We start from the raw sequence: 57671 nt of genomic DNA, 5'->3' as shown, positions 1-57671 counted from the left end.
TCACGGCAGCAGCGAGCGCGGTCGGATGGTCCGGGGGCACCAGCAGGCCAGTCCTTTCATGTTCCACGATCTCTGGGATGCCGCCCACGGTGGTGGCCACCACCGGCAATCTGGCCGCCATCGCTTCGACCAGTGAAAGCGGGAGCGCTTCACGCCGAGAGGACAAGGCGTAGATGTCGAAGGCAGGCAGGATGCGCTGCACATCCTTGCGGTAGCCGAGGAAATGCACGCGAGAGCGATCGAACGAACGTTTCAGCACTTGCTCACCGTAGGGGGTGTCGGGTGCGCCGATCAGATACAGATGAACATTTTCGGGCGTGTGTGCCAGGGCGTCGAGCAGCAAGTCCTGCCCTTTGTCGTGAATGAACCGGCCCGCGTTCACCACAGCAACGACGTGGTCGGGGATGCCCAGCTCTTCCCGCAGGGCTTGGCGTGTCGAGGTTGGCGCCTGGGGATGAACATCCGGGACGCCGTTGTGCACCACCGTCATGCGCGCAATGTCATACCCCGCGTGCGCCAGATTCTGGCGCACGGCATCCGAGACGGCAATGATGTGGGCACATCTGTGCATGTGGGTCTTCGCCGTGGTGGCATGGGCCGTACAGACGGCGAGGGGGCGGTGCTGACGATGGCCAGCGTGGCCTGCGTACATGGCGCCTCGGATGAGATGGCCATGAACGATGTCCGCCTGCCACCGTCGCGCCAGGCGCCTCAGCTTCCAGTGGGACACGAGATCGAACAGACCGTGCATGCCGATGTGGCAGGCTGGGATGTTCTCGGCAGCGCAGGCTTGTCCCAGCCAGGAGTCCTGGGGGCCGGCGAACATCACGTCATGGCCGGCGGCACGCTGGCCCCGCATCAGCATGAGGGCGTGGTTTTCTGCGCCACCGTAACCATGGCTGTGCAAGACGTGGATGATGCGCATGACGGTCAGGCCTTGTCGGGTTGGGGGCCTTGCCCTTTGCGTTCGTGCTTCATGTGCAGCTTCCACGCAAATCCGACCAGGTTGTCACCGTAGGAGATGGCCTTGCGGGTCAGCTCAAAGGGGTTGTCAGAGAGGTTGCCAGCACCGCGGATGCAGGTGGTGGCCGTGCGATAACCGGCTTCCTGCACCAGATCACGGGCGCGCAGGGAGTAGTCGCCGTAGGGGTAGCAGAAGTCAGGTACTTCTTCGCCCAACAGGTCTTCTAAGGCCTTCTTGGAGTCAAAGATTTCGGCACGTTGGCGCGCCGCGTCCAGGTGCGACAAGCGAGGGTGTGTGGCCGCGTGCGAACCGAAATCGCAGCCTTCACGGCGCAGTTGCTTCACCGCTGCTGCATCCATCAGCTTGGGCTTGACGGGCCAGTCGGACAACCAGGCGGTGTCTTTGCCCAAGAGTGAGCTCACAAGGTACACCGTGGCTGGCAGTCCTTCTTTTTGCAGCACAGGCCAGGCGTGCTCGCGGAAGTCGTCGTAGCCATCGTCGACGGTGATGACCACGGACTTGCGCTGGTAGGGCTTGCCTTCGAACAGGCGCTGCCGTGCTTCGGTCAGGTTGATGACGTCAAAGCCCGCCCATTTCAAATATTTCAGCTGCGCACGGAAACGATCGATGTGGCAGAACAGGGCGCGATGCGCCTCTGGGCGCGGATACGGGCCGATCTGGTGGTACATCAGGATCGAGATGGGCGGCTGAGGGGGCATGTCGCAGATGGGGGTTCAGGCGTGAACCGCAATTATCCTCCGCCGCGTCCGTGGGCGCAGGCTTACGCTGCAATCAACCTCAGCCCCACCGGCAACGCTTCCCCGAAACTCCGTTTCTGGTCGGCGTCGTCCAGTTCTACCGTCTCGCGCACCATCGCGCTCCAGCTGGCGGGGGCTCGCATGGCGTCCAGTCGCTGGATCACGGTGTCGCGCCACTCGGCAGGCACGTCACGTGCCCGGTCGCCACTCATGCGGGCCAGGGTGGTGGCGGCAAAGGCGGCGTGGTCCACGGTGCGCCAGTCCAGGTCCAGCAGCGCTTGCAGCCAGACACAGGCGGTGTCGGGCGGGACGACGTTTTCCGCATTGCCGTAGAGCGACACCCGCGCGCCCAGTCGGCCCACGGCCCACCAGGTGTGAGGCTTGTCGCCGCTCTTTTGCAGGCGCTGCACCAGCCAGTTGCCGACCTCGACGCGGAAGGCGGCAGGTACGCGTTCCAGCGAGGCGATCAGGCGCACCATGTCGTCGTAGCTGCTCTGCAAGGGGTCTTTGTCGCGCCGGGCGTGCTGGATGGACATCAGGTGTTCGCCCACCACTTCCAGCAACTGCAACTGCTGCGCCGCGTCGAGCCCACCCGCCGCACGGCGCCACAGCGTCCACCATTCGGACCAGTTGTTGCTGTCTTGGGTGTACTGAATGCCCTGGGTGAACAGCGGCCAGATCTGTTCGATGCGCCAGGTGTCGAGCGGGGCGCCCAGGCCGGGTCGTAGGCAGTAGCCGGTCAGGTTGAGCCACACGCGCTCGTGCTCGGCGCTGCGACGGCGGCGGCGCATGCGGGCCCACAGGGCGTCGAACAGGGCGCGCAGCAGGGGCAGGTCCCAGCCGTCGCGGGCGCCGAGCAAACGCTCCAGCCGGGGGCGCAACTGGCGCACGGTCTTGGCATCGACGGCTTGGGCCTGCGTGCCAAACACCTGATCGATCAGCTGCACGGCTTCGGGCAGACGTGGGTGCGCCGGGGCGTCCGTATTGGCCGCTTCACTGGATGCAGTCGACGCCTGGCCGCGCAACTCGAACGCGAGACGCCAGCGCTGGCTGGGGTCATCGATGCGGGTGCAGTGCACCTCCAGCGTGCCCACTTCGGTCATGGTGGCGCTCAGTTGCACCTGCACGTCGAGGGCACGCTGCCCGGCAGGCAAGGGCAGCACGGTGGTGATGGCGGGCAGGCGCACGAAGCGCTCGTCGTTCAGCGTGACCAGCTCACCGGCTTGCCAGGGGAGGTCGGCCACAGACGAGACGAGGTGAAAGCGCACCGCTTGACCGAGGCGCAGGGCAAAGGTGCGGTCGGGCAGGATCACTTCGCTGTCTTCGGGCGTGCCGCGCGGGAGCACGCAAATGCCTTGGCGCTGGCCAGGAGTGTCGTCAAGCACAAGCATGTAGCTGCGGGCCGAGCCACCGCCGATGCCGCGGCCCAGTTCGGGGACACGCGCGGAGCGCACCAGGGCGTAGGCCACCGCGCCGCGGGCTACGGCCACATCGGGGGCATCGTTGTGCATTACGTGCACGGGGTGGCCTGCCCAGTCGCCCACGGTGTCGGCCAGGCGTTGGGCCAGCGCCGGGGCGCGGAACACGCCGCCGTTGAGCAGCAGGGTGTCGGGCACAGCCAAGGGCGTGGACGCGCCGCTGGCCGAGTTGTCATGCTCAGGATCGCCCAAGGCTTGCTGCGACGCCTGGGCATGTTGGCGCAAGAACGCGGCCAGGTGGCGCGTGATGGCGGCATCGGCCGGGTAGGGCAGGCCGAACTCGACGATGCCGGCACGACGCTGGCGGGGACGGTCGTCAAGGCTGCAGCGCGGCAGGAAGCCGTCCACGAGCAGGGGCAAGACCTCGTCGCGCTTCAACTTGACCGACTGCGCGCCACCGATCAGTTGCGCGCCACCGCCCAGTAAGGTGACCGTGACGTCCTCGGGAGCAGAGTCGGACAGCAGTTGCTCTTTGGCGATGCGGCAGCGTTGCACCAGTTGCGCCAGGCGCGCGGCCGACAGGGGCGTCCGCTGGGCCATCTGGCGTTCGACCCGATGCGCCAGCGCCAGGTCCATGTTGTCGCCACCCAGCATGAGGTGGTCGCCCACGCCGATGCGGGTGAGTTGGGGCTGGCCTTGCGCGTCGCGGGCGACTTGGATCAGCGTCAAGTCGGTCGTGCCGCCGCCCACGTCGCACACCAGCACCAGGCGGGCGGTGCCGAGGGCCTGGTTCAGATCGGCGCGGTGCCGGAACAGCCAGTCGTGGAAGGCGGCTTGAGGTTCTTCCAGCAGGCGCAGGCGGCCCAGGCTGGCCTGTTCGGCCGCGGCCAGGGTCAGGCTGCGTGCGCCTTCGTCGAACGAGGCGGGCACGGTCAGCACGAGGTCTTGCTCGGCCAGGGGGGCATCGGGGAACGCCGCGTCCCAGGTGTCGCGTACATGGGCCAGGTAGCTGGCGCTGGCCGCCACGGGCGAGACTTTGGGCACATCGTCCGGGGCGCCCCAGGGCAGGATGGCCGCGGTGCGGTCCACGCCAGGGTGCGACAGCCAGCTTTTGGCGCTGCTCACCAGACGTCCGGGCACCTGGGCGCCCAAGGCGCGCGCGTACTCGCCCAACACCGCCGGCACCTCGCTGGCCGACGCTGGGAGGGCAGCACTCAGCTCACCCGAACCCAACTCACCAGGCGCGGGGTGGTAGCGCACCGAGGGCAGCAGCTCGCGGGCCGCGATCTCACCAGGCCCCACGGCCTGGGGGATCGCAAACAGCCGGATCGCCTCGTCACCGGCCGAGGCCAGCGCCGCGTGGTCGGCATACGCGACCACCGTGTGGCTGGTGCCGAGGTCGATCCCGACGGTGTAGCGTGAGCTCACAGTCTGTCGGCGCGGGCGTCGAAGCTGACCTTCCAGCGCTCGGGGCTGCCCACGGGCAAGGCTTCGAGTTCCAGCACGCCGGTTTCGGTCACGCGGGCGTGCAGTTGCACGCGCACGATCTCGCCGGCGGTGCGGCCCTGCGCGGGCAGGTTGGCTTCGATCTCGGCCAGCTCCTGCAGCTCATCGGGCCCCCAGAAGTCGAGCAGGGTGCCGACGCTGTCCTGGCGCCGTACCGACGAGCCAAAGAAACGGAAGCGCACCGGCTCGCCCACGATCAGGCCGAACTCGGCAGCGGCCACACCGGCTTCGCTGCCTTCTTCCATGCCGAAGGGGGCCAGGCACAGCGCCTGGATGGGCGGCTCCATGCCTGGGATGGCAGGCATGTTCGACTCGACCGCGACGTAGTAGGCCTGTGCCGTGCCGCCGCGGATGCGCACGCCGCGCCCGCGACGCACATAGCCGTAATAGGCCGCGCCACGCGCCACGGCCAGGTCCAGATCGGCCCCGCCCAGCAGGCGGGCGGCAGGAGCCCCTTCGGCCGCCAACCAGCCGTTGAGGATGGTCAGCACCCGTTCGGCCAGCAGGTTGGACTTGAGCACACCGCCGTTGAACAACACGGCCGTGGGGTGCAGGAAGCTGGCGCTGGTGGGCAAGTTGCCTTCAAAGCCATTCAACTCAGCCAGGGCATCGCGCTGGCGGCTCAGGAACGCGCCCAGGTGGCGAGTGATGGCCGCATCCTGCGCATAGGGCAGGCCCAGTTGCGTCAGACCCGCACGCGCGCGGCTCAGTGGCGCATCCGACACCGCCACCTGCGGGAAGAAGCCTTCCAACAGGATCTCGTTCAGTTCATCGCGCGTGACTTCGGTGCGAATGGCGCCACCGATGAGCTTGGAGCCTCGGCTGGGAACGACCACGGGCACAGCCGCCACGCTGGCGTCGTTCAGCAGCGTCTCTTTGGCTTGGCGGCACGCATGCGAGAGCGCGCGCGTTTGCCACGCGTCCAGCTGCGTGCCTTGGCCGGCCAGCTTGCGCGCCACGCCATAGGCCAGCGCCAGGTCCATGTTGTCGCCACCCAGCAGGATGTGGTCGCCCACGGCCACACGTTGCAGCTCCAGGTTGCCATCGCGCTCCAGCACGGCCATCAGCGAGAGGTCGGTCGTACCGCCGCCCACGTCGATCACCAGGATCAGGTCGCCGCGCTGCACCTCCTTGCGCCACTGGCCCTGGCTGCGCTGAATCCAGCTGTAGAGCGCGGCCTGCGGCTCTTCCAACAGCGTCAGGTTCGCGTAGCCCGCTTGCTGTGCGGCCTCGGCGGTGAGTTCGCGCGCACCTGGGTCGAACGAGGCCGGGATGGTGACGGTGATGTCTTGGTCCTGGAACGGTGCCTCCGGGTGGGCCTGGTTCCAGGCATCGCGCAGATGCGTTAGGTAGCGCACCGAGGCGGCCAGCGGCGACACGCGCTCGACCTCGGCCGGGGCGTCCGCCGGCAGGATGGGCGCGCGGCGATCCACACCGGGGTGGCACAGCCAGCTCTTGGCGCTGGACACCAACCGGATCGGCGTGGCGGCACCCCGCGAGCGGGCCATCTCGCCGACGGCCACCGACTCGGTCGTAGACCAGGGCAGGTTCAGATCGCCGGGAGCGAATTCGCTGGCGTGCGGCAGGTACAGGAAGGAGGGCAGCAGCTCGCGCCCTTCCACCGCACCGGGCGCGGTCAACTGCGGGATGGGCAAGACGCCTTGCACCACCTTTTCGCCATCGCTGGCCTGCGTGTCCACCCAAGACAGAGCGGAGTGCGTGGTGCCCAGGTCGATGCCGATCGTGTAGCGCGACGATGTGCTCACAGTTCCACCTCGGCCTGCGCCACGATCTGGGCGTCGTGCCCTTCGGTCAGTTGCGGCAGGCGGACCTCGGTGGCGCGCCAGCCCCGGTGCGTGAGCGTGCCGGTGAACGGGGCCTGGCCCACGACGTTGCCGGTCAGGCGCACGGCGCTGGCATCAAAGCCGGCTGGCAGGGTGAGGCGGCTGCCTTCGTTTTCAGCGCGCACGGGCGCCAGGCTGACATGCTCGCGCAGCACCTTGCGGCAGCCCTCGTGCACCACGCGGGCGGCGGCACCAATCTCGGCATCGCTGTAGGCGGCGATGTCTTCCTGCACGAAGTCGACGAGGCGGGCCTCCCGCTGCAGCAGCGACAGCAGTTGCAGGGCCGCGGTGGTGTCGGCGGCTTTAGGTGTGGCAGGGACCACCGGGGCCGTGGGCGCGGCAACCGGGGAGGCCGCCAGGGGCGCCGGTGTCACGGCAGCGGGTTCGGCCATCGGGGTGGTCGTGGTGGCCGATGACGGCGGCAGGGCTGCATACGCCTCTGACACATCGCCCGAGCGCAAACGTTCCACGTTGGCCGCAAAGTCCGGGCGCGAGAGGATGCCGAAGAAGCTGCCAAACGCCAGTGAAATGCGGCGCGACAGGGAAGGTGGGGTGGAGCTCATGATGGGATGTGGAACAGGTGTCTGGGGCGCAGTGGCCGACGGCGCAAGGGAGCCTGTGCGTCGAGCGCGGGTGGCGCGGAGGCGACATGTTACCTAAGCCCGCCTCTCCACGAAGGATCCTCCCTGATGCCAGACAAAGATGGCGCCCTGTCATCCAGCAGGGCTACCATCTCTGGACATCGTCTTCGGGGCGTTTGCATGGCCTCTGCACCGTCTCTCTTGTGCCAGATCCCGGCCGGCATCTGGATGCTCGGTTTTGTCAGTCTTTTGATGGACATCTCGTCAGAGATGATCCACAGCTTGCTGCCCTTGTTCATGGTTGGGGTGCTGGGCGCCAGTGCCTTGACGGTGGGCCTCATCGAAGGGCTGGCCGAGGCCACTGCCCTGATCGTCAAGGTCTTCTCCGGCGCGCTCAGCGACTATCTGGGGCGGCGCAAAGCCCTAGCTGTGGTCGGCTACGCCTTGGGCGCGCTGACCAAGCCCCTCTTTGCCATTGCCCCTACCGCGGGCATCGTGCTCACGGCGCGTCTGCTCGATCGTGTGGGCAAAGGCGTGCGGGGCGCCCCGCGCGATGCGCTGGTGGCCGACATCGCCCCACCCGAAGTGCGTGGCGCGGCGTTCGGCCTGCGCCAATCGCTCGACACCGTCGGTGCGTTTGTCGGGCCTTTGCTGGCTGTGGGGCTGATGCTGTGGTGGGCCAATGACTTCCGGGCGGTGTTCTGGGTCGCTGTCATCCCGGGTGCCCTGTCCGTGTTGCTCTTGTGCGTGGGCGTACGTGAGCCGGCGCGCCACGAAGGGGCTCGCAACGTCAATCCGATCCGGCGCGACAACCTGCGGCGCCTGAGCCCTGCCTACTGGTGGGTGGTCGCCACCGGCGCCGTGTTCACCCTGGCCCGTTTCAGCGAGGCCTTTCTGGTGCTGCGCGCGCAGCAAGGCGGCATCCCGATCGCCTGGGTGCCCCTGGTCATGGTGGCCATGAACGTGGTTTATGCCCTCAGCGCCTACCCCTTCGGCCGCCTGTCCGACCGCGTGAGTCACACCACGCTGCTGGCCGGCGGACTGGTGGTGCTGTTGGTGGCCGACCTGGTTCTGGCCTGCGACGACCACTGGGTGGCCGTGCTGCTGGGGGTGGCGCTGTGGGGCGTCCACATGGGGATGACGCAGGGCCTGCTCGCCACCATGGTGGCCGACACCGCACCCGCAGACCTGCGCGGCACTGCCTACGGCTTCTTTAACCTGGTGAGCGGTCTGGCCATGCTGGTGGCCAGCGTGCTGGCGGGCTGGTTGTGGGACCAGTGGGGCGCGGCGTCCACCTTTTTGGCCGGTGCCGCGTTCTGCAGTGTGACGCTGCTGGGACTGGGCTGGCGCGCCTTGCGCACCGACCCGACACGCTGAGCGCGTGCCAGACACACAGCCATGCCCCTGGTGGTGCTCAGAAGTGCCGTAGCCCTGACAATCATGCCCATGACCCGCTTTTCTCTTTTCCCTCAGACCTGGCGTGTGATGCGTGCGCGTGCGGGGTGGGGGGCCGTGGTGTGCGCGCTGTGGCTCACCGGTTGTGGCAGCGCGCCCAAGGCAGCGTCCGCGCGTCACGAGGCGTTCGGCGCCGCCGAAACCTACTCCCGCCTGATCGATGCCACCCCGGCCCAGACCTGCGAGGCAGGCCGTCGTGCGCTGCTCAGCCAGGGCTACATCGTCAACAGCAGCAGCCCCGAGCTGGTGGAAGGCACCAAGCACTTCCAGCCTGATGCGGAGTCGCACCTGAAGATGCTGATCCGCGTGGTCTGTGTGCCGGAGGACGCCCAGGGGCAGGTCAGCCTCGCCTTTGTCACCGGCGTACAGGAGAGCTACAGCCTCAAGAAGGCCAACACCTCGGCCAGCCTGGGCCTGAGCGCCATCGGTTCGCTCTCCATCCCCTTGATGTCGAGCAGCGACTCCATGGTCAAGGTCGGGGTCGAGACGATCTCGGAAGAGTCTTTTTATGACGGGTTCTTCAGCCTGCTGCAGCAGTACCTGAACGAAAAGCCCTGACGATCGTTTCAGCCTGGGGCGAGCGGGCTAAAGCGAGGCGCTACCTCAGCGTCGTGTCGTGCGTGCACCGTAAGGACAGTAGCCAGGTCGCGGTCCAACCTGAGGGTGCTTGCGGCAGGTATTGGGTCGGTTCTCGTACACCGTGCAGCGCCGCGTGACCGCGTCCAGGTACTGGCAATCGCCACTGGCCCGGCGCGACAGCGTGTAGATGCTGTGCTTGAAGTTGAAGTGCTCGATCATGCCCGCTTTGCTCAAACGCTTGGCAATCTGCTTGGGCTCTTCGTGTTCGGCTTCAAACGGGTCGACCAGGCCCAGGCGGACCAGATCGGGCAACTTCACTTCCACTGGCATCGTGCAGCAGTTGGCCACGCAGTTGTCGCACAGCCCGTTGCGATAGCGCGACCAGGTGTCCGGGCGGTCGACGTCGACGAGGTGAATCGAAGACTTCATGGCATGGCCGTGGATGAGTACAGTGAGTTGTGAAATTGCAACAAGCGCAGCGGGTTGGCATCTGGCCTGCGCCTACGCGGCGCCCCCTACAGACGCTAGGAAACAAAAAAGCCCATCACGAAGGATGGGCTTTTTGAGAATTTTGGTGGCCTGGGGCGGAATCGAACCACCGACACGCGGATTTTCAATCCGCTGCTCTACCAACTGAGCTACCAGGCCATTTCTTCGTTGATTGCTGCGTTGCAGTGATCAGCGAAGACCTGAACTATAGCATCAATTTGCGGCCGTTTTCTTCGAGCGACCCAAATCGACACCAAGTTGTTTCAGCTTGCGATAAAGGTGGGTGCGCTCCAGGCCGGTCTTCTCGGCCACGCGGGTCATGCTGCCGCCTTCGCGGGCCAGGTGGAACTCGAAGTAGGCGCGCTCGAAGTCGTCACGGGCTTCACGCAGCGGGCGGTCGAGCTCGAAGCTTTGTTCGTGCGACAGGCCGTTGTGTGCGGTTGGGCTGATGGCGCCGTTGTGGACGGGTGCGCCATAAGCGATGGGCTGTTGCGGCGCGTGGGCGGCCTCACCCCCAGCCAGCTCGCTACGCAGCGGCAGGGGCGTGCTGCTCAAGGGCACGGCATACGAAGCTGCGGCCGTGATGGGCGTGACGGTGGCCGTGTGCACGGGCTGGGCCGGGGCGGCGGCGCGCGGGGCGGCGGGAGGCTTGACCAGACCCTGCTCCACGGTGCGCAGCAGCTTTTGCATCGTGATGGGTTTTTCCAGGAAGGCCTGGGCGCCGAACTTGGTGGCTTCGACCGCGGTGTCGATGGTGCCGTGGCCCGACATCATGATGACCGGCATGGTCAACTGACCGTTGGCCCCCCATTCCTTGAGCAAGGTGATGCCGTCGACGTCGGGCATCCAGATGTCCAGCAAGACCAAATCGGGCTGGCACTGATCGCGCAACTGGCGCGCCTTGGCGGCGTTTTCAGCGACTTCAACGGTGTGTCCTTCGTCGCTCAGGATTTCTGACAGCAGGGCGCGGATGCCCAGTTCGTCGTCAACAACAAGAATGGTAGCCATGAATATGAGGGATCCCTCAAGTGGGAACTATGCGTAGTGTGGCCCAGCTTGTGGTGTTTCTGATGAAAACTTGGAAAATGATAGCGAAACTTGCGCCCCGCTCGGCCCAGAAGTGCTTGCAACAGCCCCTGTGCCTGAGGGTGTGACCCCTGCAGATCCCAGATTGCGGATGCGCACCAGCGCCCCGTGCTCGTCGGCAATCTTCTTGACCACGGCCAGGCCCAGGCCAGTGCCTTTGGCCTTGGTGGTGATGTAGGGCTCGAAGGCGCGCTTGATGACCGGCTCGGGAAAGCCCGGCCCGTTGTCGCGCACGGCCAGGCGGACGGCGCGCACCTCGCCGCTCTCGGTCAGTGACACATCGGTGCGCAGCAGGACACGCGGGGCCTCGTCCGTAGGTGGGTGCTCGTCCACCGCATCCAGCGCGTTTTGCACGAGGTTGTGCACCACTTGGCGCAGCAGGGCCGGGTCGCCCATGATGCGGGGCAGATCGGGCTGCAGGTTCAGCTGAACCGTGCCTTGCTCCACCGCCTGGCCGTACAGGGCCATCACGTCGTTGACCAGGGCATTGAGGTCGAGCGAGACCAGCTTGGCCGAGGGAAGGCGGGCGTAGTCGCGGAACTCGTTGATCAGGGTCTTGAGTGCCTGCACCTGGGTGACGATGGTGTCGGTCGAGCGTTTGAGCAGGTTCTGGCCTGGTTCGTCGAGCTTGTCGTGCAGCTTCATCTGCAGGCGCTCGGCCGACAGCTGAATGGGCGTGAGCGGGTTCTTGATCTCGTGCGCCACGCGGCGGGCCACTTCGCTCCAGGCCTCTGCACGCTGGGCCGACACCACCTCGGTGAGGTCGTCGAACACGATGAGGCGCTCGTCGGGTGGCAGGTCGGCGCCGCGCACCAGCAGGGTCAGGGGGGCGGGGTTGCCGGGCAATTGCAGCTCGTACGACTCTTGCCATTGCTGGCGCTCGCCCGGTGTGGGGTCGTGGGCGTAGAGCTCGAAGCGTTGCGCCAGGGTGGCCGCGAAACCCTGCAATTCGGGCACATCCGACAGCGGTCGGCCCCGGTAGGCCGACAAGGGCAGACGCAGGATGCGGGTGGCGCCGGGGTTGACGGTGTCGATGTGGCCCTGGGCGTCGAACACGATCACGCCCGGCGTCAGGTTGTCCATGATGGCCTGGAGGTGGGCGCGGGCGCTGTCGAGGTCATGCACGCTGCGGTCGACCAGGGCGCGCGCGTCGGCCAGCTGCTGGGTCATTTCGGCAAAGGCGCGGGTCAGGCCGCCGAGCTCGTCTTTTGAGGCAAAGATGGCCTTGGGGCGCAGGTCACCCCGGGCGACTTCCCCCACGCCTTCAGCCAGCAGCAGCAGCGGGTGGGCCAGTTGCTGCCCCAGCGTGGCGGCCAGCAGGAAGGCGCCGAACACCGCCAGGATCAGGGCCAGTGTCAGCGTGCCGATGTACATGCGCCGCAGCCCTTCGCGGCCCAGGGCGCGTTGCTGGTATTCGCTGTAGGCCGCTTGCACGTTGAGCGCATTGCGTGCGATCTCGGGCGCCAGTTGCTGCGTGACCATCAGGTAGTGGCCGCGGGCCTGCAGGCGAAAGCTGCGGTCGGGCATCCAGGCCATCGCGACGATGCGTGCCGAGGACGGGGCTGCCTCGTCATCGAGGTCTTCCACCTGGGCCATGACCCCTTTCTGGCGGGCGTCCTGTCGCCACGTGGTGGCCACGCGATCGGTCATCAAGGGCAGGTCGCCCGATCCGCCCGCGCTCCACTCGATCTGGCCGGCTTCGTTGACCAGGCTGACGGTGTGAGCGCCCAACTGTTCGCGCAGGCGCTCGAGCTCCAGCAGGCCGGGCAGGGCGTCGGGGCTGCTGCCCAGTCGGTCGGCGGCCACCTGGGTCTTCCTGGCCAGATCTTGGGTGAGGCTGTCGAGGGTGTTGCGCCCCAGGTTGAGGCCGGCTTCGAGTGCACCTTCCACCCGCACGTCGAACCAGGTTTCGATGCTGCGCGAGACGAACTGGTAGGACACGGTGTAAATCAGCACGCCGGGCAGCAGGCCCACCAGCCCGAAGATGCCGGCCAGCTTGAGCAGCAGCCGGCTGCCAAAACGGCGTTGGCGCAGGCGCAGGGCCAGTCGGCCCAGGGCGATGAGGATGACCAGCCCCAGCAGCGCGGCCGTGGCCATGTTGCCCCACAGCAGCCAGTTGAAATAGGGCTCCAGCTGTTCGCTGTTTTGCGTGGCCAGCACCAGCAAAAAGGTCAGCACCAGGCCGCCGCCCAGCATGGCCACGCTGGCGATGATCCAGGTCCAGCGTCGGTTCAGTTTGAGGGTGGCCATGGCGGGCGGGGCTCAGCGTGCGGCAGACACGCCCACCCGCCGCTCGATCTGCAAGGCCCAGTCGGCCTGGCCACCCAGCCCGATCTGCAGAGGCCGGGGCAACTCGCTGGCGTCGAGCTGGAAGCTGAAGTCCACATAGCAGTCGGCCGGGTCGGCATCGCCCAGTTTCTCGGCGATCAGCCACTGGCTGCCTTGGCGCAGCACCTCCAGGGCTTCGCTCAGGCGGCTGTAGGGGCGGCTGAAACCATCGAAGTTCAGGCGCCACTGGCGGGTCAGCGGCTGGTAGGCCAGGCGCCAGCGGCGGGTGGCCGAGGCGATGCGCCGGTCGGTCCAGTACCAGCGCTTTTCGTACACTTCGGCGCGGGCCACGAACACCACGGCGATGCCCTTGGAGAGCATCTGCTCCACGTCGCGGTGCAGGTCAAAGCGCACCTCGTAGCTCAGGGTCAGGCCCTCGTCGCCGTACTGGGCCAGCAGGCGGGCCAGTTCGGCACCGTTGTTGGCCCAGGCCGCCCATGCTGCGCTTCCCGTGGTTGCCAGGGCGGCAGTCCACAGGGCAGAGGTGCTGCGAAGCAGCAGGTCTCGGCGGCGCATCAGAGGCATCAGGAACCCTGCGGGGTCTTGGTCAGGAGAGCGTAGAAGAAGCCATCCCCCCGGTCTTGGCCAGTGGGGTCCAGGTATTCGACCACAGGCAGCAGGTGACCGGGCGCCGGGCACGACTGGGCGTCCGGGGTGCGTTGCAAAAATGCGTCGATGCGGTCCTGACCCTCCATCTTGAAGACCGAGCAGGTGCAGTACAGCAGGTGGCCGCCCGGTTTGAGCAAGGGCCACAGGGCCCGGAGGATGGCGTCCTGGGTGCGGGCGAGGGCGGCGATGTCGGTGTCGCGGCGCAGCCAGCGCACATCCGGGTGGCGTCGCACGATGCCCGAGGCGCTGCAGGGCGCGTCCAGCAAGATCGCGTCAAAGGCTTGGCCGTCCCACCAGCGCGCGGGCTGGCTGGCGTCGGCCGCCACCGTGCGGGCCTGCAGTCCCAGGCGCTGCAAGGTCTCGTTGACGCGGGCCAGGCGCTCGGGGTCGGCATCCATTGCTGTGACGTCCAGGTCGGCCAGCTCCAGCAGGTGGGCGGTTTTGCCACCGGGGGCGGCGCAGGCGTCGAGCACGCGTGCACCCGCCGGCAACTGGCGACCGCCGGCGTACACGAGCAGCGGGGAGGCGATCTGCGCGGCGGCATCCTGAACCGACACGTCACCCTGGTCGAAGCCGGGCAGGCGCTGTACCGGCACGCCGTGAGGCAGCACGATGGGCTGGGGCTGATCGGGTGCGTCGGCCTGCACTGGGCTGTCCTCGGGCAGCAAACCGGCCTCGATCAGGCGGGCGCGGTAAGCGGCCGTGCTGCCGTGGCGCAGGTTGGCGCGCAGCGTCATGGGCGGCTGCTCCTGGTTGTCCATCAGGATGGCCTGCCAGTGCTCGGGCCAATCCTTTTGCAGACGCTTGATCCACCATGCGGGGTGATTGAAGTGGGCGACTGGATCGTCGTCGAGCTCGGCCAGCAAGTCGGCCTGTTCACGCAGGAAGCGGCGCAGCACGGCATTGACCAGGCCGCTGGCAGGTTTGGCGCGCCGCTTGGCCGCTTCCACGGCCTGGTCGACCAGCGTGTGGGCGTTGTACTCGCTGCCGCAGGCCAGGGCCAAGGCCGACAACAGCAGGGCATCGACCCACGCTTGGGGCGCTTTGGGTACCAGGCGGGTGCGCAGGGCCTGGGCGGTGCCCAGGCGGCGCATCACCGCGAAGGACAGGGCCTGCACACCCGGGCGCTCGGCCGGCTTGCGCGCGGCGAGGGCGTCGGTCAGGGACTGGCCTTGGCGCACGGCAGCCACCGCATCGGCGCAGCCGCTCAGCAGTTGCCACAGCGGCAGGGACAGGGGGGACGAAGCAGAAAAAGAAGGGGCAGCCGTTTTGCTCATGCCGCGCAGTCTATGCGCTGCCTGGCTCAGACCCCCAGGAAGTGCTTGCGATACCGCGCAGGCAGGTCGGCAATGCGCATCAGCATCGGCAGGTCGGCGGTGTTGAAATCCGGGTCCCAGGCCGGGGCGCCCAGCACCTTGGCGCCCACGCGCAGGTAGCCCTTGATCAGCGCAGGCGCCTCCACCTTCAGGTGGCGGTCCAGCTCGTCCACCGGCAGCGGCAGACGCGGGCGCACCTGCAGGTCGATGGGGGCCAGATGCGTCTGGCGCAGCTGTTCCCACAGGCTGGCGGCCACGTGGCCACCGTCGCGCATGCTGATGCTGGCGCAGCCGATCATGGTGTCCAGGTTGTTGCGCACCATGAACTCGGCCAGCGCGCCCCACAGCGCCATGATGGCGCCACCGTGGCGGTGATCGGGGTGCACGCACGAGCGCCCCAGCTCCACCATCTTGCCGCGCAGCGGGCGCAGGCGGGTCAGGTCGAACTCGGTCTCGCTGTACAGGCCGCCGATGCGCTTGGCCGACTCGGGCGTTAGCACGCGGTAGGTGCCGATCACGGGGCCGGGCTCGCCGGTGCCTGTGTCCAAGCGCACCAGCAGGTGCTCGCAATAGGGGTCGAACAGGTCGATGTCATGGCCGGCGGGGCTGCCTACCGGCACGCTCAGGCGCGCGCCCATCTCCAGGGCGAACACCTCATACCTCAGACGCTGCGCTGCGAGAACATCTTCCGCAGTGCGAGCCCAAATGACTTCAATGCCTGGCCGCGCGCTGGCCTCGGGCGCCGACGCCGGGTGAAGTGACCTCCGCGCGGCACGGGATTCGGCCGACAGGTGGGAGGACAGGTCTGCCATGGGCAGGGTCGGCAAGGGGAGGTCACGCATCGTCTCTCCAATCTCAGGTCGGTGTGGACATGAGGGGACAGTCTTGCCCCGTCCGATGACGGCGCGGTGAACGTTGGATGACAGGCCCGTGACGCCTTGTCATCGGCCTGGCGGCCTCTGTCCTATGAGAAATCCTGACCACCAGACGTGATGACGGCTGATACGATGGTTGGTATGAGCATCCAGATCTTTGGCTTGCCGGTATCGCGGGGTGTGGCCATTGGCCGCGCGGTGCTGGTGGCCTCCAGCCGCATCGACGTGCCCCACGTCTTCATCGATCCCACCTTGATCGATGGCGAAGTGGCGCGCCTCTTTGCCGCACGCGATGTGGTGGCCGCCGAGTTCGACGCGCTCAAACGGGACCTGCCCGCCGATGCCCCGGCCGAGTTGGCCGCCCTGCTCGACGTGCACCACATGCTGCTGCAGGACGAGGCGCTGATGGGCGCCTCGGCCGACTGGATTCGCCAACGTCACTACAACGCCGAGTGGGCACTGTCGGCCCAGCTCGAAGTGCTGGCGCGGCAATTTGACGAGATGGAAGACGCTTACCTGCGCGAGCGCAAGGCCGACCTGGAGCAGGTGGTCGAGCGCCTGCTGCGCAGCCTCAGCCGCGGCGTGCCCTCGGCGGTGCCGGCGCCCGGTGCCGGCGTGCACGATTTCGGCGGCGATGAGCCCCTGGTGCTGGTGGCCAGCGACATCGCCCCGGCCGACATGCTCAGCTTCAAGCGCAGCGTGTTCAAGGGCTTTGTCACCGATGTGGGCGGCAAGACCTCGCACACGGCCATCGTCGCGCGAAGCATGGACATCCCCGCCGTGGTGGGGGCGCGCCAGGCCAGCAACCTGATCCGTCAGGACGACTGCATCATCATCGACGGCGACGCCGGCCTGGTGATCGTCGATCCCTCGCCCATCGTGCTGGAGGAGTACCGCTTCCGTCAGCGCCAAAGTGAGCTGGAGCGCAGCCGTCTGGCCCGCCTGCGCCACACGCCGGCCGTTACGCTCGACGGCGAGCGGGTCGAGCTGGTCGCCAACATCGAGATGCCCGAAGACGCCCCAGTGGCTCTGGAGGCGGGTGCGGTGGGCGTTGGCCTGTTCCGCAGCGAGTTCCTGTTCATGAACCGCGGCGACCACCTGCCCGACGAGGAAGAGCAGTACGACGCGTACCGACGTGCCGTCGAGGCCATGAAAGGCCTACCCGTCACGATCCGCACGATCGACATCGGCGCCGACAAGCCGCTGGAGGGCATGACCCCGTCCGAGCTGCGCCAGGAGTCGGTGCTCAATCCGGCCTTGGGCCTGCGCGCCATCCGCTGGAGTCTGTCCGAGCCCAGCATGTTCCGCCGGCAGCTGCGGGCCTTGTTGCGCGCGGCTGCCCATGGGCCGGTCAAGATCATGATCCCGATGCTGAGCAATCTGCGCGAAATCCGCCAGACGCTGGAGCACGTGGATCACGCGCGCCGGCAACTGGTCGAGTCGGGCAAACCGTTTGGCGAGGTGGAACTGGGCGCCATGATCGAAGTCCCGGCGGCCGCCTTGACGCTGCCGGTCTTCCTGCGCCACTTCGACTTCATCTCGATCGGCACGAACGACCTGATTCAGTACACGCTGGCCATCGATCGGACCGACGAAGAGGTGTCCCACCTCTACGACCCGTGGAATCCGGCCGTGCTCAGTCTGATCCAGACCTCGATCGCGCAGGCGCGCGCCGCAGGGCGCGGCGTGAGCGTGTGCGGCGAAATGGCCGGCGATCCGGCCTTCACCGAGTTGCTGCTGGCCATGGGGTTGCGCACCTTCTCGATGCACCCCACCCAGATCGCCGCGATCAAGCAGCGCGTGTTGCGTGTGGACACCCGCCGCCTGGCGCCACTGGTGCCCGAGGTGCTCGCCAGCGACGACCCCGAAGCGGCCTGTGCCGAGCTGTTCGCCAGCGTACACGGCAGTGGTGCCGCAAGCGGGCTGTGGATGGCCCCGCCGGCCACCCTGCAGAGCGCCTGAGCGTCAGCGCCCGCCCAGCGTTTCCCAGCGCTCGAGCAAGCCCATCAGCTCCTCGTCGATCTCTTCGATGCGGGCGTGCATGGCCGCCACATTGGCGCCTTCCTTGCGGTAAATGTCCGGGTCGGCCAGTTGCCGGTTCAGCTCGGCCTGCTCGGTCTCCAGCGCCTCGATGCGGGCGGGCAGTTCGTCGAGCTCGCGCTGCTCCTTGTAGCTGAGCTTGCGCTTGGGTTGCGCCACCACGGGCGCGGCGGCGGGTGCCGCTGGGGCCGTGTCGGGCGCCACCGTCACGGGCGTGCGGCTGTCGGCGGCCGAGCCTTGCTTGGTGGCCGAGGCAATGGCCGCCGCACCGGGCTTGCCGGCTGCCAGCGCCTTGGCGCGGCGCGACTGGATCAGCCAGTCCTCGAAGCCGCCTTCGTATTCGCGCCAGCGCCCTTCGCCTTCGGCCACCAGGGTGCTGGTGACCACGTTGTCCAGGAAGCGCCGGTCGTGGCTGACCAGGAACACGGTGCCGGGGTAGTCGGCCAGCAGGTCTTCCAGCAGGTCGAGCGTGTCGATGTCCAGGTCGTTGGTCGGCTCGTCGAGCACCAGCACATTGGAGGGCTTGGCAAACAGGCGCGCCAGCAGCAGGCGGTTGCGCTCACCGCCGCTGAGCGTGCGCACCGGCGAGTTGGCCCGTGCCGGCGAGAACAGGAAGTCCTGCAGATAGCCCATCACGTGCTTGCGCGAACCGTTGATCTCGATCCACTCGCTGCCCGGGCTGATGAAGTCGGCCAGGGTGGCATCCAGGTTGAGGTGGTCACGCATCTGGTCGAAGTAGGCCACCAGCAGGTTGGCGCCTTGCTTGACGGTGCCGCTGTCCGGGGCCAGTTCGCCCAGGATCATCTTCAGCAGCGTGGTCTTGCCCGCGCCATTGGGGCCCACCAGACCTACCTTGTCGCCGCGCAAGATGGTGCCGCTGAAATCGCGCACCACGGTGCGGCCACCAAAGGCCTTGGAGACGCCTTCCAGCTCCGCCACGATCTTGCCGCTGCGGTCACCCTGCGACACATCCAGCTTGACGCGACCGACCACGTCCCGGCGCGAGGCGCGGGCACTGCGCAGGTCTTCCAGGCGCTTGATGCGGGCCACCGAGCGGGTGCGACGCGCTTCCACGCCCTTGCGGATCCAGACCTCTTCCTGGGCCAGCAGCTTGTCGAACTTGGCGTTGGTGACGGCTTCGTCGGCCAACTGCTGGGCCTTGAGCCCTTCGTAGGCCGTGAAGTTGCCCGGATAGGTGCGCAGCTGACCGCGGTCGAGCTCAACGATGCGGGTGCAGACATTGTCCAGGAAGGCCCGGTCGTGGGAGATCAGCACGATGGCGCCCTTGAAGGCCACCAGCAGCTCTTCCAGCCAGGTGATGGCGTCCAAGTCCAGGTGGTTGGTCGGCTCGTCCAGAAAGAGCACGTCCGGGCTGGCCACCAGCGCACGGGCCAGCGCCACGCGCTTCTTGGTGCCGCCCGAGAGGCCTGCGATCGACAGGTCCGGGTCCAGGTGCAGACGTTGCAGCGTCTCGTCGACGCGCTGCTCCCAGTTCCAGCCATTGCGCGCTTCGATGAAGGTCATCAAGGCATCCAGATCGGCACCGTCTTCATGGGCTTCAAAGCGTTCGCGCGCCGCCTTGACGTCGGCCAGGCCTTCGCTGACCGTGCTGAACACGGTGGCGTCGGTGCTGAACGTGGGCTCCTGGGGCACATAGGCCACCTCGACGCCGCTCTGGATCTGCAACTGCCCGTCATCGGGCTTCTCCAGCCCCGCCATGATCTTGAGCAGCGAGGACTTGCCGGTGCCATTGCGGCCGATCAAGCCGACGCGCTCGCCGGTTTCCAGTGAAAACGCGGTGTGGTCGAGCAGGGCGACGTGGCCAAAGGCCAGGCAGGCGTTGCTCAGGGTCAAAACAGCCATGGGAGAGAAGATCCGAAAAAAGAGAAGGCGCCGGCATGCCCGGCGCAGGGGGTCATTGTCGCTGCTGGCGCTGCACGGCACTTTCGAGCGTGTCGATGAAGCGTTGGGCCACGTTCCAGCCGGTCTGGTCGGTGATCTCCTGGAAGCAGGTCGGGCTGGTCACGTTGATCTCGGTGAGGCGGTCACCGATGATGTCCAGGCCCACCAGAAGCAGGCCGCGTGCGGCCAGGATGGGCCCCAGTTCGCGGGCAATCGCCCAGTCGGACTCGCTCAGAGGCTGGGCCACGCCCTTGCCACCGGCCGCGAGATTGCCGCGCACCTCGCCGCCTTGCGGGATGCGGGCCAGCGCGTAGGGTACCGGCTCGCCGTCGATCACCAGCACGCGCTTGTCACCTTCGCTGATGGCCGGCAGGAAGGCCTGCACCATGATGGTCTGCGTGCCGTCCTTGGTCAGGGTTTCGGCGATGCTGCCCAGGTTCAGGCCATCGTCCTTCACGCGGAAGATGCCCATGCCGCCCATGCCGTCCAGGGGCTTGAGGATGATGTCACGGTGCTCGGCGTGGAAGGCGCGCACGGCTTCGATGCTGCGGGTGACCAGGGTGGGCGCGATGTGCAGCGGGAATTCGAGGATGGCCAGCTTCTCGGGGTGTTCGCGCAAGGCCTGGGGCTTGTTGAAGACGCGTGCGCCCTCGCGCTCGGCCTGGGTCAGCAGGTGGGTCGCGTACAGGTACTCGGCGTCAAACGGCGGATCCTTGCGCATCAGCACCGCGTCCATGCTGCTCAGCGCCACCAGGGCCTGTTCCTGCTCGTCAAACCAGTCGTGGGCGTCGCCCGTCAGGGTGATGCGGCGGGCCTGGGCCTGCACCAGGCTGCCGCGTTGCCACACCAGCTGCTGGGGCTCGCACGCCCACAGCTCATGCCCTCGTGAGGTGGCCTCGCGCATCATCGCGAAGGTGCTGTCCTTGTAGGTCTTGAAGGTGTCCAGCGGGTCGGCAACAAACAGAAGTTTCATGATGGGGTGCGATCGGTCATCGAAGGGCGAGCCCTGAAGTGTTCCACGAACAGCGTCAGCGTGCCGGCCACCAGGCCCCAGAAGGCCGAGCTCACGCCCATCAGCGTCACGCCCGACAGCGTGACCAGAAACGTGATAACGGCCGCTTCCCGGTAGCGAGCCTCCTGCAGCGAGGCCGCCAAGCCGTTGGCGATCGTGCCCAGCAGGGCCAGACCGGCCACGCCCATGATGAGCGCGGTGGGAAAGGCGGTCAAGACGCCGGCCACCGCCCCACCCAGCAGCGCCATCACCAAATAGAACAGCCCGGCCACCAGGGCTGCGGTGTAGCGCTTGTGCGGGTCGGGGTGGGCATGCGGCTGCAGCACGATGGTGGCGGTGATGGCCGCCAGATTGAAGGCGTAGCCGCCAAAAGGCGCCAGCAGCACCGTGGTCACGCCCGACCAGCTCATCAAGGGCGAGATGGGCGTGCGGTAGCCGAACACGCGGATGGCCGACACCCCCGGTACCGCCTGCGAGGCCATGGTGACGATGAACAGCGGCAGTCCCAGGCCCAGCATGGCCTGCCAAGACCACTGCGGCGTCACCCACACCGGCAGTGCCGGCTCCCAGCTCAAGGCTGCGGTGTGCAACTGCCCCTGCATGGCCGCGATCAGCACACCGGCCAACAGGACGCCGGGGATGGCATAGCGCGGCCACAGCCGTTTGCCCAGCAAGTAGCTGAGCAACATGCCGATCACCAGTACCGGCTGCGGCGTGGCCGCGGCAAACGCCATCAAGGCAAACTTGGCCAGGATGCCCGCCAGCAGCGCGGAGGCCAGCGCCACCGGGATGCGGTTCATCATCCGCTCGAACCAGCCTGTCACGCCGCTGAGCCACATCAGCACCCCGCACAGCACAAAGGCCCCGGTGGCCTCGGGCAGGCTCACGCCCGCCGCGGCGCTGGCGATCACGGCGGCGCCCGGCGTGGACCAGGTGATGAGGATGGGGGCGCGCGCCCACAGTGACAGGCCGAGCGTGGCCAGACCCATGCCCATGCCCAGCGCCCACACCCAGGACGTCACCTGGGCGGGCGTGGCGCCGAGCGACTGCGCGGCGTGAAATATCAGGGCAATGGTGCTGGTGAAGCCCACCAGCGTGGCGACAAAGCCGGACGAGATCGCCGTCAGGGAGGTGTCCCGGGCGATCTGGCGCAGGGAAAGGCGCTGCGTGCTCAGATCTCCACCTTGGAGCCCAGTTCCACCACGCGGTTGGTGGGCAACTTCAGGAAAGCCGCTGCGCCCGAGGCATTGCGGTGCATGCCGGCAAACAGCTTTTCACGCCAGGGCGCCATCTCGCCGCCCATGGTCGGGATCACGATGTCGCGCGAGAGGAAATAGCTGGTCTCCATGTCCTCGATGAACACCCCATGCTCCTTGAGCAACTTGAGCGCGCGCGGCACATCGGGCTCATTCTTGAAACCGTAGTGAAGGATGACCTGCCAGCAGCCATTGCCCAGCGATTCCACCTCGATGCGGTTCTTCAGCGGGATCCAGGGCACTTCATGCGAGCGTACCGTCACGAACAGGTTCTGCTTGTGCAGCACCTTGTTGTGCTTGAGGTTGTGCAGCAGCGCATTGGGCGTCGTGCCGGCATCGGCATTGAGGAACACCGCGGTGCCGTCCACACGCAGCGGCGGGCTGCAGAACACCGCTTCCAGGAAGGGGCGAAGGTCGATGGCATCCGAGCGCAAGCGGGCGCTCAGCAACTCGCGCCCATCCTTCCAGGTGATCATCAGGCTGAACATCACGATGCCGATCAGCAGTGGGAACCAGCCCCCGTCGATCACCTTGATGACGTTGGCGCTGAAGAACATCAGGTCGATTGCAAAGAAGAAGGCGGTGGCCAGCACGCACACCAGCCAGGTCATCTTCCAGGCAAAGCGGATGACGAAGAAGGTCATCACCGTGGTGATCATCATGTCGATGGTGACGGTGATGCCGTAGGCCGCCGCCAGCTTGCCGCTGGAGCCGAAGAAGATCACGGCCAGCACGATGCAGCCGTACAGCGTCCAGTTCACGAAGGGGATGTAGATCTGCCCGGTTTCCTTCTCAGACGTGTGCAGGATGCGCAGACGGGGCAGGTAGCCCAGCTGGATCACCTGCTTGGTCACCGAGAAGGCGGCCGTGATCAGGGCCTGCGAAGCGATCACCGTGGCGCAGGTGGCCAGGCCCACCAAGGGGTAGAGCGCCCAGTGCGGCGCCATCTCAAAGAAGGGGTTGGCGACGTTTTCGGGGTGGGCCAGCAGCATCGCGCCCTGGCCGAAGTAGTTCAGCACCAGGGACGGCATGACCAGGCTGAACCAGGCCAGGCGAATGGGCAGCTTGCCGAAGTGGCCCATGTCGGCGTAGAGCGCCTCGGCCCCGGTGGCGCACAGGATGACGGCGCCCAGGGCGATGAAGGCCAGCATCGGGTGGTCGACGATGAAGTTCAGCGCGTAATGCGGGCTCATTGCCACCAGCACCGCCGGGTTCTGCAGCACGTGGTACAGGCCCAGCACGGCCACCACGACGAACCACAGCGCTGTGATGGGGCCAAAGAACTTGCCGATGCCGCTGGTGCCATGCTTTTGCACCATGAACAGCAGGGTCAGCACCACCAGGGTGATGGGCACCACATAGCGCTCGAGCTGCGGCGCGGCCACTTCCATCCCCTCCACGGCCGAGAGCACCGAAATGGCCGGGGTGATCACCCCGTCGCCAAAGAAAATGGCTGTGCCGAAAATCCCCAGGGCCAGCAGCTTGCCGCGCAGGCCCGGGCGGTCTTTCACGGCCGTGGACGCCAGCGTCAGCATCGCCACCAGGCCGCCCTCGCCGTTGTTGTCGGCCCGCAGGATCAGTGTCACGTACTTCAGCGACACGATCACGGTCAGGGTCCAGAACATCATCGACAAGATGCCGTAGATGTTCTCCGGCGTCAGGGGCAGATGTCCGTGGTTGAACACCTCCTTGAGCGCATACAGCGGGCTGGTGCCGATGTCGCCATAGACGATGCCAATCGCCCCCAGGGTCAGGGCGGCCAGGTCTTTGGCGTTGGGCTGGGCGTGAGGAGCGTGCTGCACGATGAGGGCGTTTCACAGAAGAGCGAAGTTGCCATTCTGCCTGGGTTCACGGACATTTTGTTGCACCGCAACAGTGCATGGCCCTCAGGTGTACACCTCGGCATTTGGGTCGTTCGCTTCCAATTCGTAACTGGCCGCCAGCATGGCCAGCCGCGCCACCACGCCGTACATGTAGAAGCGGTTCGGCGCACTGGCCCCGGGCTTGACGCCGGGGCGGGGCAGTTGCGTCGGTTCCGGGAAGCCCAGGGGCACAAAATGCGAGCCTGGGGCGTTCAGGTTCTCGTCCACGCCGCGCTCGGCATGCACCCGGTAGAACCCACCCACCACATAGCGGTCGATCATGTAGACCACGGGCTCGGCGACCGCCTCGTTGATTTGCTCGTAGGTGGCCACGCCTTCCTGAATCAGCACGCGGTTGACGGCCTGGCCGTCCTTGACCACCGACATCTTGTTGCGCGTGCGGCGGTTGAGGTCAACGACCTCCTTGGCATCGCGCACCGTCATGATGCCCATGCCGTAGGTGCCGTTGTCGGGCTTGACCACCACGAAGGGCTTCTCGTTGATGCCGTATTCCTTGTACTTGCGACGCACCTTGCTCAGCATGGCGTCCACCTGCGTCTCCAGGCATTCCAGGCCTGTGCCTTCTTGGAAGTTCACCTCGTCGCACACCGAGTACATCGGGTTGATCAGCCAGGGGTCCATTCCCAGCAGCTTGGAAAACTTCTTGGCCACCTCTTCGTAGGCCGCGAAGTGTTGGCTCTTGCGGCGCACCGCCCAGCCCGCGTGCAGCGGCGGCAGCAGATACTGCTCGTGCAGACCTTGCAGGATGTCGGGGATGCCGGCCGACAGGTCGTTGTTGAGCAAGATGGTGCAGGGGTCGAAGTGCTTGAGGCCCAGGCGGTGCCGGGTGCGCACCAGCGGCTCCAGCGTCAGGTGGCTGCCATCGGGCAAGGCGATGTCGGTGGGCTCGGTGATGCTTTCATCCAGCGAACCCAGACGCACGTTCAGACCGGCCAGCGTGAAGATCTGCACCAGACGCGCCACGTTCGACAGGTAGAAGGTGTTGCGCGTGTGCTTTTCCGGGATCAGCAGCAGGTTCTTGGCCTCGGGGCAGATCTTCTCGATCGCGGCCATCGCCGCCTGCACGGCCAGGGGCAGCATCTCGGGCGTCAGGTTGTTGAAGCCGCCCGGAAACAGGTTGGTGTCCACCGGGGCCAGCTTGAAACCCGCATTGCGCAGGTCCACCGAGGTGTAGAAGGGCGGCGTGTGCTCCATCCACTCCAGGCGAAACCAGCGCTCGATGGCGGGCACGGATTCCAGCATCCGTTGCTCCAGTTCGTTGATGGGGCCGGTCAGCGCGGTGATCAGGTGAGGAACCATGGGGAGAAGCGCCTTGTGAGGTCAGAATGTGAAGTCTTATTTTAGGAAGATCGGGGCCGCTTGGCATTCAGTCCCTTGTAATGCAGTGATGCAAAAAAACAAAGAGGGCCTCCCGCAGGAAGCCCTCTTTTCATGGTGGAGGCCGCATGGCGATGCGGCCTCCGTTCCTGAGATCAACGCATCACTTGTGATACGCGGTCTCGCCGTGCGAAGTGATGTCCAGACCTTCGCGCTCGGCTTCTTCCGAGACACGCAGACCGACGACCAGGTCAACGATCTTGTAGGCCACCACAGAGACCACACCCGACCAGACGATGGTCAGCAGCACGCTCTTGGTCTGGATCCACACTTGTGCGCCGATCGCGAAGTCGTCACCTTTCACGCCGCCCAGGGAGGCTGCAGCGAAGACACCGGTCAGGATCGCTCCGACGATACCGCCGACACCGTGGACGCCGAAGACGTCAAAGGAGTCGTCGGCACCCAGCAGGCGCTTCAGACCGCTCACGCCCCACAGGCACAGCATGCCAGCGATGAAACCGATCACGATCGAACCCATGGGACCGACGAAGCCCGCAGCGGGGGTCACAGCGACCAGACCCGCCACCGCACCGGAAGCGGCACCCAGCATCGAAGCCTTGCCCTTGAACAGGGCTTCACCCAGCAACCAACCCAGGGTGGCAGCACCCGTGGCCAGCACGGTGTTGATGAAGGCCAGGCCTGCAACACCGTTGGCCGCACCTGCGGAGCCGGCGTTGAAACCGAACCAACCCACCCACAGCAGCGAAGCGCCCACCATGGTCAGCGTCAGAGAGTGAGGGGTGAAGGCTTCCTTGCCGTAGCCCAGACGCTTGCCGACCATGTACGCACCGACCAAGCCAGCGACAGCGGCGTTGATGTGCACCACGGTACCACCGGCGAAGTCCAGTGCGCCGTCTGCAGCCAGGATGCCACCACCCCAGACCATGTGCGCCATGGGCAGGTAGCTGAAGGTGAACCACAGCACCGAGAACAGCAGCACCGCCGAGAACTTGATGCGTTCGGCGAACGAGCCGACGATCAGCGCCACGGTGATGGCTGCGAACGTGCCTTGGAAGGACACGAACACGTACTCAGGGATGGTGGGCAGCGTGGCGGAAAGGGTGTCCGCTGTGATGCCGCGCAGGAAGGCCAGGTCCAGAGTGCCGATGAACTTGCCTGCACCGCCGAAGGCCAAGCTGAAGCCATAGACCGCCCACAGCACGCTGATCAGCGAGAAGATCACGAAGACCTGCATCAGCACCGACAGCATGTTTTTGGAGCGGGCGAGGCCGCCGTAGAACAAAGCCAGACCGGGGATGATCATCAAGATGACCAGCAGGGTGGAGGTCATCATCCAGGCGGTGTCACCGCTGTCCAGCTTGGCTGGTGCGGCTTCTTCTGCGGCGGGGGGCGCAGCTTCGGGCGCTGCCGGGGGGGCTTCGACAGCCGGAGCCGGAACGGCTTCAACCACAGCAGCCGCTGCAGGCGCCGATGCAGATTCTTCTTGTGCATGGGATGTGCCCAGCAAACCGAAGGCTGCGAGACCCAGCGCGAATGACGCAATGAGCTTTCTCATGAAATGCCTCTTGATAAAACGAATGGTGTGACGGCTCGAATCCCCGCAGGGCATGTCGGCCACAAATGCGAAAGTGGGATCAGGCGTGCGGCCCGATCACAGGGCGTCCTTGTCCACCTCGCCGGTGCGGATGCGGATCACCTGCTCCAGCGGTGTGACGAAAATCTTGCCGTCGCCGATCTTGCCGGTGCGGGCCGATGTTTCGATGGCTTCGATCACGCGGTCGAGGATGGCGTCATCCACGGCCGCTTCGATCTTCACCTTGGGCAGAAAATCGACCACATACTCCGCGCCACGGTACAGCTCGGTGTGGCCTTTCTGACGGCCAAAGCCCTTGACTTCGGTCACCGTGATGCCCTGAACGCCGATGGCGGACAGGGCCTCACGGACTTCGTCAAGCTTGAAGGGCTTGACGATGGCGGTCACCATTTTCATGTTGGTACTCCGGTGAGGTTGGTAAAAGTTTGTTGACATCCACCTTCTGCATGAACCGTGCCAACCAGGGGCTGAAGCGACCTGTGCCTTGACGCAGGGCTGGGCGGCGCGGGGTTTCCCGAGGGGGCGCTGCGCTTGCCCTGAAGTGGTGCGTGACAGGATGCGCGCGGTCACTGCTGCCTGTCCATCCACCAAAACGGTGCCGTTTCCGGATGGTGGTCGCTCGCTCCTCAGAGGGAGTGCCACGTCAGCCGGCCGTCGCCACAATCGCCCCTTTGCCCTGGCCCCAGGCCGCGTCGCTTCCCCATGTCGCTTGCCATCGTTCACAGTCGCGCCCTCGATGGGCTCAAGGCCCCGGAAGTCACGGTCGAGGTTCACCTGGCCAATGGGCTGCCGTCGTTCACCCTGGTGGGGCTGGCCGACACCGAAGTCAAGGAAGCCCGCGAGCGGGTGCGCGCCGCGCTGAGCAACAGCGGGCTCGACTTTCCTTGCAACAAGCGCATCACTGTCAATCTCGCGCCCGCCGACCTGCCCAAGGAGTCCGGACGCTTCGACCTGCCCATCGCGCTCGGTGTTTTCAAAAATTGATTGCGCACAACGCGCTCAATGAAATCAACGACTTACCGGTGCATTTTGGAGACTGATGCATCCACTTTGGGTCGCACAACCTTGTGCAAGCCCAATTTTTAGGGCGGATTTGAAAAATGGCATGTTCCTGAAGCTAGGTTCAGCGAAACGCTACTGCCTGGAATTAGCCGAACAAGTCGCCGAGCATCAAACAGTCATCTGCTTCCACAAATTTTCAACAAGTCCCACCTAGTACTTCTTTGCGCTGATTGACGTGTCCCGTGCTGGTGCATGCCTGCACCTTCGTGGCCGGACTAGCTGAATGGATGCTAAGTCACCAGCGGGTGTCTTGAGGATCTCGCGGAGTCGCTGGCGTAGTTGCATCAAAGACCTGCCGCAGTACCCTACACGACTGACTACGACTGGCGAGCGCACACACCTTAACAAGGTGTTATTCAAACTGGCAGCAGCCCATAGGGCATTCTCTTGGGGATAGTTCTCGGCATCATGTAACCTTGCGTGAAAACTCTGTCGCGTTATTGGCAGATCATGTCGGTAGCCGGGCAAAGGCGACTATCAAAAAAGGGGAGTTGTAAGTGGTTCTCACCGACGAGCAGGCAAACGCCGTCGATCTTTTCAAGAGTGCGCGCTCGCTGAAAATCAGCGCGTTTGCAGGTACAGGAAAGACGTCCACGCTGACGGCAGTGGCGAAGTCAACCTCAGCCCATGGACTCTACCTGGCCTTCAACAAAAGCATTGCAGCCGAAGCAGCCGAAAAGTTTCCACGGACAGTTGACTGTCGCACCACTCACTCGATTGCCTACCGATCTGTGCCAAGTGCTTATCGAGGCAACACCGCCAAGCTGACGCAGGCTCTGCCAGGGAACCGGGTGTCGCAAATCCTCAACCTTGATGATCTTGTCGTTGGCAATGTTCACCTAAGAGCACGCGCACTCGGTTTTTTGACAGCTAAGACTATTCAGCGCTTTTGCCAAAGTGGAGACGATGACGTATTGGTAAAGCATGTCCCCATCACGGGCAAGCTCCAAGAGCTTGACGAGCCATATCGCGAAGAATTTCGGCGCTACGTTAGCGAACTAGCGCATCACATGTGGTCCCGCATGCTGGATCCAAAGAGCGAAGTTCCCTTGGGGCATGACGGCTACCTGAAGATGTGGTCACTCTCCAGGCCGAAGCTTAACTATGACTTCTTGCTTCTGGATGAGGCCCAAGATACGAACGAAGCAGTGCTTAGCGTCTTGAGGGGGCAAGATGCACAACTAACCCTTGTCGGCGACCGCCACCAACAAATCTACGAGTGGCGCGGGGCGATTAACGCGATGGCCAGCGTCGAGACAGAAGCTGAGGCGCTGCTGACAAGGTCTTTTCGCTTTGGCAATGACTTGGCTCATGCCGCGTCCTCAATCTTGAAGCTTTTAAACGAGCCCAACCGTTTGATCGGGGACCCAACCAAGAACACCCGCATTTCGTCAGACGGACGTACAGAGACCATTCTTTGTCGCACAAATTCTGGCGTGGTTGGTGTTGTTATCCAGGCGCTGTCAGACAGGCGCATGCCACATGTGGTGGGCGGTGTAGCTGAACTGGTTCGCATGTTGGAGGACGTGGGACGCCTGAAAGCTTCCCTCCCTGCGGAGTGCCCGGACTTCTTCGGTTTCGAAAACTGGGATGAGGTCGTCGATTTCTCACAAAGTGAAGAGGGCGAATCCCTACGTACTTTTGTGTCTATCGTCCAGAAGTACGGAGAGGGCGACCTGATCAAGAAGCTAATGTCTGTTGCAAGAGATGAAGCCAGTGCAGATCTGATCGTGTCAACTGGCCACAAGGCCAAGGGACGTGAATGGGACACTGTCAAGCTAAACACGGATTTTGAGCCGAGAGTCAGCAAGAAGGAGCCCGGCAAGACCGTCATCAACCAAGAAGAGGCGAGGCTACTTTATGTGGCTGTCACGAGGGCCAAAAAGTTATTAGTGGTTCCTCCCAAGCTGGCAGAAAAATGGGGCCAGAAAGACACGGCCGGTGACACCTCTGTGATGGTGTCTGAACCTGCACCTTCGAAGGAGATGCAGTTGAGCGCGCTTCCTGCGTTACCGTCCTTCGCAAAATCAGTTCGTGTTGTCAGGCGGAATGAACAAGTGTCAGAGCCGAAGCAGACTCCTCTAGCTTCTGGAGTGTCAGCGATTGGTCCCTCCTCGACAAAGACTGCCCACGCGACAAGCGAACCGGGCTTAGCAAAGGCAATTTGGAGTTTCCTGTCGGGCAAGTAGCGGCGATTTGCAGCATCGCTGTGAATCGCGACAGCATGCCGTTCAGTCCTGCCGACTATCGTCAGCGTCAAGAACGTGCATGGGTTGGACAGGCAATCACCAGCCAGCCTCCCTTGTTGACCCTCACTGCATCGGCCCCACATCGCTCGCACCGCGTGGCACAACGAGCTGCTGCTGCATCAGCGATGGCATGAGCGCGCTCGCGCACGCTGCCAGGCTGGGCCGACGACCTAAAGTGAGTGCTCAACGGCGTTGACCCCGCCTCTTCGAGTGGCCCAACTGAGTCTTCTGCGACATCGAGGTAAATGCGAAGCTCGGCGAGTTTGGACTTGATCTGAACCACGGCGATCTCGACGCCGGTCTCTGCCGACAGCCGCGCAAGTTCGGTCAGAGCCTGGGCGACCTCGGCATCCCAGCCCTTAGGCACGTCGCTGAAAATCCGCGGCCACATTGTCGGGTGCGCCTCCAGGGCGGCACGCGTTGCAGGAGCGTCGTCAAGGTAGATTTGACCTTTGGAGCGTTCTTGACCGACGTTATCGATGTCTTGATCCTCATCCATAGTAGTCCCCTGATGGTAGATAAGCCGAGAGTTGTCGTATCGGTTTGATACGGAGGCGATATGCCTTTCGTAATCGACAGCATGACAGGCTAGTGGCTCATGGGGTGAGCCAGTGCGTAAGCGGTGTCAAGTCTACTTGCGTCCTTCTGCTTGCTTCCGCCTGGCGGCCTCAACCGCGGTCGAGCTGAGCCTCTGACTATGAGAGGAACTGCTCCATGGCCGGGTGCGGGCCGCGGCGCTGTGATTTGGCATCAAGACGCCTGCGGTCGCCAGTGGCTCGATCAGGCCGGCGCGTCTGGCTCTGTGGAGACATGCTCAAACCGTTCATCGAATGCCCAGCACAAGGGCGTCTCGTGGACGTCGTCTGTGAACAAGTCAGCTGGCATCCTGCACTCGAGGGTCAGCGTGGGTTCGGCGTCGTACCAGACCTCGTGCTCGTAGAAGGCGCCCTGCAGCGCGTCGCAATGAACGCAGCCGTTTGAGAGGTAGGCGCTCCCACGGGTTCGCGAGAAGCGGCTGCGCACGACACCGATTCCGTGCGAACGAAGATTCACGGAGCTCATTGCCTTGGCCAGAATGGCCTGGCCAACTGGCGAGTCGAAGTCCTCGATGTCCATCGAGACACGATTTGCCCCCGGCAGCAGTTGATCAACGCGGAAATCGAGCCGTGTGATGATCGAAGTGGGCTTGTGGCATTTCCAGCAGTCCTGTTCGGCTGTCCACAGCTCCAGCGGCACGCTCTGGTCGAGGCCTGGCGCCCAGACAAACTGTTTGGCCAGGCATCCTCGGACAAAGCGTCCAAGTTCGATTCGCTGAGACCACAGTTCATCAGACTTGCGCGCGCTGCTATCGGACATACCGCCAGGATCCTCGGCTGGAACCCGAACCCAGGCTGCCGGCGCTTCAAGGTCGACCTCCATGAGCAGCGACGGGACCCCCTTCGAGATCTGGATGCCGCTGGGTCGACTGAAAAACCACAAACCGCGAACACCACTCGCGGCGAATTGCGCCTGGCGCCGAGTAGTCTCTTCGCGGGTCTGTGGCGACCACTGCACCTCGAAAGCAATGCGGTGCTTTCCGCGCACCGCCATGACGTCAGCAATCCACTGGCTTCCGTCCGGTGCCGTGCCACGCACCTCGGTGGCCACCTCCCACCCTGAGCCGGCGATAGCCTGGGCAATGCAAGCCTTCACGAAGAGGTGTTCGGCCGTCTCGGCGGCAGAGGTGCATTCCCCTCGCTGCTTGTGCGCGAAGAACCGCGTGCCCAACTTCGAGGTCTTCAGCGTGACGCGGCTACCGCAGCAGTCGAGCCTGAGACGGTCCTCAGCTGCGTTCAGGGTACGCAGTTCGTCCCACTGAGACGCGTCATACTCGATGGAGCAGATGAGCTCCTCGCCGGATTTGCAGGAGAGAGGCATACTGGATTTGCAGGTTTTGCAACGTCATCGAAAGTGATGACGCCATCGTACGGGCATCCGACCTTGGTCGTGGCCGATTCAGGGCGTCTAAACGCAAGCGAGATCGCATGCTCAAGTTTTGGCAAATCTCACTTAGGAATGTGGAAGACCAGGACGGTCAGGACTAGCTCTCGGTTCGTGTCACCGTTAGCGTGGAACACGTACCGAAACCCGCTTTCATGCGGCCAGCCGTCTGCTCGCTTGAAGTTTGCGTGCGCCTTGACCGTTGCATCTACGCCCGATAGGACTGTCGAGGTTTCAGTGCCTCGGTTAAAGACCAGAATTGCTGTCTTACTGTCTCGCCAAGTTGAGTACCCCAGAAGCTGGTCGATTGCTTCCCCGAACGCCTTGGGGCCCTTCCAGAACTTGCACTCGGTGATGAAGACATTGCGATCACCCTCCCGCAAGAGTATGTCGGTCTTGCCCGACATATTGAAAGTCTCACCCGTTGCCCTGCCCTCGAACTGGCCGTTGAGTTGCACCAGAAAGTGCTGCCGCAGCGACTCCTCGTCCATCGTCTTAAAGGCATCTGGGCTGCGCTCCATGACCAAAGTCATGTCCTGCATGATCTTGAGGGCTTGTTCGTACTGCTCCAGCGCCCATGTAGGTTCAGGCGTGTATGCTGCAGCACTCGCCGGTGGCAGCTTGGGTGCTGCCTTCTTGCGTATGGTCGGAACCGCGTAAGTCTGCGGCGCATCATTGCGACGCTTGATCGGAATACCAAGCGCGGCAGCGCGTGTTGATTGCGCCAGCAGCCGGGCGCGACGCTGTTCGATTGCCTCCTCGGCGACGCCCTGCAAACTGTTGTTGTGTGCCGAGAGCATTACGGCTTGCCAGCCGATGTGCTCTTCAATCTCATTTAACGTATGGTCAACCAGAGGTCGTATGTCGCGTGGCGCATCAGCGGGGGATTCGTAATGTAGGACGAGCTCGTTCTTCTCGATAACCGCACGAGGCGGGCTCAGGGTGAATTGGTCAGCTTTCGCATAGAAGAGCTCTGCCTCGCCTTCAAACGGAACACGCACTTCGACGCGCTCACCTGGCACCATCACCGGGCGGCTCTTGTCCCGGATCCAGCGGTTCGAGTCGTGGCGTACATCGACCTGCGTCTCGTGCAAATCGGCATACCAATCCTCGCGGATCAGACGTAGCGGCTCTACCCGATATTTCGCCGATAAATAGTCCCGCAAGTCACTGGGTGCGGTGTTCAGAAAACGGTTGCCGTCCAGGCTCTCCAGCTCATTGCGCAGCGCTGCTACTGTGTTACGAAGAATCTGACTCAGATCGTGAGTGCAGAAGAGCAGCCCTTTGCTCTTGTCGATGCTTCCGAACATGTTGCTCTCCCTTTATCCACGGTTCGTTTTCTGCCGCTTGCGCATAACCAGTTGAGTCGCTCAAAAACTCAGTGCTGGTGCACTGCGTGCTTTCTCATACACCTCAGCCAGCAACGCCTCCGCCACATCCTCGAACACCTTCGGGTTCTGCAGCGTCTGCTCCGACATGGCGTGGTGGCTGGCCAGGGCCTTGGCGATGGCCTCGCCCAGCACCAGCTTGTAGTCGCCGTTGGCGAACTGCCCAGCCGTCGGGTTTGCCTTGGCCTGCATCTGGATGCGTTCATCTGCGGCGACGTTGCCCGCCACAGCGGTAAACCAGCCGGCGACCTCGGCATCACTGTATTTGCCGGTGAAAAGGCAATGTATCTTCTTGATGATCTCAGAGAGTTTCTCGTTGGGATCATCCCATGCCTGTCCGCCACCAGCGGAGAGAGGATCAATTGCTTTGACCTCACCCTTCTCAAGGTCGAGGCCGTGCTCACGCTTGTTGACCAGCTTGTAGCCCGCCAAGCGCACCGAACCGTCAATGAGCGCCGGGTCGGCATCCTGACCACGCAGGCGAGGCAGCAGCATCTGCAAGAAGGCATGCAGCTTCTCGAGCTCCTGGTCGCCATAGTCAATCAGCTGAGAGAGGAAGTCGTAGCTGGTGACGTAGGTCGCCGCATCCCTTCGGAACAACTCCTGCTCCTCGCGACCCAGCTCCTGGTAGCGATCAAAGGCCTGCTTCAGGTGTGCCTGGAACGCTTGGTCATTGCGTGCGCTGAAGTACAGCTTGGCGAAGGCTTCCACCTCTGACCACAGATAGACGCTGGCGTTGTCCAGCTTCTCACGCAGCTGGTGTGGCAGGTTCGGGTCAGTGGTCGCTGACAAAGCGGCCGTGCGGTAGTACGGCTCAAAGGCCGCAAGGATGTCTTCTGCCTTGTTGCGGAAGTCCAGAACAAACGTCTTGGTCTTGCCAGACAAGATTCGGTTCAGGCGCGAAAGCGTTTGCACAGCCATCACGTCGTCCAGGCGCTTGTCCACGTACATGGCGCACAGCAGCGGCTCGTCGAATCCCACCTGGAACTTGTTGGCCACAAGCAAAACCCGGTACTCCTCGGTGCGGAAGGCCTCCTTGATCAGGTCATCCTTGATCTTGGGTGTGCCGCCGTTGACATCGCCCTCGTCCGCATCCTCGATTCCGTATTCCTGGTCCGTGATCTTTCCGGAATAGGCCACCAGCGCTTTGAAGTCGTGGTAACCCATGGTGGTCATGTACTTGTCGAACTCCTTCTTGTACCGCACCGCCGCCTTGCGGCTGTCGGTAACGACCATGGCCTTGGCCTGGCCGTTGAGCAAGTGCATGACATGCTTGCGGTAGTGCTCCACGATGATGGCGATCTTCTGTCCAATCGCCGTGGGATGGATCGACACGTACTTGAAAATCTTCGTGCGCGCCTTGCCGGACTTGACCTCGATGTCTTCGCCGGCCTGCTCCAGCTTGAATGCCATGTCGTAGGTCACATAGCCCTTGAGAACGTCGAGAATGAACCCTTCCTCGATCGCCTGGCGCATTGAGTAGACGTGGAAAGGCTTAGGCAGGCCATCCTTGGCCTTTCGCCCGAAAAGCTCCAGTGTCTTGGCCTTGGGCGTGGCGGTGAAGGCGTAGTACGAGATATTGGGCGGCCGCTTGCGCGCCGAGATCACCTTGGCGATCAACTCCTCGCTGCTGACCTCGCCGTCGCCTTCTTCGCCATCGTCCTTCGGAATCTCTGCTGCCTCCTTCTTCAGGCCTTCGGAGCTCAGGGCTTCACGCAGCTTGATGGCGCTCTTGCCAGATTGAGATGAGTGGGCCTCGTCGATGATGATGGCGAAGGTGCGATCCTTCATCGAGCCCATCTTGCCTAGCACGAAGGGGAACTTCTGCAGGGTGGTCACGATGATCTTGGCTTCGCCGTCCAACGCTTTGGCCAGCTGAGCTGAGTCCTCGTCGATCTTCATCACGACGCCAGGCGTGCTCTCGAACTGCTTGATGGTGTCTTGCAGCTGCTGGTCCAGCACGCGCCGGTCGGTGATCACGATGACGCTGGAGAACACCTTCTGGTTCTTGGTGTCGAAGAGCGTGGACAGCCGGTGCGCGGACCAGCCAATCGTGTTAGATTTGCCCGAGCCAGCCGAGTGCTGCACCAGGTAGGCCTTGCCAACACCTTCTTTTAGCGTGGCGTCCAGCAGCGTTTCCACGGCATCGAGCTGGTGGTAGCGCGGGAACAGCAATGTCGGCGTGAGCGTCTTCTTGCCGGTCTTGAGGTTGACCGACTCCTTGAGCTCGACCGAAATGAACTTACCAACGATGTCCAAGAAGGTCTCGCGCGACAGCACCTCGTGCCAGAAGTAGGCCGTGGCGTGGCCGCGGACCACGTCGGCCGGGTTGCCGGCACTGGCACCACCATGACCATCGGGGATGCCGCGGTTGAACGGCAAGAAGCGCGTCTTCGCACCGTCCAGCTTGGTGGTCATCCGCACCTCGTCGCTGGACAGCGCAAGGTGCACCAGCGCACGGCGGCCAAAGGTCAGCAAAGGCTCGTCTGTGTTGCTCGCTTCGTCGCGAGGCAAGCGGTCATGTCGGTACTGCTTGACCGCCTCTTCAATCGACTGGGTGGTCTCGGTTTTGATCTCGACCGTAGCCACCGGAATGCCGTTGATGAACAACACCAGGTCGATGCACTTTTCGTTGTGCATCGAGTAATGCACCTGGCGAACCACGCGCAGGATGTTCGCGTTGAAGTCATCCCACAACTTGGGGTTCAGGCTGTTTGCCGGCGCGAACTGCGCCATCTTGAACGAGGCGTTGATGTGCTTGAAGCCACGGCGCAGAAGACGCAGGCTGCCCCACAGCTGCGGGTCGTCCTTCTTGATCTGCTTGTGCTCGCGGTTCAGTTCCGCAGACAGCAGGCGAGCGAATTCCTTCTGCGCGTCGGCCTCGTTGCTGTGGTGGGCGGTGAACTTAGCCCAGGCCTCGGGCTGGGTCTTCTTCACCCAGGCGATCGCGTCTTCAGGGACAAGGGCCAGCCGACGGTCGTAGCAGGCGTCATAGGCGTGGCCCTTCTTGTACGGCAGAGGCCCATCAAAGGTCCAGCCGTGGGTGGACAGGTGCTTGCAGATCTCGTCTTCGAAGACGACTTCCTGGTGAATCGCAGTAGTCATGCGTTGAGCCTCCCTGGCCCTGGTCATTTCTTCATGTAATCGCGGACATCGATGCGGCCGAGAACGGCATCGGTGATGGTGGCGGCGCGGAGTTCGGCAAGTGCTTCAAGTTCCAATTCAACGTGAACGATGAGATCGTCTGCTCGCTTCAGCTCGGCAGTCAGTTGCTCAAGCAGTTGATCACGGACATCTTCTGGCGGCAGGACAACGGGCCACTCCTTCACATTGGTCTGGCTGATCGACGCAAGGTTGGTGCTCTGCTTAGAGTTGTTCATGAAGTAGAACTTGGCGTAGGCGGTGCGCGTCAGCGCCGAGATCCAAGGCGCCCAGGTCACATCGTCAAGGCGAACAGCGAAGACATGGTTCTGATGCAGGCATGGGGAAATCTTTCCCTCCCACACGGCACCTCGACCCAGCTTGTCATAGTCGCCGCCCTCGTTCATCAGCACATCGCCCACAGCCAAGCTGTACCGCTCAACGTCATCAGCAGCCACTTCCAAAGTCGCCACATTTGATAGGTCGATGTGCCCATCCTGAACGTTGGCAACCCGCATGTAGGGCAGCTCCAGGGTCTCTGTACTGGCGTCGTGCTTCTTGCCTTTGGCAAGGCCCGATCGCACCTGGCCGAGGTGCTTCAAGCGCTTCAATGTCCAGTCTCTCGGGATTCGAGGGATCCAGACATCGCCAGTAGGAACGAGGTTGTCGGCTGCACCGGTCAGAATCTCGGTGATGCGCGCGGACTTCAGCTCGACCAACGAGTCGAGCAGCTTCCTCTTCGCTTCGATCAACCCATCAATCCGCACCGTTTCGGCGTCGAGGTAGGAGGCGATGGCGATTTGCTCGACAGTTGGTGGAAGAAAGCATCGCTCCGCGAGGTAAGCACCGCTGTCGAGGTTCTGGATGCCGGTCGACTGCTTGATGCTGAGTTTTGTCAGGGATCGATCGTAGAGATGGGCATGCAGAAACGTCAGGAATCGCCCGTGCGCGAATTCGCGGGGCCTCATTCGTGCAACGAAGTTGGAGCAAACCGATCCGGTTTCACCTTCGAACTCTACGACCATGCCGACCGGCTGAAGTTCGCCGCCGCCAGACTTTTCGATGAGCAAGTCGCCGGGGTGCAACTCCCTCGGCGAACGCTGATCGAATGGAACTGATCTGACCGTTTGGTGGGGCAGGGTTTTCCGCTTCAGCCTGTCAAAGTCCGCGACACGGATGACCGGTGTGTCGTTCGCGTCGCCTTTCGGCTCATCGCCCCAGATGCCGTTGCTGCATCCCTCTACAGCGTCCTTGAGGCGCATTGGCTTCCAGTGCGCTGGAATGCTTTCCTGCCAAGGAATCCCTGTCTGGAGTCGATCCCGAGCATCGCTAGTTCGCATGTTCATCCTTCGTACGCTTTCTGAATCAAGCCTTTGGCCTTGTCCAGATCTGCATGGCTTTTGATCAGCACCTCAACGTCGCCAGTGCCCCAGTGCCCGATCTGACGGACGTCTCGAGAGAAGCCTTGCTCCAGCGCCACAGTCTCGGGATTGAGCTTGAGCCACAAGAACATGGCATCCTTCTTGAATCCGACGCAAGCAAAGTTGCGCAAGCGCTTGAACGCAACGTACAGCTTCAGGTCTTTGCGACTGACATCGTCGCCGAGCGATGAGACGTAGCCATCCAAGGACTCGAACAGCGCGAGCAACTCTGGCGACATCGTGGTGAACCACTGCGCCACGGTCTTGTCACCAGACGATTGCTTGGTAGCAGCCGTCGACGCTGGCACAGTGAAAGCCTGCTTTACCCCTGACGCAGCTTTCGATGCCCCTGAAGACTTGGAACTCAACGCCTGGGATACAACCGTGTTCACCTGCTCAAGAAGCAAAAGCTCGGTCCCAAACTGCTTGTAGCGAATCAGCTCGATGCTGTGATTCATCTGCTGCACGGCGTGACCGTCGTACTTGGTGAAGTCAGACGCGATACAGATCAGCCGAGGACCAGCCCAGTCAATCGCGTCCGCCACTTTTGAACCATAGCGCTTCAGGACAAGCAGTTCGAACTCTGCCTTGTGATCCATTAGCCAGTCCAGATAGAACAGGCCCTGGTTGATGACGTTCTCACCCTTGGATCGCTTGTATTCGAGGATCACAGGGCAATTGTCTTCGTCAATGCCAAGCGTATCAATACGTCCGCCGTGCGTCTTGCCCGTGGAATGCTCCGAAGCCAGAAAGCGAACACCAAGCAATGTTTCCAGGTTGTTCTCGATCAGGATCTGCAAAGGTTTTTCGAGATCTGACGCTTTGCCAGGCAACTCGGTCGCCTTGCCAGACTGAATCCGAAAGAGATTGATTTCGCTCACGCCGCCACCCCCTTCAGCATCTCCATGAACTTCTTCTCCATGGCCTCGATGTCGTGCTTGATGGCCTCACGGCTACGAGGTGCCTCGTAGACGTAGAACTCACGGTTGAAGTTGATCTCGCAGCCCACGACGCCGATCTGCCCATCGGACTCGTCGACGACGCTGGTGTTGACCCAGGCATCGGGCCAATGTGGTTTCACCTCGGCGTCGAAGTAAGCCTGCACGCCAGCGGTCACGTCGTTGCCGTGTTTGGCAATGAACGAGAACGGGATGTATTCGGCGTCTCGCAGGTCGGAGTCGGACATTGGATTGCCCTTGTCGTCGTTGACGAACTCGGCCTTCTTGTCGCGCACGCCAAATCCCTTGCGCAGTGCGTCGAGGATTTTGCCTTTGAAAGCTGTCGGCTTGATTGGTCGGCCGGCGGCCTTTTCCTCAGCGACGAAAGTTGCATCAATGGCCTTCAAGTCCGTCAGGACGGCCTCGGTGCTCATGTAGGTCTTCTCGCCAAGGCGCTCGATCAACCAACCAGTCAGGCAAATCAGGTGCTCGACATCTACCGGGGTGGATGCCTTTTTGCCGGTGAGGCTGGTGATCCAAGCGTTCTTGCGCTCTTCGGTCAACTCGTACCGCAAGCGCAGCGGCCGCTCGATGGTGACCTTGCGGTAGAAAAAGTGCGAGGTCGCAAGAGCCTTGGCCTTCAGCGCCCGGGTGCGACCACCAATCGGCACATCATCCTTCCACTCGAGGTCCTTGAAGGCGTGGAAAGCCTCGACGATGCGTCGCTGACAGTCCTCGCTCAGCTCGAAGCGCTTCTTGCCCAGGTTCTTCTTCATCAACACGCCCATGGCGGACGCATCGATGAGCATGATCTTGTCTTGGCGATCCTTCGACTTACGGTTCGAAAGGAACCACAGGTACGTGGCGATGTTCGTGTTGTAGAACATGTCCGTGGGCAGCGCCACAATCGCCTCGACGTAGTCGTGCGCCAGCAGAAAGCGCCGGATTTCCGACTCACCGCTGCCAGCGTCACCCGTGAACAGTGGCGAGCCGTTGTGCACCAGGCCCACGCGACCGCCGCCTTCACCGTTGATGAACGGGCGCATTTTGGACACGGCATTGAGCATGAAGAGCATCTGCCCGTCGGAGATGCGCGGCAGGCCCGCGCCGAAGCGACCCGCAGCGCCCTTGGCATGTTCCCTCTTCACAGCCTCCTCGGCCGGCTTCCATTCGACCCCGTAGGGTGGGTTCGACAGTTGATAGTCAAAGCGCTGGTCGGGGTGCTGATCGTCAGCGAGCGTGTCACCATTTGCGATGTCTGCCGGATCCTGACCGCGGATCAGCATGTCGGCCATGCAGATGGCGTAGGTCTCGTCTTCGAGCTCCTGACCGAACAACCTCAGCTTGGCGTTCGGGTTCAGCGTCTTCACCTTCTCTTCGGCCTCGGACAGCATGCCACCGGTGCCAGCCGTCTGGTCATACATGGTGCGGATCGCACCAGGCACGGACAGCATCTCGTCGTCACCGTCGAACAGGATGTCAACCATCAGGTGAATGGCGTCACGCGGGGTGTACTGCTCACCCGCAGGGCTTGTGTCATTGAAGCGCCGCAGCAGCTCCTCGAAGGACTTGCCCATGTCGTGGCTGGACACGGAGTACAGGTCCATCGGCACACGGCTGAAAGCCTGGACAACGTGGAAGAGTCGCCCCTTGTCGCGCAACTTGTCGACCGTGGCCATGAAGCCGAATTTCTCGAAGATGCGGCGCACGTTCGGCGAGAAGCCGTTCACCATGTCTTCAAGGTTGTCACGCAGATCGTCCGGGGCTTCCAGCAGCCCCTTGATCGTGAAGTTCGAATGGTTCCAGAAGGGGAAGCCGGTGATCGGCGCCAGGAACATGCGCAGGTCGTAGCCCTTCGCCGAGATCTCCTTGTGCTTGGCAACGACAGCGGCCTTCGTGGGCCGAAGGAGGCAGTCCAGGCGACGCAGCACCGTGAAAGGCAGGATGACGGTGCGGTATTCGGGCTCGCGGAAGGCGCCGCGCAGGATTTCGGCAGTGCGCCAGATGACGTCGGCCGTGTTTGTCTTCGCCAGGGCCAGTGCTTCGCCGAGTTGCGGCAACAGCGCTTTGGCGTACACAGCAAAGTTCTGCTTCCCATTTGTCTTCCACGAAGACTGCAGCCCTCGGAAGGCGGCAATCTCAGCGATGAGCTGTTGTGCACGCGCGGGTGCGCCCATTTCGGCGACCTCCTGCGCGAGCAACTCCAGCCGCTTGATGGCCTCCGCCTCTTGTTCGTCAGTCGAGGGCTGTGTGAGCACACCAACGAGTTCAATCACCTCGTCGAACGCGTCTTGTCCCGTGAGTTTTCGTGCCATTGAGTTCAATACCTTGTTCAGTTCGCAGACTTCGCGGCCTTGCGCGAAGCCTTGGGTAGCTGTCCAGCCTTCATTGCCGCGGACCGTTCAGGCTGTGGGGCCCTGACGAGACCTGGCTCAAAGCCGGTGGTGTCCACCGCAAAGCGGTGGCACCCTATTCGCGAGAGAAAGGACGCGACCGTCGAAAGCGCAGCGAAGACACGGACCTGGTCACGCGCGTTAGCCAGAACAGCCTGACCATCACCCAAGCTGATCTCGACGATGAAGTGCCCCTTGTGACCAACCGCCGTGATCGTTTTGGCCACGCCAGCCGCCACAAGAGCGCGCAGCGGCGCCTCCTGCAGCAGTGCAGGCAGTGGCGCGGGGGCGGAGGTGTGTTCGATTGACATGGAGACAGTATCGCAAGACTTATATGAACTGTGTTGCGAAATTCGCTCCTTGCAGCCCGTTCATTTGAATGTTGCTCAGGAAGTATCGAAGTCGATCACCAAAGTCACGGGATCGTGGAGTCGGGAACGAATGGGGCCCCGGCACGAAGACGGCTCATCACCTAAGTGCCTGTCGCGCTTGGAAATAATTTTCCATAAAAGTCCATAAAACCAGGTTGCGCACCGGTTTTACCTGCCTACAGGCTCATGGCGTGATCCCGCGTGGAGCAGTCGGACGAACTTTTGGGCTTGCCTGCCAGCAATCGGTAGAGCGCCGATCTGCGCATAACGTGCAGGCGTTGGAGACGCTTTCCTGGGTAAATACTCCCGTGCTACCCTCGAGGAATGGTCACTCGCACCGCACTCATGGCGTTAATGCGCGACGTCTTCGAATCGCCGAAGGAGGCGGAGAAATGGTGGCGTGCGCCGCACCCTATGCTCAACGGTCGATCTCCAGCAGCAACCGCACGGTCCCAACGCGGTGCTGAGCAAGTGCGCGACATCCTCATCAGCCTGCGTTTTGGTGGGGTGGTTTGAAACTCAGGCGCCGGACGTCTTTTCCAATGGGGCAAGACATGACATCGCGTAGAACGAAACAGCATCAGCTGCCGCCTGCTCCTGTCAGACGCTCTCTTGTGGAGCGTGCGGTGGGAATCTTGGCTGTCGATGGCATAAAAGTCAGCGACAGGGCTCGTGAGTTGCTGTCCCGATGTGAGGCAGGCACCTTGACCTTTGATGAGGCGCGCGCAGAGGTCATTGCACGCGCCCAGGCTATAGCTGATGCCAAGAACGTCAAGAACGATTAACTGTCAGCGCCGCCTTCCCACCGATACCTACTTGGTGAACTCGTTTGGTCTGTGAGCCAATGCTTGCTACCAAGGTTGTCTGCGGCGGTCCCAAACGCTTGCATTGGGTAGCTGGCCAGCTCCGATGGATCCGCTTTCGCGTGTGCAGTCTGGGGTTGGCGCTGGAGTCGACCCGATTCTGTGGACACATCATGTGTGGTGTTCAAGGAGTCGAGGATGCACAAAGTCCGACCGCTGTGTGGGTACTGCTGACGTGCCCCCTCATAGCCGTACCACTTGAATGGAAGCGAGGTCCGTCAACCTAGAGAATGACGGACATGAGGACGATGCTAAGCGTGGCTGCCTCCTCTCATGGCGCACACCAAGCAGCCCCTGACGACCTAGTTCCTGGCCATCTACCTCATCATTCTGGCCAAGACCGGCCTGTCGGCGCTGGCGCTCAAGCGCCAGCTTGGCGTGAGCTATTCCACTGCCTGGCAGCTGCATCAAAAGATCAACCGCGCCATGGCCAAGCAAGACGCCACCCATCATCTCAGCGGCACTGCGTAACTCGATGACGCCTACCTCGGTGGCGAGCGCACAGGTGGGAAGGTCGGTTGCGGCACTGAGAACAAGACTCCCTTTGTCGCGGCTGTCTCGGTCAATGATCAAGGGCACCAGCGCAGCGTATTACCTTCAGCCCGAAAACATCGACTTTCGGCGCACACTCAGTCAGTGTTGCTTATGTAGGCTATGCACAACAGCTTCGAACTACTACATGCCTCAGTGCGTGAAATGCACCCATCTCGCACTAAGTGCTTGTCGCATCAAGAAAGATCAAAGGGGCTGATAGTGCAAGTGCTACGTGGCATTCCAGCAGCGCCAAACCAAGTGCTAAAGCCCCGAATCGTGACTGTTGCGCCGGGGGCGCCGACGATCTACTCTGCAGTCATGTGAACTCGTCAAGGGATTCTTGGAACCGTAAATGACCGCTGATCGTATCTTGCTGGATCAAGCGTGGCCGCTGGCGCTTAACTTGGCAAGAAAAATCCGAGGACATGGCAGGAAACAGACTGTCTTCATCCTCGGTTTCGTTGAGACCGATCGACATCACCGCATCGCGCAAGAAGCCATTGACCCCATCTTCGAACAGGACCTCAGCCAAGACGATAGCCTCTCTCATGCTCTCCGTTCTGTCGAGCCCTTTAGTGAATGCTTCCACGAGCCGATGAATCGGCGAGGGGTCAGACGTGCATCGCCAGATTCGTTGCAGGAGTTTCGGATGCTTCATCAAGTCTTCTTCAAGCAACTGGCTATGACGCTTGTCGAGCCTGCGCTGCCCGTACTTGGCCTGAATTGCGCACCTCCAGACCCGGTGCCTGACTCCGATCGGGATCGGCTCATGATTGCTCGTGCAAACCTGAAATGCACGACGTGAGTACAGGAGGTCGTCATCCGGAAACTCGTACTCGTAGCGTTTAGGACCAGTGGTCGGAACTGGGAAGAACGATGCGCACTGAACGGGAATCGTGCGGTTGTGCAACCGAGACCGGTGAGTCAGGCACATGTCTACGCCGGGAATGTTGTGGGAGCGGAGCCAAGTTGCGAAGCCAAGCTTCTCTCGCTGTTCGCTGGCGCAGAAGGGACAGAACTGGATGTAAGCATCCTTCGCGGCTGTTGCTCCTGATGTGATCGGCGAAACACGAACAGATGCCAGGCTTTTTAGGCTCGCTGCTGTGCGGAACGTAGCGTAAGTCGACCGCTTCATCAGTGGCCGGTGAAAAGGAAGAACGGTCAGCTGTTCAGCAGCCAAAGAAGTCGATGCGACTTCAGCATGAGCCGAGCGAAGTGCAAGACTGACGATCACCTCTCTTGAGGACAAGGTTGGTCGAGTTCCGAATGCGGCAATGAGGAACTTGCGCCATGACTTGAAGCCGCTTTGGATGAACCAGCGGCCCACGAGTCCGTAAAGAAGCTCGTCTTCGATAGGTTCAGGACAGAAGGAAAGCATAGTTGTGAGAGGCGATCAATGAACGATAGCGCTGTGCAGAGGCTCCCCTTCTTTCCCGATTTGAAGGACGACGAGACCTTGTACAGCGTGTGCGCTCGATTCCACCGAATGTCGGGTCATCGATCTTCTGAGGTTACCTCCATGCTGCTGCTGGGACACCGAATTGGAGGCGCCCGTCAGGAGAGCAGTTTGGCCCTCGGGCACTTGTCAGAGGCTACAGGTGGGAGTGTTCCGGCAAACGAATCAACTCTTCGAACGAGAACTATCTTGGGTTCTTATCTTCCCTTCATGCTATCAACACAGCGCCATTCAGTGCTGTATCGATTGCTCAGCAAGCAGGGGGAGCAATCCATCAGGGCAAAACTCGGGCTGACTTGGAACGCAGTCACCGTTGAACACGAGCTTCGAGCCTGCCCTAAGTGCATCGAAGAACAGAACGATCAGTACGGCTTTGCATTCTGGCGATCCTCACACCAAGGCCCTGGTGTTTGGGTTTGCACTCAGCACAAGCAGCCACTTTGGGCACAGCAGCGACGGGGAGTTCGCAACGTCCGTTGGCTCGATGTTCGCTCAGCTGACCTACGCCCAAATCCAAACCTGATGCTAAGAAGGAACTTGGAACAATTCGATCGCTTGGCCGACTGTCTGGCATGGCTCACAAGCCGAACAGTCGTCGACATCGACGCGCTCGGCGCGATGGTGAGGTCGCGACTTTACTCTTGCGGCGCGGCAAGCAGCGAGGTGAAACTGAGCGTCGTAGATCAAGAATCGCTAGTCGCGAGACTACGCAGCAGATATGGCGATGCAGGAGTCAAACACCTTGATTTCCTGGCGTCACCTTCTTGGCTCATGCAGACACTACGAGATCAGAGATACGCACATCCCGTTCGGTGGGCCCTGCTTCTAGCCATCGTCGGTGGAACGCACGAAGATGAATTGAACCTTCATTATGAGCAGGCAATTCGCAGGCTCCCGGAGCTTGACTTTTTTGATTCGCGCTTTGCGCCGAGGCTTGCTCGCGCGCCGTCATTTCTCTACGACGCACTCTCAGATCCTATTAGTCTTTCGGCGGCATCGATTCGAGCACGGATGCCACTTCGCCACATTGAGGCATGGATGCGCCGTGACCCGGAGTTGGCAAGACATCGTCGTGAATCTGGCGCTTCGGTGAAGCTCAGGGCGGCGATATTGACTATCGAGGGAGCTATAGCCGCGACCCCCACAGCCAAGCGATCGGAGATCATCTCCAGGTGTCTGTGGGCCGTGAGATGGCTGGAGGCAAACGCCCCAGAGCAGGTCAACAAGGTGTTGCCGCCTACTGTCGGGATGTTTGATCCGCAACTTCGCTTGGACTTTGGCGCATCCGACTAAGCATGCGAAGCACGCTCAGCCAGCACGACCAATTTCGACGAGGTTCAAGCTAGGCGCGTCAGAGGTCGCCTGGCAGCCGCGCTAGGTAAACTAGTCGCTCGTTTCGCCCTGATGCCCGTCATTCCACTTCTTGACGGCCTCCTCATATTCGTCGATCGCAGCCCTGGACTTGGAACGACGAAGTCCCCTCAAAGCCTTGTGAAGAGGGCGTAGGCATAAATCGTAGGCATCCACGATATCGCTAATTTCGAGTGCGGCACTCCCGCGATCCAAGGCTTGAATCTGCGCTTGCTTGCACAAGAAGAGGAGAACCGATGTGATTCCGCAGCTCAGGTCAAAGAGCTTCTTCAGCGTCTTATCGTCCACGACGAGGGGTACGTCCAGCCACTGGTACTTGAGCACGGTCTGTGTAAGCCGAACGAAAAACCTATCGTCAGCTGACTTCGGGAGATCAAGCAAGAACGCCCCGCCGCTGCAGACCCGACGGGCCGCCTCGAAGCTCTCTTCAAGCATCGCGATGGCGCGCGGCGTACCGCTAAAAATGACAGGGCAACGCACCACATTGGCCAACTGAATGATCAGTTGTAGCGCAAGCTGCTTCCCCTTGGACGACTCTGCAACGCGCTGCAAGTCGTCGATGTGTAGAAGTCCTAGCCGGTGTGTCAGAGCCGCCTGGCCGAATGCAAAGATCAGCTTATCCACCGAAGACTTCAGATGTTGCGGCGTGAGTGCGCTCGGCGTTCCAACCATACCAGTAGCTTTGTCCATCTCTTCCAGCATTCTCAGCAGCAGTCCTTTCACGGATTCGCCGATTGGCGCGTCAACGCTGATCCACGAGACCTGAGTGCAGTTGAACGCGCGCCCCTGATACTCCCTGTGCTGGATAGCCTGTGGAATTGATTGAAGGACCGCCCGACACAAGCGACTCTTGCCCATTCCGCTTAGGCCGCTCAGAAACAGCATGCCGTCCATGGCGGTGCTGTTTGAGCTGGTCTTCAGAAAGGCTCCTTCGACGTTGTGCAATCGCTCTGCGTCATCCCGTGTGAATGGATTGCGCCTCGCATAGCTCTGCCTCACTAATCGATCAACGGCGCTGGCGAACGACAGCAAGGCCGGCGGCGGGAGGAAGAGCTCATCGAGGACATCGACATCGTGAACTCTCATGTAGGCGGGCTGCTGACGTGACCGTGCGAGATCAATTCGCGGAGGGCGAATCATCGATTGGATTCGATTCTCATTGCTCACAAGGGCCGGAAGCGCCTCAATCAGTGGATTACCTCGAAATCTCTCGGGCACTCCATCGACCTTGTACTCTGCAACTGTCTTCATTTCCAACTCACTTCAGTGCTATTGCTTTTCTGGGCCAAGGGCCAAATTCATGGCGCGAGTCCAGGCGTCGTCCTCGATCGGCTCCCGTGCTGCCCTTGTGGCTGCTTCAGTGGGCGTCCTTCCTTGCGTGGCTGGGATCTCGGCTTGGGCGGGTTCGTTCTGGTCTCCGCGTGCAATTGCGTCACGGCGGTTCTGCTTGATGTTGGAAACGCGTTCAGACTTCGGACGAGAATCAAGCTTCTTGGCATCTGCCGTAAGCTTGGACTCTTTGCCCACTTCCTCTGAGCGCATTCTGCGCAGCGTCGCAACCGTCGGATCTTGAGCAAGCTTGGCCTCGTCTTGACAGAGATGGATGTAGTCCTCGGTCATGCGAATGTCCTCGAGTGAGATGTCAGACTCCGAGTAATGCCTGGTGTCCACAAGTTGGACCGGGCGCAATTCATCGGATGCTTTCAAGTGGAATAGCGCCTCCAGTGGCTGATCTGGATCCAGGTATAGCAATCCCTTTCCGTCCTGGATTTGATCGAAGTACGCATCGTCTTCGGACATCCAGGGGGCAGTGAAACGGAGTCCCTCCAGCACTTCGATCCCGGTCCGGCCAACCTTGGCTTGGACTGGGCTCAGCATCCATCGCATCGCCTCTTCTCGAGTCGGATACCTTGGTGACGCATGCAATTCATCCAGGCCATATCGCCAGAAGCCAAGCGGGTTCGCTGGAACCTCCTTGCGAAGCATGGCGGTCGAAACATGCTTCGACATGTCTTTGGTCAGATTCCACTCGGCCGCCAAAGCGAAGAGGAGTCTGTACAGTCCATTGATGGTCAGAGTCGCGTCCAGGCGAACATCGCGATTGCCACGCTCGCGCATGCGCTCGCGCACCCCGCCAGGGATCCAGTGCAAGACTTGCTCATTTTGGATGCCAAAGTAGCGCTCGACCAAGCTCTTCCAATCAGCGCGATAGGGTGCTGCCAGTGATAAAGCGATGCGTGCTCGAGCGCTCATCTTGCGAGATCCATCGCTCAAGAGTTCGCCACGGTCCGCAAAGATAGTTGTGGGTTTGCATCCCTGAGGAAGTGCAGACAGCAGTTCCTTGCTCAACCCTAAGCGCTCAAAGAGCACGTCCTTGGCTGAGATGGCTCGATAGAGCGCTTTTTGTGCCTGATCCAGGCAGGGGTTCTCAAGGCCAATTTGAATGGCCACGATAAGGGAGGAGAACGCGTCGATCACAACGTAAATCGTGGGCCTGCCAATCAGTAGGCGTCGGTCCACGACGCATACGAGGTATACGTCAGCGACAGTTGAGTCGATTACGTAGCACTGACCTGGATACTCAATCTGGTCACGCGCTGTTCCAATGAGTACGCGCAGGTCCTTGGTGAAGCTCTTTCTGCCCACCTTTGCTTCGGTTTGAGCTCGAACCGTCTCTAACTTGTTCAACCAGTAGTTGAACTGCCCGTTCGTAATGTTCAACTCGGGGGCCGTCTTCCAAACAATTGTCCCGTCTGCAAGTGAGCCTGCCGGTACAGAGGCAAAATTGTCTTTCCAGCCTCTGTACATCGCAGCCTTCGTGAGCTTCGCGCGCTCGCTTAGGCTCGTCAGGTAGACCTCTACGCGCAACTTCACTTCTTCGTTGACGTTGACACCTTCCGCGCTAGGCAGGTGTCCGGTGGTCAACAATTTATTCTTGCGTCCAAGCTTCCGACCGACCTTGCGGCCTAGTGGGTTTGACGGTCGGAGAGCCAAGGCAGCGAACATGCTGGCCTTGTGAACGTCACAGTCACAAATGAAGTAGCGAGCGAGATCTCGCGCAATGGTTGTCCGGTGTACGCTGAACTGCTGCCCGAGCTTTGCGAGTTCAGAGCTGTACGATCGGGCAGCTAAGAGTCTCCTCAGGTTCTCTGGATCTGCCAGTTGCTCTGTGCGGTTTTTGATTTCCTGATAAGTCTTGTTCGCTGTGGCAGCAAGAGACTCTAGAGGGCGATCTACCCAGGATGGCAAGGTCAGCTGAGTCTTGCAGCACTCTTGTTCGGACAGACCCAACAGCCAATCGAGATCGCACTGACGTGGCGATTTGGCTGAAAGAGAGAGTCGCTTCTTTGCAGTTCCATCCTCGGGTTTTACGTTGTGCGTGAAGTCGATGGGAAAGAGGTATGCAAGTGCCAAGACCCTATCGGTCTGTACGATGCGAAAGAACCCTGAGAGTCCTGCAGTCCTCAGCGAAATGAAGTCGCCGGCTTGAAAACGATGTTCACCCATACACTTCGAGATCGATTTCCGTTTCGGTGTGGTCGGCATCGACTGCGAGGCCTGCCCCTGTAACATGTAGCGTCGGCCACACGTCGCCCCATAACAAGCGCTTGCGTGTCAGATCCATGCAGAGGTTCCCCGTTCCACAGGCCCACTTGACTTTGTCGACGACTGTTCCGTAAGCAAGACCGTCCTCGGCAGCAATCTCGCTCAGCGCTTCCTTCATGGGCCGATGGTTAGCCTTGGCAACGACTCGGTGAAGGAAAGCGCTAGGCACCAGATCCTGCCCAACCAAATTGGTTGAGGCGAACATGAGAAGGTTGCCGATTTCTACTTTGTTCGCATCACGCTCTGTGAAAACTCCCATGCGTGTACCGCGGTCGTACCAATAGGCAGCTTCAATCGCACGAAGTTCCTTCTTTCTGGAGTTGACGAGGTCTTTGGTGTATTTCACGTATACGGCAAAGCGTTTCTCGGCTGAGGCGTCAACCAATAGGTCAGTGGTCATGATGAGTGCGTCCGAGGCCGACACCCTGGGGTGCCTGATCCCGAGCGCTTCAGCGATTTCCATGGTGCCTCGCGCATCCGGGTGTTCGCTTTCGAACTCCTCCTCGACGCCTTCTAAACGGAGCGGGTACTGCTCACGGACGTCTAGCGGCGACAGCAGCTGAACCCGCAGCAAAGCCGCCCGCTCCAGGTCGCTCAGGAGGTCATGGTTTCGTTCCATGATCAATGATGGCCAGTAGTGAGATCGGCCCTGCGACGCGAAGTCATTGCGACGGATCTGAATGAACGCCGTGTATTCGGTCCCCCGGCCTTGGCCGCGTCCGTCGCGGACTGCACGAATCTGCCGCTGCAGGTTGGACCTCGGATTCACGCGCGGCCCGCTCAAGTTGACGCTCCCCGGCCAATATCAGGTGCTTTGGCGCGCGAGTCACTACGGGGCGAGGTACCCGCGGCTTTATGGAGGAGCGATGTCTTACAAGATGCGGTGATCATGTGGCAATCGTCACTTAGCCTAGTGTACTGTGCAGCAACTTAAGTGACATTAAATTGACACCCCTAGGAGACCAGCTTTGGACCATGCGAGCCTGATTGCGACGACCACGCTTGAATGCGTTGGGTGGCTAAAGCCTGCTTCTGAAAGAGGTACAAACGCATCAGACATGGCTGCATCAATGCCTGAGAGCAGTGCAGTTGCTGTTCAAGGCCGGCTCGTAGAACTTGTACGAGCCGGGATCCGGCGCCGCACTCCTGCGCGGGCGCTGAGGGAGGCTATCTTCAAGGCCATCAATGCTGCGTCTGCGGAGGTCGTTCAGGCTGTCCCACTGACAATCGCTGTCTTACAGCGTGCCTCAGTGCGATATGTGATGGAGTTTGAGACTCGTGAGGAGACGATCCACGAGATATACGACTTTGACCAATTGCCCTTCATTAGCGCAGCTTGGGAGAGCTTTCGCTGGACGGGGCACGTCCGGCAACTACCTCAGAGACAGCAAGCGTTAGTCTTTCAGGTGCTTGATGCTGAGATCGACCTAAGCAACGTGGGCGTGCATATGCAATTCGCGCAGGAAGAGGGCGACACAAAGGAGCAGGAAGCTCTGAATGCCGAGGTCGCCGCTCTCACCCTTCCGGTCACCAAGCTGCGGTCGCTTCTCTCACCTGACGCGCTGAGGGCGAAGGACGAGATTCAGAGCTCAATGTCAGCAGCTGAGATCCAGCGGTGTCCTGCGATCATTGAAACGACCGCGACACAGCCGGCCGCAGAGCTACTTTCTGCCGCATCAGCCATGGATCGTGCTGGAGACAGTCTGGCGCAAGTACTGCCTATTGATAAAGACACGCCCAAGTACCAGCGCAGGAAGGCCACTGCAGCTTGGGCCAGATTGAGCAACCTCGGCAACACGCTTCACGTCTTGGCCGTTTGGCTACGTGTACTGGCCAACGACGGCAGCTCACGTCGATGCATGCTCTGCTACCGGCACATTGGTTACCGTGGAAAGAACTTTTGCAGCCAGCACCAGAGGCAAGGCGGCAAGAGGCAGCCAGCGCGAGAGTTCCATATAGCGAGGCGGTACCCTGAGGAGCTTGAGTCTCTGTCAAAGCAGGGGCAGGACTTAAAAGCAGCTCTTGCCCAAGTGAGCGCGCGCGTACTGAGCTCAATCACTGCTGACGAGCAGTCTCAACTGCCTCAAGACCTTTTCATCCCTGAGGCGTTGGTGCGGCCTGCAGCTTTGTTGTTTAGCGCATTGCGCAGCGCGGCTCCCGCAACAGACCCCGAACTCAAAGACCATATCGAAGACACTTGGCGTCAACTGGTCCGAATCGCTTCGGAGCCATATCTCTCTTTGGGGTCGTGCAGCAGGGATGACTACGTGGTCATGCGCGTTCGGCAAGAGCAAGCTCTCCGCTGGCTGAACTGGAGCACATTCTTTCGAGCATGGTGGGCTGAGGGCTACCAAGGCCCAGGACCGGAGCCGTTCGTGCTGACTGGCCGTGCCTTCGATACGGATCATCCATGCGCACAAGGCTTCCCCGTTCCACCCAGCGAACTCGTGATGGATCTACTTCGACAACGCGCATGGTGGCGAGCAAGTTGGCGCGTTGACACTGAGGACTACCTGAGCGTGACCAAGATCGGCAAGCTCATAGCTGCAGGAAGGAGCCTGAGATCAGTTGCTGCAGAACTGGGTGTCAGTCATGAGACCGTCCGGCAAACGATGCTGCACGGCAGCATCACAGTCCCCACAGCAGATCGACGCCTCCGTCTCCGCAAGGGAACACGATCCGACTCCGCCCCCTCTCGAAAGCGGCCATAGCGGGCAAGCCGTTTACTCAATCCGAGAGCTTCATGCTTTGCCACTCGCGATGTCACTCCAATCGCGAGGTGTAAAGCGCAACGCAACATTCATAAGCTTGCGGAGAAGGCCGTCTGCAAGGCAGACCGATCAGCTGGACGCATGGCGCTTGCCTGGAAAAATAAAAACTGTAGACGGCAAAAAACAACCCGCCGAAAGACGCTCTGGCCAAAGTCTTAACGCACCAGAATTCCCAATTGGCTGACCAAGATCTTCGTCGCCAAGGACTGTTTCGCAGCGATTGCTGCCCTCCACGTTCGGCTGCGACATTTCCGGTGACAGGCATTGAGCGGTCATTGGCCCAAGCAAAGATGCAATGAGTGAAAGTCGGCTTTCTGGCGAGCAGCCGCCGATGGTTTGACGCGTGCCGCATCATCACTACCTATGAATGCAAATCCTGAACCCGAGGGTGTAACGACCTCGCCCGGCCCCCACGCGCGAAAGAACCCGCTGAGCCCGAAGAAGCTTTTGCTGACCAAGTGGACGGCGGTGAAGCCGCGCAATCGCGAGAAACACTTCGTTGTCACGAGGGTCATCGAGCCCGAGCCACCTTCGATGCGTGTCGAACAGATCGAACTGGAGGCCGTGCATTCCAAGCAGGTGTATCTGCTGCACTGGCGCGAGCTGACCGACGCGAGTGTATGGCGTCGAGGCTGGGTATGACCCGAGGCCGGTCTGGACGTCTGCTGTCTGGGTATGTGAACTTGCGCTCACGGCACGTAGCCGACGGTAGTGGCCTCACGAGCGCCTGTAGACCTTCAGCAATGACTCGGGGACGAGGGTGAGCTTGCCTCTCGCCCGGGAACAGGCAACGTACAGCTTGTTGCGTGTCTCTGGGTTGATTGTGCGGAAGCTGCCGGCTTGCAACGCCTTCACGTTCCCGGAATTCAGGACCACGCACACATCGCCGTAGCTGTCCATGCCCTTCGATGCGCCCCAGTTCTGCGAGAAGCAACCGTACTTATAGTGTTCCTTGTAGAACAGCTTGACCGTCGCCGGATCTTCGAAGAGGGCAGCCACTGTGGCTGGATCGTCCTCGAACCGCACCTCGCTGGCCCGCTCGCCATACGACTCGATCTCGACGCCGATCATCTGCGTGATGAAGTCACAGACGCTTTTGCTGCAACGGCGGCTCCGCTTGAGGCTATCGGTGTCGACTGTCAGCCGAGCCCGCTCGAACTTCTTCTTGTAGGCGCCGTAGTCGGCGTGAAGGCTTGCGTTGACGTTGCCGTCTCGACTCGTGTCGAACGTGTGCTGGTGGAAGTCGCCGACAAAGGTCATGTCCAAGCGCGCCTCGCTGATGGCCATCAGGAAGTTGAAGTCGTGCCCTCCGAAATCCTGGACTTCGTCCACGAGGAACACATCGAAGTACTTCTCTATCCGCGCCACCACGGCGCCGTGCAGGCCGCACTGCTCGATGAACTTGGCGAGCCGGTTGGCATGCAGCCAGCGGCCAGCCGTCATGTAGCGCCGGTCATCGGTCAGGGGGTAGTTCGGAAACCGCTCGGGCGCGCTGAACGTGATGCCCCGCGTGTCCTTCCTGGATCGCAGGAACGGCCGGTAGCAAAAGCTATGCAGGAAGCTGAAGTAGGTGTAGATCGCGATGTTGGGCGGCATGTAGCCGAAGCGCTCGATGACCTTGGCCCGCAGGTTGTCGTAATTGGCATCGGTGTAGGTGACCAGCAGGAAGCGCCGCGCCTCGTCCAGCGAGGCGATCAGGCTGGTGGTCTTACCCGAGCCGGCGACCGCGAAAACTACGCGCTTATCCATGCCACCGCCTGCCGGATGTAGCCCGGAACAGCTAGCAGAGCCCCCTTCTTCTCCAGCAGCTGGAATGCGGCATCGGTTTTGTTCTTTAGCATGTAGTCCTCGACGCTCAACTTCTTGCGCCCCGGCGCGAACAGCTCGTCGCACACCGCCTGGTTGTCACGGTACATGCAGACCTCGAAGGTGTGCCGGGCGCTGTCCGCGTCGGCGAAGACCTGGATGGAAGCGGAGATATGGTCGGCGTAGTTCGCCACGCAGTTGGCGGCGTAGTCGCCGTCGTTGTCACGGATGGCCGCCACCTTGATACCCAGCAGCTTCGCCAGCTCCAGGTAGCGCTTGAAGCTGGTGCCGTCGACCGAGATCACATGGACGCCATCAGCGTCGTGGTTGTGTCCCGGCGCACTGAGCTTGTAGAGCGCCTCCATCAGGATGAATTCGGCATCGCCTTCCACCAGGATCGCCTTCTTGCACAGTGCCAGTTCCAGTACGTTGTTGTCCGGCGCCTTCATGAAGAACTCTGCCGTGCCTTGGCTTAGATTGTTGAGGCTCGCCGGCAGCGACGGGTTCTCCTCGCTCAGGATCAGCACCTTCTTTAGGTTCAGGCGCGTGGCGATGAAGCTGCTGTGGGTAGCGACGAAGAGCTGCTTTTTCACCGAGGCCCGGATGCGCTCGATCAGCTTGCGCATGTGGACGTGGCTGAGGTGGTTCTCTGGTTCCTCCAGCAGCAGAACGTCCAGCGCATACTCCTGATTGCGCAACGCGAACTCGGTCTTGATGAAGCACTGGCGGCCCTTGCCTTTGCTGTCGACCGGGATGTCGTCCTCGGTAAGGATGATGTCAGTCTCTACACTGGCCTTGGGGCTCGTACGGACATCAAACTTGTAGTCCTTCAGCGCGTCGTTCATCGCCTTGAAGGCTTCATCCCTAAATTTCGCCTTGGCCTTGCGGTACTCAAAGCCGTGCTGGTTACGCTGCGCGACGGTCGCATGCGCGGCGTACATCGCGCGCGTGTACTCGCGCGTGGCGTACTCATTGTTGATCTGCGAGCTGTCGATCAGCAGGTGCCGCAGCGGCTTCTTGTGGGGAAAGACCGCCTCGTCGGTAAACGTCTGGAAGTGAATGCCGTAATACTCGAACGGGAAGTTGTCGTGCTTCTCGGCCAGGATCGCCTGGATCTCGCGCGTGTATTCGTCGGCCGGCCGGCACACCATTTTGATGCCCAGGTGGTCGACGCCTTTGCTGTTGTTACGGCCGTCCAAGTCATGGCGCCTCGGCAAGTCATCGAAATAGACTTCAATCAATAGCTCGGGCAGGTCTGCTACCTTGCGGCCGCCGGCCAGAAACTCCGCAATGCAGTCGGCGTTGAATAGGGCCTCGATCCCGATGCTCTCGACCTTGCTGCGACTGGCGCTGAGCACGATGTCCATCGCCTGCAGCACCGAACTCTTGCCAGCCTCGTTGCCGCCCACCAGGATGTTCAGCTCAGGGTCGAACTCCAGCTCCAGGGTCTTGAAGCGCTTGAAGTTCTTAAGCACCAATCGTCTTATTATTCCCACTTCTCATTGCTCCCATTCCGAGTTCGGATCTGCAATCCCGGCATTGCTGCCAGGGATGGCGCGCACAATCGGATGAATGCAGATCCACAAAGCTGGATGGTAGCTGCGCAACGACTGCCGCTCAGTCCTGGCGTTTGGAGCGATTCTACAAAGGCCGCGCTCCAACCTGGTGTGGCCTGCCGTGTAGACCGACTGGAGCCCTGTGGGTCGCACACCGGCAGCCCTTCTTTCCCTTCGTCTTTCACCCTTGATGGCCGAACCCCTTCTGCAGCTGTCTCGGACTAGAGTGAGGATGTGGCATGGCACTGGACTTGTTCGCTGAGACGGGGAAGCCCGCTTCCCAACTACACCCTCAGTTCGTCCACCTTCGAGACCTGGAGCGGTACGAGCCAGCCCGTGGGGTTCTTCGAGAGCTGCAAGAAGCATTCGATGACCCAGACGGCAACTTCGTTGAACAGTTCCAGACGACCGGCTTCGATTCAAGAACCTTTGAGCTGTTCCTCTTCGCCATGTTCAAGGAGCAGGGGCACACGATAGACCGCAGCCATGCAAGACCGGACTTCTTGCTTGGCAAGCATGGGCAAACTGTCGCCGTCGAAGCAGTGACGGCGAGTGTGCCGGCGGTCGGCGGCATACAACCCTACTTCTCATTGCCAAAGGCCCAGACCACGGAGGAACTGCTCGCATACATCCGTGACAGCTTGCCAATCCGCCTTGGCAGTCCTCTCTTCAGCAAGCTGAGGCAGCAGTACTGGCTTGAGCCTCACGTTCAAGGTCGGCCATTTGTCTTGGCCATTCAGGATTTCTCCGCGCCAGGTTCACTCCTTCACTCATCGGCTCCGCTGAGCCGTTACCTAAATGGCTTTGAGCAACGTTGGTATCACGACGACGAAGGTAAATTAATCATCACCGAGGAGGGCGTGAAAAGCCACGTAGCAGGGGCGAAGCGGATTCCCTCCGGCTTCTTCCACCAACCAGATGCACAAAATATCTCGGCAGTACTCTTCTGCAACACAGGTACGGTCCCCAAGTTTGGCCGTATCGGACATCAGGGCAAGTATCGCAGCGCTGCGGTACGTATGGTTCGCTCAGGCGTTTGCTACCGACACGACCCGAATGCTGCGTGGCCACTTCCTTTTGCCTACGAAGTGGGCGACCTCAAATTCGCCCTGGAGAGTTGGCGGCAAGGCACGGTGCTCATCCGCAATCCGAACGCCGTAAATCCGCTGCCAGACGAGTGGCTCGGAGCAGCGGTGGAGGAGGACGTTGTCGACGGACGGGTCGTTAGCACCTTCGCCGAAAAGTTCCTCCCATACAGGTCAATCACCCAGATGCTCTCAGGGGAGGCCAGGGACTCGGAGGTCGCCGCTCTGATTCAAGTTGAACTGATGCGCGAGGCGCTGGCGCGACGTGAGATGTCGGAAGCACATGTAGCTTCTTCAAAGCCATCTCGTTAAAACAGGCAGGTTACTGAGGGCTGCCCGCCGTCGAAGGCTGCAGACGGGCTTGGTACTCGCAGGCGGGCGCGCGATGAAGGTGCCGACGATGGGCAAATCTGAAAAGACGCTGTCATCTTGTACGCCGCCGCAACGTAGTGCGGTAGTGCGCACCGATGACCAGCATGTCGTCGAACAGGTAGATGCCGTCCGGTGGGACTTGCGGTGACCGGGTACAAGCTTGGCGAAGGGCTGCAATGGGTCGAGATCTGCTCTCTGCTCAGCGTAGCAGCGGTCGTTCGACAGTTGCAGAGCCTGCCGCAACGGACGAGCAACCGGTCCAGAGTTCGCAGCGGTCATCGGGAGCACCGACCCGTTGAATCCGCCGACAAACGCCGACGCTCAACCGCCGCGTTCGAGTGACGGCAACCAGCCTGGAGCCGCTGCAACCGACCGTTTTCCGGCGGCATCGGGCTGCTAATAGCACCAAAGACACGTGTTCATGCCCCCCGCCGCAACTCCCTGACTCCACGCCCCAGTTTGCGACGTAAGAGGG

The 57671-nt window shown here is 61.9% G+C and carries 42 protein-coding genes, 1 tRNA gene and 2 pseudogenes (1 of these 45 running past the window's edge); 12 read left to right on the top strand and 33 right to left on the bottom strand.

Features of this window, described 5'->3' with window-relative positions:
- From RBT42_RS12520 to RBT42_RS12500, 5 genes are all read right to left on the bottom strand, one after another.
- Positions 1-925, bottom strand: the 5' portion of a protein-coding gene (locus tag RBT42_RS12520; RefSeq protein ID WP_320365600.1) for a glycosyltransferase. 143 nt of this gene lie to the left of the window's left edge; 925 of the gene's 1068 nt are visible here — the first part of the coding sequence; the start codon lies at positions 923-925; its stop codon lies beyond the left edge, outside the window.
- A 5-nt stretch (positions 926-930) separates the two neighbouring features.
- Positions 931-1683, bottom strand: a complete 753-nt coding sequence (locus RBT42_RS12515; RefSeq protein ID WP_320365598.1) for a polysaccharide deacetylase family protein — start codon at positions 1681-1683, stop codon at positions 931-933.
- Between the two features lie 62 nt (positions 1684-1745).
- Complete coding sequence (locus RBT42_RS12510; protein ID WP_320365596.1) at positions 1746-4568, bottom strand: Hsp70 family protein; 2823 nt, start codon at positions 4566-4568, stop codon at positions 1746-1748.
- The gene (locus RBT42_RS12505) at positions 4565-6412 is read right to left on the bottom strand and encodes an Hsp70 family protein (RefSeq protein ID WP_320365594.1); all 1848 of its coding nucleotides are present in this window, start codon (positions 6410-6412) and stop codon (positions 4565-4567) included. Before RBT42_RS12505 ends, RBT42_RS12510 begins: the two co-directional genes overlap by 4 nt.
- Positions 6409-7053 carry a DUF2760 domain-containing protein gene (locus RBT42_RS12500; protein ID WP_320365592.1) on the bottom strand — a complete coding sequence of 215 codons (645 nt, stop codon included), beginning with the start codon at positions 7051-7053 and terminating at the stop codon, positions 6409-6411. The genes RBT42_RS12505 and RBT42_RS12500 overlap by 4 nt, the downstream gene beginning before the upstream one ends.
- Before the next feature lie 198 nt (positions 7054-7251).
- Here RBT42_RS12500 and RBT42_RS12495 point away from each other — a divergent pair, with 198 nt between their 5' ends.
- Together RBT42_RS12495 and RBT42_RS12490 are read left to right on the top strand one after the other, a co-directional pair.
- The gene (locus RBT42_RS12495; RefSeq protein ID WP_320365591.1) at positions 7252-8448 is read left to right on the top strand and encodes an MFS transporter; all 1197 of its coding nucleotides are present in this window, start codon (positions 7252-7254) and stop codon (positions 8446-8448) included.
- A 69-nt stretch (positions 8449-8517) separates the two neighbouring features.
- The gene (locus tag RBT42_RS12490) at positions 8518-9084 is read left to right on the top strand and encodes a DUF2242 domain-containing protein (RefSeq protein WP_320365590.1); all 567 of its coding nucleotides are present in this window, start codon (positions 8518-8520) and stop codon (positions 9082-9084) included.
- Positions 9085-9129: 45 nt separating this feature from the next.
- Here RBT42_RS12490 and RBT42_RS12485 read toward each other — a convergent pair whose 3' ends face one another.
- The 7 genes from RBT42_RS12485 to RBT42_RS12455 form a co-directional block, all read right to left on the bottom strand.
- Complete coding sequence (locus tag RBT42_RS12485; RefSeq protein ID WP_320365588.1) at positions 9130-9534, bottom strand: YkgJ family cysteine cluster protein; 405 nt, start codon at positions 9532-9534, stop codon at positions 9130-9132.
- 143 nt (positions 9535-9677) lie between these two features.
- A tRNA-Phe gene (locus RBT42_RS12480) sits at positions 9678-9753 on the bottom strand.
- Between the two features lie 54 nt (positions 9754-9807).
- Positions 9808-10602: a response regulator gene (locus tag RBT42_RS12475; RefSeq protein ID WP_320365586.1), complete on the bottom strand. Its 795-nt coding sequence runs from the start codon at positions 10600-10602 to the stop codon at positions 9808-9810.
- A 27-nt stretch (positions 10603-10629) separates the two neighbouring features.
- Positions 10630-12930, bottom strand: coding sequence for a sensor histidine kinase (locus RBT42_RS12470; RefSeq protein ID WP_320365584.1), 2301 nt, complete (start codon positions 12928-12930; stop codon positions 10630-10632).
- A 12-nt stretch (positions 12931-12942) separates the two neighbouring features.
- On the bottom strand, positions 12943-13533 hold the full coding sequence (locus RBT42_RS12465; protein WP_320365582.1) for a DUF4390 domain-containing protein: 591 nt from the start codon (positions 13531-13533) through the stop codon (positions 12943-12945).
- Positions 13533-14894, bottom strand: a complete 1362-nt coding sequence (gene rsmB, locus RBT42_RS12460) for a 16S rRNA (cytosine(967)-C(5))-methyltransferase RsmB (protein ID WP_320365580.1) — start codon at positions 14892-14894, stop codon at positions 13533-13535. Before rsmB ends, RBT42_RS12465 begins: the two co-directional genes overlap by 1 nt.
- A 26-nt stretch (positions 14895-14920) precedes the next feature.
- Positions 14921-15775 carry a GNAT family N-acetyltransferase gene (locus tag RBT42_RS12455; RefSeq protein WP_320365578.1) on the bottom strand — a complete coding sequence of 285 codons (855 nt, stop codon included), beginning with the start codon at positions 15773-15775 and terminating at the stop codon, positions 14921-14923.
- Between the two features lie 174 nt (positions 15776-15949).
- Between RBT42_RS12455 and ptsP the strand changes: the two genes are divergently transcribed.
- On the top strand, positions 15950-17770 hold the full coding sequence (gene ptsP, locus RBT42_RS12450) for a phosphoenolpyruvate--protein phosphotransferase (protein ID WP_320365576.1): 1821 nt from the start codon (positions 15950-15952) through the stop codon (positions 17768-17770).
- Positions 17771-17773: 3 nt separating this feature from the next.
- Here the strand turns inward: ptsP and RBT42_RS12445 are convergent, their stop codons facing one another.
- The 7 genes from RBT42_RS12445 to glnK all read right to left on the bottom strand — a co-directional run bounded on the left by RBT42_RS12445 (position 17774) and on the right by glnK (position 27229).
- A complete protein-coding gene (locus RBT42_RS12445; RefSeq protein WP_320365573.1) occupies positions 17774-19711 on the bottom strand; it encodes an ATP-binding cassette domain-containing protein in 1938 nt (645 codons plus the stop codon).
- Positions 19712-19763: 52 nt separating this feature from the next.
- Positions 19764-20723, bottom strand: a complete 960-nt coding sequence (gene gshB / locus RBT42_RS12440) for a glutathione synthase (protein WP_320365571.1) — start codon at positions 20721-20723, stop codon at positions 19764-19766.
- Complete coding sequence (locus RBT42_RS12435) at positions 20720-21916, bottom strand: benzoate/H(+) symporter BenE family transporter (RefSeq protein WP_320365614.1); 1197 nt, start codon at positions 21914-21916, stop codon at positions 20720-20722. Before RBT42_RS12435 ends, gshB begins: the two co-directional genes overlap by 4 nt.
- Before the next feature lie 17 nt (positions 21917-21933).
- Entirely contained in the window at positions 21934-23820 is a 1887-nt protein-coding gene (locus RBT42_RS12430) for a potassium transporter Kup (protein WP_320365569.1), read from the bottom strand.
- 84 nt (positions 23821-23904) lie between these two features.
- Positions 23905-25200 (bottom strand): glutamate--cysteine ligase, encoded by a 1296-nt coding sequence (gene gshA / locus RBT42_RS12425; protein ID WP_320365567.1) that lies wholly within the window; start codon positions 25198-25200, stop codon positions 23905-23907.
- A gap of 181 nt (positions 25201-25381) precedes the next feature.
- Positions 25382-26794, bottom strand: coding sequence for an ammonium transporter (gene amt, locus RBT42_RS12420; RefSeq protein ID WP_320365565.1), 1413 nt, complete (start codon positions 26792-26794; stop codon positions 25382-25384).
- A gap of 96 nt (positions 26795-26890) precedes the next feature.
- Entirely contained in the window at positions 26891-27229 is a 339-nt protein-coding gene (gene glnK, locus RBT42_RS12415; protein WP_320365563.1) for a P-II family nitrogen regulator, read from the bottom strand.
- Positions 27230-27535: 306 nt separating this feature from the next.
- Here glnK and RBT42_RS12410 point away from each other — a divergent pair.
- Positions 27536-27805, top strand: a pseudogene (locus RBT42_RS12410) (magnesium chelatase domain-containing protein); the annotation flags it as partial.
- Between the two features lie 587 nt (positions 27806-28392).
- Positions 28393-30084 carry a UvrD-helicase domain-containing protein gene (locus RBT42_RS12405; protein ID WP_320365562.1) on the top strand — a complete coding sequence of 564 codons (1692 nt, stop codon included), beginning with the start codon at positions 28393-28395 and terminating at the stop codon, positions 30082-30084.
- Positions 30085-30151: 67 nt separating this feature from the next.
- Here the strand turns inward: RBT42_RS12405 and RBT42_RS12400 are convergent, their stop codons facing one another.
- The 8 genes from RBT42_RS12400 to RBT42_RS12365 form a co-directional block, all read right to left on the bottom strand.
- The gene (locus tag RBT42_RS12400; protein WP_320365560.1) at positions 30152-30643 is read right to left on the bottom strand and encodes a hypothetical protein; all 492 of its coding nucleotides are present in this window, start codon (positions 30641-30643) and stop codon (positions 30152-30154) included.
- A gap of 281 nt (positions 30644-30924) precedes the next feature.
- Entirely contained in the window at positions 30925-32061 is a 1137-nt protein-coding gene (locus RBT42_RS12395) for a competence protein CoiA (protein WP_320365558.1), read from the bottom strand.
- Between the two features lie 128 nt (positions 32062-32189).
- Complete coding sequence (locus tag RBT42_RS12390; RefSeq protein WP_320365557.1) at positions 32190-33434, bottom strand: hypothetical protein; 1245 nt, start codon at positions 33432-33434, stop codon at positions 32190-32192.
- Between the two features lie 60 nt (positions 33435-33494).
- Positions 33495-36617 (bottom strand): type I restriction endonuclease subunit R, encoded by a 3123-nt coding sequence (locus RBT42_RS12385; RefSeq protein ID WP_320365555.1) that lies wholly within the window; start codon positions 36615-36617, stop codon positions 33495-33497.
- Positions 36618-36640: 23 nt separating this feature from the next.
- Positions 36641-37993, bottom strand: coding sequence for a hypothetical protein (locus RBT42_RS12380; protein ID WP_320365553.1), 1353 nt, complete (start codon positions 37991-37993; stop codon positions 36641-36643).
- A 2-nt stretch (positions 37994-37995) separates the two neighbouring features.
- Positions 37996-38955, bottom strand: coding sequence for a DUF5655 domain-containing protein (locus RBT42_RS12375; RefSeq protein WP_320365551.1), 960 nt, complete (start codon positions 38953-38955; stop codon positions 37996-37998).
- Positions 38952-41327 (bottom strand): class I SAM-dependent DNA methyltransferase, encoded by a 2376-nt coding sequence (locus tag RBT42_RS12370; protein ID WP_320365549.1) that lies wholly within the window; start codon positions 41325-41327, stop codon positions 38952-38954. The genes RBT42_RS12375 and RBT42_RS12370 overlap by 4 nt, the downstream gene beginning before the upstream one ends.
- A 17-nt stretch (positions 41328-41344) precedes the next feature.
- The gene (locus tag RBT42_RS12365; RefSeq protein WP_320365548.1) at positions 41345-41716 is read right to left on the bottom strand and encodes a hypothetical protein; all 372 of its coding nucleotides are present in this window, start codon (positions 41714-41716) and stop codon (positions 41345-41347) included.
- 384 nt (positions 41717-42100) lie between these two features.
- Here RBT42_RS12365 and RBT42_RS16525 point away from each other — a divergent pair, with 384 nt between their 5' ends.
- The 3 genes and pseudogenes from RBT42_RS16525 to RBT42_RS12360 form a co-directional block, all read left to right on the top strand.
- The gene (locus RBT42_RS16525; protein ID WP_413785896.1) at positions 42101-42292 is read left to right on the top strand and encodes an MbcA/ParS/Xre antitoxin family protein; all 192 of its coding nucleotides are present in this window, start codon (positions 42101-42103) and stop codon (positions 42290-42292) included.
- A gap of 26 nt (positions 42293-42318) precedes the next feature.
- Complete coding sequence (locus RBT42_RS16520; RefSeq protein WP_413785895.1) at positions 42319-42561, top strand: antitoxin VbhA family protein; 243 nt, start codon at positions 42319-42321, stop codon at positions 42559-42561.
- Positions 42562-42909: 348 nt separating this feature from the next.
- Positions 42910-43218 (top strand): annotated as a pseudogene (locus RBT42_RS12360) (IS1595 family transposase); the annotation flags it as partial.
- Positions 43219-43489: 271 nt separating this feature from the next.
- Here RBT42_RS12360 and RBT42_RS12355 read toward each other — a convergent pair.
- Entirely contained in the window at positions 43490-44551 is a 1062-nt protein-coding gene (locus tag RBT42_RS12355) for a TniQ family protein (RefSeq protein ID WP_320365546.1), read from the bottom strand.
- A gap of 18 nt (positions 44552-44569) precedes the next feature.
- Here RBT42_RS12355 and RBT42_RS16515 point away from each other — a divergent pair, with 18 nt between their 5' ends.
- On the top strand, positions 44570-45922 hold the full coding sequence (locus RBT42_RS16515) for a TniQ family protein (RefSeq protein WP_413785894.1): 1353 nt from the start codon (positions 44570-44572) through the stop codon (positions 45920-45922).
- 90 nt (positions 45923-46012) lie between these two features.
- Here the strand turns inward: RBT42_RS16515 and RBT42_RS12350 are convergent, their stop codons facing one another.
- From RBT42_RS12350 to RBT42_RS12340, 3 genes are read right to left on the bottom strand one after another with little or no spacing between them, the layout of a single operon-like run.
- Positions 46013-47251, bottom strand: a complete 1239-nt coding sequence (locus tag RBT42_RS12350) for an ATP-binding protein (RefSeq protein ID WP_320365544.1) — start codon at positions 47249-47251, stop codon at positions 46013-46015.
- A gap of 18 nt (positions 47252-47269) precedes the next feature.
- Positions 47270-49507: a hypothetical protein gene (locus RBT42_RS12345; RefSeq protein ID WP_320365542.1), complete on the bottom strand. Its 2238-nt coding sequence runs from the start codon at positions 49505-49507 to the stop codon at positions 47270-47272.
- On the bottom strand, positions 49500-50225 hold the full coding sequence (locus RBT42_RS12340; RefSeq protein ID WP_320365540.1) for a TnsA endonuclease N-terminal domain-containing protein: 726 nt from the start codon (positions 50223-50225) through the stop codon (positions 49500-49502). Before RBT42_RS12340 ends, RBT42_RS12345 begins: the two co-directional genes overlap by 8 nt.
- Before the next feature lie 451 nt (positions 50226-50676).
- Between RBT42_RS12340 and RBT42_RS12335 the strand changes: the two genes are divergently transcribed.
- Together RBT42_RS12335 and RBT42_RS12330 are read left to right on the top strand one after the other, a co-directional pair.
- Positions 50677-52317, top strand: a complete 1641-nt coding sequence (locus RBT42_RS12335) for a hypothetical protein (RefSeq protein WP_320365538.1) — start codon at positions 50677-50679, stop codon at positions 52315-52317.
- Positions 52318-52740: 423 nt separating this feature from the next.
- Positions 52741-53019 (top strand): TIGR02450 family Trp-rich protein, encoded by a 279-nt coding sequence (locus tag RBT42_RS12330; protein ID WP_320365536.1) that lies wholly within the window; start codon positions 52741-52743, stop codon positions 53017-53019.
- A gap of 75 nt (positions 53020-53094) precedes the next feature.
- On the opposite strand, the gene RBT42_RS12325 is transcribed toward RBT42_RS12330, so the two are convergent.
- Both RBT42_RS12325 and RBT42_RS12320 read right to left on the bottom strand, forming a co-directional pair.
- On the bottom strand, positions 53095-54126 hold the full coding sequence (locus tag RBT42_RS12325; RefSeq protein WP_320365534.1) for an AAA family ATPase: 1032 nt from the start codon (positions 54124-54126) through the stop codon (positions 53095-53097).
- Positions 54111-55658: an ATP-dependent nuclease gene (locus RBT42_RS12320; protein ID WP_320365532.1), complete on the bottom strand. Its 1548-nt coding sequence runs from the start codon at positions 55656-55658 to the stop codon at positions 54111-54113. The genes RBT42_RS12325 and RBT42_RS12320 overlap by 16 nt, the downstream gene beginning before the upstream one ends.
- Before the next feature lie 320 nt (positions 55659-55978).
- Here RBT42_RS12320 and RBT42_RS12315 point away from each other — a divergent pair, with 320 nt between their 5' ends.
- The gene (locus RBT42_RS12315; RefSeq protein WP_320365530.1) at positions 55979-57136 is read left to right on the top strand and encodes a hypothetical protein; all 1158 of its coding nucleotides are present in this window, start codon (positions 55979-55981) and stop codon (positions 57134-57136) included.
- The last annotated feature ends 535 nt before the right edge of the window (positions 57137-57671 follow it).

The organism is Aquabacterium sp., from assembly GCF_034003525.1.
Classification (GTDB): Bacteria; Pseudomonadota; Gammaproteobacteria; order Burkholderiales; family Burkholderiaceae_C; genus Aquabacterium.
The sequence above is the reverse complement of the archived record's forward strand: the minus strand, read 5'-3'. Positions and strand labels throughout refer to the sequence as shown.

Coding starts and splice junctions, on each gene's coding strand:
- RBT42_RS12400 (WP_320365560.1), bottom strand. CDS start 30,643: ATGGATGAGGATCAAGACATCGATAACGTCGGTCAAGAACGCTCCAAA.
- RBT42_RS12445 (WP_320365573.1), bottom strand. CDS start 19,711: ATGGCTGTTTTGACCCTGAGCAACGCCTGCCTGGCCTTTGGCCACGTC.
- glnK (WP_320365563.1), bottom strand. CDS start 27,229: ATGAAAATGGTGACCGCCATCGTCAAGCCCTTCAAGCTTGACGAAGTC.
- gshB (WP_320365571.1), bottom strand. CDS start 20,723: ATGAAACTTCTGTTTGTTGCCGACCCGCTGGACACCTTCAAGACCTAC.
- RBT42_RS12500 (WP_320365592.1), bottom strand. CDS start 7,053: ATGAGCTCCACCCCACCTTCCCTGTCGCGCCGCATTTCACTGGCGTTT.
- RBT42_RS16525 (WP_413785896.1), top strand. CDS start 42,101: ATGGTCACTCGCACCGCACTCATGGCGTTAATGCGCGACGTCTTCGAA.
- ptsP (WP_320365576.1), top strand. CDS start 15,950: ATGAGCATCCAGATCTTTGGCTTGCCGGTATCGCGGGGTGTGGCCATT.
- RBT42_RS16515 (WP_413785894.1), top strand. CDS start 44,570: ATGAACGATAGCGCTGTGCAGAGGCTCCCCTTCTTTCCCGATTTGAAG.
- RBT42_RS12455 (WP_320365578.1), bottom strand. CDS start 15,775: ATGCGTGACCTCCCCTTGCCGACCCTGCCCATGGCAGACCTGTCCTCC.
- RBT42_RS12335 (WP_320365538.1), top strand. CDS start 50,677: ATGCCTGAGAGCAGTGCAGTTGCTGTTCAAGGCCGGCTCGTAGAACTT.
- RBT42_RS12350 (WP_320365544.1), bottom strand. CDS start 47,251: ATGAAGACAGTTGCAGAGTACAAGGTCGATGGAGTGCCCGAGAGATTT.
- RBT42_RS12475 (WP_320365586.1), bottom strand. CDS start 10,602: ATGGCTACCATTCTTGTTGTTGACGACGAACTGGGCATCCGCGCCCTG.
- RBT42_RS12390 (WP_320365557.1), bottom strand. CDS start 33,434: ATGTTCGGAAGCATCGACAAGAGCAAAGGGCTGCTCTTCTGCACTCAC.
- RBT42_RS12470 (WP_320365584.1), bottom strand. CDS start 12,930: ATGGCCACCCTCAAACTGAACCGACGCTGGACCTGGATCATCGCCAGC.
- RBT42_RS12385 (WP_320365555.1), bottom strand. CDS start 36,617: ATGACTACTGCGATTCACCAGGAAGTCGTCTTCGAAGACGAGATCTGC.
- RBT42_RS12465 (WP_320365582.1), bottom strand. CDS start 13,533: ATGCCTCTGATGCGCCGCCGAGACCTGCTGCTTCGCAGCACCTCTGCC.
- RBT42_RS16520 (WP_413785895.1), top strand. CDS start 42,319: ATGGGGCAAGACATGACATCGCGTAGAACGAAACAGCATCAGCTGCCG.
- RBT42_RS12515 (WP_320365598.1), bottom strand. CDS start 1,683: ATGCCCCCTCAGCCGCCCATCTCGATCCTGATGTACCACCAGATCGGC.
- RBT42_RS12380 (WP_320365553.1), bottom strand. CDS start 37,993: ATGCGAACTAGCGATGCTCGGGATCGACTCCAGACAGGGATTCCTTGG.
- RBT42_RS12340 (WP_320365540.1), bottom strand. CDS start 50,225: ATGGAACGAAACCATGACCTCCTGAGCGACCTGGAGCGGGCGGCTTTG.
- RBT42_RS12395 (WP_320365558.1), bottom strand. CDS start 32,061: ATGCCTCTCTCCTGCAAATCCGGCGAGGAGCTCATCTGCTCCATCGAG.
- RBT42_RS12330 (WP_320365536.1), top strand. CDS start 52,741: ATGAATGCAAATCCTGAACCCGAGGGTGTAACGACCTCGCCCGGCCCC.
- RBT42_RS12345 (WP_320365542.1), bottom strand. CDS start 49,507: ATGGGTGAACATCGTTTTCAAGCCGGCGACTTCATTTCGCTGAGGACT.
- RBT42_RS12490 (WP_320365590.1), top strand. CDS start 8,518: ATGACCCGCTTTTCTCTTTTCCCTCAGACCTGGCGTGTGATGCGTGCG.
- RBT42_RS12495 (WP_320365591.1), top strand. CDS start 7,252: ATGGCCTCTGCACCGTCTCTCTTGTGCCAGATCCCGGCCGGCATCTGG.
- RBT42_RS12365 (WP_320365548.1), bottom strand. CDS start 41,716: ATGTCAATCGAACACACCTCCGCCCCCGCGCCACTGCCTGCACTGCTG.
- gshA (WP_320365567.1), bottom strand. CDS start 25,200: ATGGTTCCTCACCTGATCACCGCGCTGACCGGCCCCATCAACGAACTG.
- RBT42_RS12485 (WP_320365588.1), bottom strand. CDS start 9,534: ATGAAGTCTTCGATTCACCTCGTCGACGTCGACCGCCCGGACACCTGG.
- rsmB (WP_320365580.1), bottom strand. CDS start 14,894: ATGAGCAAAACGGCTGCCCCTTCTTTTTCTGCTTCGTCCCCCCTGTCC.
- RBT42_RS12370 (WP_320365549.1), bottom strand. CDS start 41,327: ATGGCACGAAAACTCACGGGACAAGACGCGTTCGACGAGGTGATTGAA.
- RBT42_RS12325 (WP_320365534.1), bottom strand. CDS start 54,126: ATGGATAAGCGCGTAGTTTTCGCGGTCGCCGGCTCGGGTAAGACCACC.
- RBT42_RS12315 (WP_320365530.1), top strand. CDS start 55,979: ATGGCACTGGACTTGTTCGCTGAGACGGGGAAGCCCGCTTCCCAACTA.
- RBT42_RS12355 (WP_320365546.1), bottom strand. CDS start 44,551: ATGCTTTCCTTCTGTCCTGAACCTATCGAAGACGAGCTTCTTTACGGA.
- amt (WP_320365565.1), bottom strand. CDS start 26,794: ATGAGAAAGCTCATTGCGTCATTCGCGCTGGGTCTCGCAGCCTTCGGT.